The organism is Kosakonia oryziphila (assembly GCF_900094795.1).
Lineage (GTDB): Bacteria > Pseudomonadota > Gammaproteobacteria > Enterobacterales > Enterobacteriaceae > Kosakonia > Kosakonia oryziphila.
Genome location: NZ_FMBC01000001.1, coordinates 1 through 56,310, shown reverse-complemented (window position 1 = coordinate 56,310; position 56,310 = coordinate 1). Strand labels below are relative to the sequence as shown.

The 56,310-nt window shown below is 51.8% G+C and carries 55 protein-coding genes, 3 tRNA genes and 5 pseudogenes (1 of these 63 only partly in view); 36 read left to right on the top strand and 27 right to left on the bottom strand.

Annotated features, from left to right (window positions below):
• The 4 genes from prfC to GA0061070_RS00310 form a co-directional block, all read right to left on the bottom strand.
• A protein-coding gene (gene prfC, locus GA0061070_RS00325) for a peptide chain release factor 3 (protein ID WP_090132666.1) crosses the window boundary here: on the bottom strand, positions 1–743 show its beginning. The gene continues 847 nt to the left of window position 1, outside the view; only the first 743 of its 1,590 coding nucleotides appear in the window; it begins with the start codon at positions 741–743; its stop codon lies off the left edge, out of view.
• A gap of 287 nt (positions 744–1,030) precedes the next feature.
• A complete protein-coding gene (gene yjjG, locus GA0061070_RS00320; protein ID WP_090132663.1) occupies positions 1,031–1,708 on the bottom strand; it encodes a pyrimidine 5'-nucleotidase in 678 nt (225 codons plus the stop codon).
• A 12-nt stretch (positions 1,709–1,720) separates the two neighbouring features.
• On the bottom strand, positions 1,721–2,161 hold the full coding sequence (gene rimI, locus GA0061070_RS00315; protein WP_064568497.1) for a ribosomal protein S18-alanine N-acetyltransferase: 441 nt from the start codon (positions 2,159–2,161) through the stop codon (positions 1,721–1,723).
• Positions 2,130–2,543, bottom strand: a complete 414-nt coding sequence (locus tag GA0061070_RS00310; RefSeq protein WP_090132660.1) for a DNA polymerase III subunit psi — start codon at positions 2,541–2,543, stop codon at positions 2,130–2,132. Before GA0061070_RS00310 ends, rimI begins: the two co-directional genes overlap by 32 nt.
• A gap of 139 nt (positions 2,544–2,682) precedes the next feature.
• Between GA0061070_RS00310 and rsmC the strand changes: the two genes are divergently transcribed.
• The 4 genes from rsmC to GA0061070_RS00290 all read left to right on the top strand — a co-directional run bounded on the left by rsmC (position 2,683) and on the right by GA0061070_RS00290 (position 4,196).
• Complete coding sequence (gene rsmC / locus GA0061070_RS00305) at positions 2,683–3,711, top strand: 16S rRNA (guanine(1207)-N(2))-methyltransferase RsmC (RefSeq protein WP_090132657.1); 1,029 nt, start codon at positions 2,683–2,685, stop codon at positions 3,709–3,711.
• 170 nt (positions 3,712–3,881) lie between these two features.
• Positions 3,882–3,968, top strand: a tRNA-Leu gene (locus tag GA0061070_RS00300).
• A gap of 28 nt (positions 3,969–3,996) precedes the next feature.
• Positions 3,997–4,082, top strand: a tRNA-OTHER gene (locus GA0061070_RS00295).
• A gap of 28 nt (positions 4,083–4,110) precedes the next feature.
• Positions 4,111–4,196 (top strand) — tRNA-Leu (locus GA0061070_RS00290).
• Between the two features lie 20 nt (positions 4,197–4,216).
• On the opposite strand, the gene GA0061070_RS00285 is transcribed toward GA0061070_RS00290, so the two are convergent.
• Positions 4,217–4,495, bottom strand: coding sequence for a DUF1435 domain-containing protein (locus tag GA0061070_RS00285; RefSeq protein WP_090132979.1), 279 nt, complete (start codon positions 4,493–4,495; stop codon positions 4,217–4,219).
• A gap of 220 nt (positions 4,496–4,715) precedes the next feature.
• On the opposite strand from GA0061070_RS00285, the gene GA0061070_RS00280 reads away from it, so the two are divergent.
• Both GA0061070_RS00280 and fhuF read left to right on the top strand, forming a co-directional pair.
• Positions 4,716–5,780 (top strand): GGDEF domain-containing protein, encoded by a 1,065-nt coding sequence (locus GA0061070_RS00280; RefSeq protein WP_090132654.1) that lies wholly within the window; start codon positions 4,716–4,718, stop codon positions 5,778–5,780.
• Between the two features lie 102 nt (positions 5,781–5,882).
• A complete protein-coding gene (fhuF, locus tag GA0061070_RS00275) occupies positions 5,883–6,671 on the top strand; it encodes a siderophore-iron reductase FhuF (protein ID WP_090132651.1) in 789 nt (262 codons plus the stop codon).
• Positions 6,672–6,720: 49 nt separating this feature from the next.
• Here fhuF and GA0061070_RS00270 read toward each other — a convergent pair whose 3' ends face one another.
• Complete coding sequence (locus GA0061070_RS00270; protein ID WP_090132649.1) at positions 6,721–8,061, bottom strand: PTS sugar transporter subunit IIC; 1,341 nt, start codon at positions 8,059–8,061, stop codon at positions 6,721–6,723.
• A gap of 336 nt (positions 8,062–8,397) precedes the next feature.
• Between GA0061070_RS00270 and GA0061070_RS00265 the strand changes: the two genes are divergently transcribed.
• Positions 8,398–8,856: a YbaK/EbsC family protein gene (locus GA0061070_RS00265; protein WP_090132645.1), complete on the top strand. Its 459-nt coding sequence runs from the start codon at positions 8,398–8,400 to the stop codon at positions 8,854–8,856.
• A gap of 55 nt (positions 8,857–8,911) precedes the next feature.
• Here the strand turns inward: GA0061070_RS00265 and bglJ are convergent, their stop codons facing one another.
• Entirely contained in the window at positions 8,912–9,532 is a 621-nt protein-coding gene (gene bglJ, locus GA0061070_RS00260) for a DNA-binding transcriptional activator BglJ (protein ID WP_090132977.1), read from the bottom strand.
• 65 nt (positions 9,533–9,597) lie between these two features.
• The gene (locus GA0061070_RS00255; RefSeq protein ID WP_090132642.1) at positions 9,598–10,266 is read right to left on the bottom strand and encodes a helix-turn-helix domain-containing protein; all 669 of its coding nucleotides are present in this window, start codon (positions 10,264–10,266) and stop codon (positions 9,598–9,600) included.
• A gap of 527 nt (positions 10,267–10,793) precedes the next feature.
• Here GA0061070_RS00255 and GA0061070_RS00250 point away from each other — a divergent pair.
• The 8 genes from GA0061070_RS00250 (at position 10,794) to opgB (ending at position 17,629) form a co-directional block, all read left to right on the top strand.
• Positions 10,794–11,570, top strand: a complete 777-nt coding sequence (locus tag GA0061070_RS00250) for a threonine/serine exporter family protein (RefSeq protein WP_090132639.1) — start codon at positions 10,794–10,796, stop codon at positions 11,568–11,570.
• Positions 11,561–12,034, top strand: a complete 474-nt coding sequence (locus GA0061070_RS00245; protein ID WP_090132636.1) for a threonine/serine exporter — start codon at positions 11,561–11,563, stop codon at positions 12,032–12,034. The genes GA0061070_RS00250 and GA0061070_RS00245 overlap by 10 nt, the downstream gene beginning before the upstream one ends.
• Positions 12,035–12,105: 71 nt before the next feature.
• Positions 12,106–12,555: a MarR family winged helix-turn-helix transcriptional regulator gene (locus GA0061070_RS00240; protein WP_090132976.1), complete on the top strand. Its 450-nt coding sequence runs from the start codon at positions 12,106–12,108 to the stop codon at positions 12,553–12,555.
• 85 nt (positions 12,556–12,640) lie between these two features.
• Positions 12,641–13,069 carry an organic hydroperoxide resistance protein gene (locus tag GA0061070_RS00235; RefSeq protein WP_074774761.1) on the top strand — a complete coding sequence of 143 codons (429 nt, stop codon included), beginning with the start codon at positions 12,641–12,643 and terminating at the stop codon, positions 13,067–13,069.
• Positions 13,070–13,244: 175 nt separating this feature from the next.
• Entirely contained in the window at positions 13,245–13,784 is a 540-nt protein-coding gene (gene dnaT, locus GA0061070_RS00230) for a primosomal protein DnaT (RefSeq protein WP_090132633.1), read from the top strand.
• A 2-nt stretch (positions 13,785–13,786) separates the two neighbouring features.
• A complete protein-coding gene (dnaC, locus tag GA0061070_RS00225; RefSeq protein ID WP_090122381.1) occupies positions 13,787–14,524 on the top strand; it encodes a replicative helicase loader DnaC in 738 nt (245 codons plus the stop codon).
• 74 nt (positions 14,525–14,598) lie between these two features.
• Positions 14,599–15,099 (top strand): YjjA family protein, encoded by a 501-nt coding sequence (locus tag GA0061070_RS00220; protein ID WP_090132974.1) that lies wholly within the window; start codon positions 14,599–14,601, stop codon positions 15,097–15,099.
• 238 nt (positions 15,100–15,337) lie between these two features.
• Positions 15,338–17,629: a phosphatidylglycerol--membrane-oligosaccharide glycerophosphotransferase gene (opgB, locus tag GA0061070_RS00215; RefSeq protein ID WP_090132628.1), complete on the top strand. Its 2,292-nt coding sequence runs from the start codon at positions 15,338–15,340 to the stop codon at positions 17,627–17,629.
• A gap of 17 nt (positions 17,630–17,646) precedes the next feature.
• Here the strand turns inward: opgB and GA0061070_RS00210 are convergent, their stop codons facing one another.
• Together GA0061070_RS00210 and tsr are read right to left on the bottom strand one after the other, a co-directional pair.
• Positions 17,647–18,459, bottom strand: coding sequence for a GNAT family N-acetyltransferase (locus GA0061070_RS00210; RefSeq protein ID WP_090132625.1), 813 nt, complete (start codon positions 18,457–18,459; stop codon positions 17,647–17,649).
• A gap of 86 nt (positions 18,460–18,545) precedes the next feature.
• The gene (gene tsr, locus GA0061070_RS00205; protein WP_090132622.1) at positions 18,546–20,219 is read right to left on the bottom strand and encodes a methyl-accepting chemotaxis protein; all 1,674 of its coding nucleotides are present in this window, start codon (positions 20,217–20,219) and stop codon (positions 18,546–18,548) included.
• 324 nt (positions 20,220–20,543) lie between these two features.
• On the opposite strand from tsr, the gene GA0061070_RS00200 reads away from it, so the two are divergent.
• The 3 genes from GA0061070_RS00200 to yjiA all read left to right on the top strand — a co-directional run bounded on the left by GA0061070_RS00200 (position 20,544) and on the right by yjiA (position 24,053).
• Positions 20,544–22,697, top strand: coding sequence for a carbon starvation CstA family protein (locus GA0061070_RS00200; protein ID WP_090132619.1), 2,154 nt, complete (start codon positions 20,544–20,546; stop codon positions 22,695–22,697).
• 185 nt (positions 22,698–22,882) lie between these two features.
• Positions 22,883–23,086 (top strand): YbdD/YjiX family protein, encoded by a 204-nt coding sequence (locus GA0061070_RS00195; protein WP_007373011.1) that lies wholly within the window; start codon positions 22,883–22,885, stop codon positions 23,084–23,086.
• A gap of 10 nt (positions 23,087–23,096) precedes the next feature.
• On the top strand, positions 23,097–24,053 hold the full coding sequence (gene yjiA, locus GA0061070_RS00190; protein WP_090132616.1) for a GTPase: 957 nt from the start codon (positions 23,097–23,099) through the stop codon (positions 24,051–24,053).
• Between the two features lie 1,067 nt (positions 24,054–25,120).
• On the opposite strand, the gene GA0061070_RS00185 is transcribed toward yjiA, so the two are convergent.
• Positions 25,121–25,672 (bottom strand): winged helix-turn-helix domain-containing protein, encoded by a 552-nt coding sequence (locus tag GA0061070_RS00185; RefSeq protein WP_090132613.1) that lies wholly within the window; start codon positions 25,670–25,672, stop codon positions 25,121–25,123.
• Positions 25,673–26,032: 360 nt separating this feature from the next.
• Here GA0061070_RS00185 and GA0061070_RS00180 point away from each other — a divergent pair, with 360 nt between their 5' ends.
• From GA0061070_RS00180 to GA0061070_RS00170, 3 genes are all read left to right on the top strand, one after another.
• Positions 26,033–27,835, top strand: a complete 1,803-nt coding sequence (locus GA0061070_RS00180; RefSeq protein ID WP_090132610.1) for a glycoside hydrolase family 18 protein — start codon at positions 26,033–26,035, stop codon at positions 27,833–27,835.
• 155 nt (positions 27,836–27,990) lie between these two features.
• The gene (locus tag GA0061070_RS25910) at positions 27,991–28,281 is read left to right on the top strand and encodes a glycoside hydrolase family protein (protein WP_090132606.1); all 291 of its coding nucleotides are present in this window, start codon (positions 27,991–27,993) and stop codon (positions 28,279–28,281) included.
• Positions 28,282–28,295: 14 nt separating this feature from the next.
• Positions 28,296–28,595 carry a phage holin family protein gene (locus GA0061070_RS00170; RefSeq protein WP_090132604.1) on the top strand — a complete coding sequence of 100 codons (300 nt, stop codon included), beginning with the start codon at positions 28,296–28,298 and terminating at the stop codon, positions 28,593–28,595.
• Between the two features lie 410 nt (positions 28,596–29,005).
• Here GA0061070_RS00170 and GA0061070_RS25405 read toward each other — a convergent pair whose 3' ends face one another.
• Both GA0061070_RS25405 and GA0061070_RS00160 read right to left on the bottom strand, forming a co-directional pair.
• Positions 29,006–29,272, bottom strand: coding sequence for a hypothetical protein (locus tag GA0061070_RS25405; RefSeq protein WP_244153017.1), 267 nt, complete (start codon positions 29,270–29,272; stop codon positions 29,006–29,008).
• A 136-nt stretch (positions 29,273–29,408) separates the two neighbouring features.
• Positions 29,409–29,666, bottom strand: a complete 258-nt coding sequence (locus GA0061070_RS00160) for a polymorphic toxin type 44 domain-containing protein (RefSeq protein ID WP_090132600.1) — start codon at positions 29,664–29,666, stop codon at positions 29,409–29,411.
• A gap of 62 nt (positions 29,667–29,728) precedes the next feature.
• Between GA0061070_RS00160 and GA0061070_RS00155 the strand changes: the two genes are divergently transcribed.
• Positions 29,729–30,037, top strand: a complete 309-nt coding sequence (locus GA0061070_RS00155; RefSeq protein ID WP_208598141.1) for a VOC family protein — start codon at positions 29,729–29,731, stop codon at positions 30,035–30,037.
• A gap of 1 nt (position 30,038) precedes the next feature.
• On the opposite strand, the gene GA0061070_RS00150 is transcribed toward GA0061070_RS00155, so the two are convergent.
• Genes GA0061070_RS00150 through GA0061070_RS00140 form a run of 3 tightly spaced genes read right to left on the bottom strand, consistent with a single transcriptional unit; the run spans position 30,039 to position 32,310 of the window.
• Positions 30,039–31,142 carry a M20 peptidase aminoacylase family protein gene (locus GA0061070_RS00150; RefSeq protein ID WP_090132599.1) on the bottom strand — a complete coding sequence of 368 codons (1,104 nt, stop codon included), beginning with the start codon at positions 31,140–31,142 and terminating at the stop codon, positions 30,039–30,041.
• Between the two features lie 24 nt (positions 31,143–31,166).
• Positions 31,167–31,634, bottom strand: a complete 468-nt coding sequence (locus tag GA0061070_RS00145) for a YjiG family protein (protein WP_090132595.1) — start codon at positions 31,632–31,634, stop codon at positions 31,167–31,169.
• Entirely contained in the window at positions 31,627–32,310 is a 684-nt protein-coding gene (locus GA0061070_RS00140; RefSeq protein ID WP_090132592.1) for a nucleoside recognition domain-containing protein, read from the bottom strand. Before GA0061070_RS00140 ends, GA0061070_RS00145 begins: the two co-directional genes overlap by 8 nt.
• Positions 32,311–32,689: 379 nt before the next feature.
• Between GA0061070_RS00140 and GA0061070_RS00135 the strand changes: the two genes are divergently transcribed.
• The 5 genes and pseudogenes from GA0061070_RS00135 to GA0061070_RS00115 form a co-directional block, all read left to right on the top strand.
• The gene (locus GA0061070_RS00135) at positions 32,690–33,586 is read left to right on the top strand and encodes a LysR family transcriptional regulator (RefSeq protein WP_090132590.1); all 897 of its coding nucleotides are present in this window, start codon (positions 32,690–32,692) and stop codon (positions 33,584–33,586) included.
• 44 nt (positions 33,587–33,630) lie between these two features.
• Positions 33,631–34,401, top strand: coding sequence for an AraC family transcriptional regulator (locus GA0061070_RS00130; protein WP_090132586.1), 771 nt, complete (start codon positions 33,631–33,633; stop codon positions 34,399–34,401).
• Between the two features lie 48 nt (positions 34,402–34,449).
• Entirely contained in the window at positions 34,450–35,094 is a 645-nt protein-coding gene (locus GA0061070_RS00125; protein ID WP_090132582.1) for a LysE family translocator, read from the top strand.
• Between the two features lie 40 nt (positions 35,095–35,134).
• The gene (locus tag GA0061070_RS00120) at positions 35,135–36,415 is read left to right on the top strand and encodes a DUF445 domain-containing protein (protein ID WP_090132579.1); all 1,281 of its coding nucleotides are present in this window, start codon (positions 35,135–35,137) and stop codon (positions 36,413–36,415) included.
• A gap of 87 nt (positions 36,416–36,502) precedes the next feature.
• Positions 36,503–36,865, top strand: a pseudogene (locus GA0061070_RS00115) (2-hydroxyacyl-CoA dehydratase); the annotation flags it as partial.
• A gap of 138 nt (positions 36,866–37,003) precedes the next feature.
• Here GA0061070_RS00115 and GA0061070_RS00110 read toward each other — a convergent pair.
• The 4 genes from GA0061070_RS00110 to GA0061070_RS00090 form a co-directional block, all read right to left on the bottom strand.
• Entirely contained in the window at positions 37,004–37,420 is a 417-nt protein-coding gene (locus GA0061070_RS00110; protein ID WP_090132576.1) for a FosA family fosfomycin resistance glutathione transferase, read from the bottom strand.
• A 61-nt stretch (positions 37,421–37,481) separates the two neighbouring features.
• Positions 37,482–38,534 (bottom strand): DUF1176 domain-containing protein, encoded by a 1,053-nt coding sequence (locus GA0061070_RS00105; RefSeq protein ID WP_090132573.1) that lies wholly within the window; start codon positions 38,532–38,534, stop codon positions 37,482–37,484.
• Positions 38,535–38,919: 385 nt separating this feature from the next.
• The gene (locus GA0061070_RS00095; RefSeq protein WP_090132565.1) at positions 38,920–39,528 is read right to left on the bottom strand and encodes an ATP-dependent Clp protease proteolytic subunit; all 609 of its coding nucleotides are present in this window, start codon (positions 39,526–39,528) and stop codon (positions 38,920–38,922) included.
• Positions 39,529–39,617: 89 nt separating this feature from the next.
• Positions 39,618–39,782 carry a DUF1127 domain-containing protein gene (locus tag GA0061070_RS00090; protein WP_090132562.1) on the bottom strand — a complete coding sequence of 55 codons (165 nt, stop codon included), beginning with the start codon at positions 39,780–39,782 and terminating at the stop codon, positions 39,618–39,620.
• Positions 39,783–39,958: 176 nt separating this feature from the next.
• Here GA0061070_RS00090 and GA0061070_RS00085 point away from each other — a divergent pair, with 176 nt between their 5' ends.
• Positions 39,959–41,374, top strand: coding sequence for an aminotransferase-like domain-containing protein (locus tag GA0061070_RS00085; RefSeq protein WP_090132559.1), 1,416 nt, complete (start codon positions 39,959–39,961; stop codon positions 41,372–41,374).
• 380 nt (positions 41,375–41,754) lie between these two features.
• Here the strand turns inward: GA0061070_RS00085 and GA0061070_RS00080 are convergent, their stop codons facing one another.
• Entirely contained in the window at positions 41,755–42,216 is a 462-nt protein-coding gene (locus GA0061070_RS00080; protein WP_090132556.1) for a lysozyme inhibitor LprI family protein, read from the bottom strand.
• A 254-nt stretch (positions 42,217–42,470) separates the two neighbouring features.
• Between GA0061070_RS00080 and GA0061070_RS00070 the strand changes: the two are divergent.
• From GA0061070_RS00070 to murP, 3 genes and pseudogenes are all read left to right on the top strand, one after another.
• Positions 42,471–44,168: pseudogene (locus GA0061070_RS00070) on the top strand (Tn3 family transposase); the annotation flags it as partial.
• An 81-nt stretch (positions 44,169–44,249) separates the two neighbouring features.
• The gene (gene murQ, locus GA0061070_RS00065) at positions 44,250–45,161 is read left to right on the top strand and encodes an N-acetylmuramic acid 6-phosphate etherase (protein ID WP_090132550.1); all 912 of its coding nucleotides are present in this window, start codon (positions 44,250–44,252) and stop codon (positions 45,159–45,161) included.
• The gene (murP, locus tag GA0061070_RS00060) at positions 45,161–46,600 is read left to right on the top strand and encodes a PTS N-acetylmuramic acid transporter subunit IIBC (RefSeq protein ID WP_090132547.1); all 1,440 of its coding nucleotides are present in this window, start codon (positions 45,161–45,163) and stop codon (positions 46,598–46,600) included. The genes murQ and murP overlap by 1 nt, the downstream gene beginning before the upstream one ends.
• 88 nt (positions 46,601–46,688) lie before the next feature.
• Here the strand turns inward: murP and GA0061070_RS24500 are convergent.
• Positions 46,689–46,802 (bottom strand): annotated as a pseudogene (locus GA0061070_RS24500) (LysR family transcriptional regulator); the annotation flags it as partial.
• A 229-nt stretch (positions 46,803–47,031) separates the two neighbouring features.
• Here GA0061070_RS24500 and GA0061070_RS00055 point away from each other — a divergent pair.
• From GA0061070_RS00055 to GA0061070_RS00040, 3 genes and pseudogenes are all read left to right on the top strand, one after another.
• Positions 47,032–47,604, top strand: a complete 573-nt coding sequence (locus tag GA0061070_RS00055) for a TetR/AcrR family transcriptional regulator (RefSeq protein ID WP_090132543.1) — start codon at positions 47,032–47,034, stop codon at positions 47,602–47,604.
• 96 nt (positions 47,605–47,700) lie between these two features.
• Positions 47,701–47,856: pseudogene (locus GA0061070_RS00050) on the top strand (multidrug effflux MFS transporter); the annotation flags it as partial.
• 278 nt (positions 47,857–48,134) lie between these two features.
• Complete coding sequence (locus GA0061070_RS00040) at positions 48,135–48,572, top strand: type II toxin-antitoxin system HicB family antitoxin (protein ID WP_090132537.1); 438 nt, start codon at positions 48,135–48,137, stop codon at positions 48,570–48,572.
• On the opposite strand, the gene GA0061070_RS00035 is transcribed toward GA0061070_RS00040, so the two are convergent.
• The 5 genes from GA0061070_RS00035 to GA0061070_RS00015 are packed head-to-tail and all read right to left on the bottom strand — an operon-like array spanning position 48,569 to position 53,329.
• On the bottom strand, positions 48,569–49,462 hold the full coding sequence (locus tag GA0061070_RS00035) for a MurR/RpiR family transcriptional regulator (RefSeq protein ID WP_090132534.1): 894 nt from the start codon (positions 49,460–49,462) through the stop codon (positions 48,569–48,571). The genes GA0061070_RS00040 and GA0061070_RS00035 overlap by 4 nt on opposite strands.
• A 12-nt stretch (positions 49,463–49,474) precedes the next feature.
• Positions 49,475–50,422, bottom strand: coding sequence for an iron-siderophore ABC transporter substrate-binding protein (locus GA0061070_RS00030; RefSeq protein WP_090132531.1), 948 nt, complete (start codon positions 50,420–50,422; stop codon positions 49,475–49,477).
• Between the two features lie 14 nt (positions 50,423–50,436).
• A complete protein-coding gene (locus GA0061070_RS00025; RefSeq protein ID WP_090132527.1) occupies positions 50,437–51,489 on the bottom strand; it encodes a FecCD family ABC transporter permease in 1,053 nt (350 codons plus the stop codon).
• Positions 51,486–52,508 carry a FecCD family ABC transporter permease gene (locus GA0061070_RS00020; RefSeq protein WP_090132525.1) on the bottom strand — a complete coding sequence of 341 codons (1,023 nt, stop codon included), beginning with the start codon at positions 52,506–52,508 and terminating at the stop codon, positions 51,486–51,488. The genes GA0061070_RS00025 and GA0061070_RS00020 overlap by 4 nt, the downstream gene beginning before the upstream one ends.
• Positions 52,505–53,329, bottom strand: coding sequence for an ABC transporter ATP-binding protein (locus GA0061070_RS00015; RefSeq protein ID WP_090132521.1), 825 nt, complete (start codon positions 53,327–53,329; stop codon positions 52,505–52,507). The genes GA0061070_RS00020 and GA0061070_RS00015 overlap by 4 nt, the downstream gene beginning before the upstream one ends.
• A 434-nt stretch (positions 53,330–53,763) precedes the next feature.
• On the opposite strand from GA0061070_RS00015, the gene GA0061070_RS00010 reads away from it, so the two are divergent.
• Entirely contained in the window at positions 53,764–55,920 is a 2,157-nt protein-coding gene (locus GA0061070_RS00010) for a TonB-dependent siderophore receptor (RefSeq protein ID WP_090132518.1), read from the top strand.
• A gap of 117 nt (positions 55,921–56,037) precedes the next feature.
• Positions 56,038–56,310: pseudogene (locus GA0061070_RS00005) on the top strand (IS110 family transposase); the annotation flags it as partial.

Genomic DNA, 56,310 nt, shown 5'->3' with positions numbered 1-56,310 from the left:
CTCAGGAACAGCTCTTTATCGAACTCGTTGGAGGCACCCTGTACCAGCTCCAGCTCATCACGCAGTTGCTGCGCCAGATCTTCACCCACCGCTTTATCGAGATCCGGATTGTTCAGCCCTTTAACGATACGAACTTCCTGAATCGTGTGGCCCTGCCCGGTTTGATAAAGATAGGTTTCATCTTTATAAAGGTGGTAAACACCTTTAAATAACTTACCGCAGCCAATCGGCCAGGTGATTGGCGCACAGGCAATCTTCAGCTCGTTTTCCACTTCATCCAGCAATTCCATCGGATCGCGGATGTCACGGTCGAGTTTGTTCATAAAGGTCAGGATCGGCGTATCGCGCAGACGGGTAACTTCCATCAGTTTACGGGTTCGATCTTCAACACCTTTCGCTGCATCGATAACCATCAGGCAGCAGTCCACAGCCGTTAGCGTACGGTAGGTATCTTCGGAGAAGTCTTCATGCCCCGGGGTATCCAGCAGGTTCACCAGGCACTCGTGATACGGGAACTGCATCACGGAAGTAGTGATGGAGATCCCACGCTGTTTTTCCATCTCCATCCAGTCGGATTTCGCATGCTGGCTGGAGCCGCGACCTTTTACCGTACCGGCGGTCTGAATTGCCTGTCCGAACAGCAAGACCTTTTCGGTGATGGTGGTTTTACCCGCATCGGGGTGCGAGATGATGGCGAACGTACGGCGCTTCGCCACCTCTTGTAAATAAGGAGACAACGTCATAATAAAAATCTTCTGTGTAATTGCGCGGCCTCAGACCACGCGATGAAATACGAAAAATGCGGCTATTGTACTCAACAGTAAAGTGCAGACAATCAATGTTTATACCCGTCATACTTCAAGCTGCATGTGCGTTGGCTTTCCTCGCTCACCCCAGTCACTTACTTATGTAAGCTCCTGGGGATTACTGAGAGACATCCTGTCTCTCACCGGAGGCCAACCTTCGGTTGGGCAAATTCGTTCCCGACGAATTTGTCACTGCGTCGCCGTCTTCCTGCAACTCGAATTATTTAGGGTATACACAGGCGTTGCTCCAGTTCGTTCAGGGACGTTACGGTCCAGGTCGGGTTAATGCCTTCAGGTAGTGCGCGATTGTGCGCATTCAGCCAGCAGGTGGATAGCCCGGCGTTGATGCCGCCCAGAATGTCAGATTCTGCCGTATCGCCCACCATCATGACGCGCTCACGATCCGGGTTGTCGGCCAGTTGTAGCGCATGATCGAAAATACGGCGATCGGGTTTGGCGACACCGACTTCTTCGGAAATAACCAATAAATCAAAATAGTCGCGCAAACCGGTGCGTTCCAGACGAATTTGCTGCAACGCGGTAAAACCGTTGGTAATAATACCCAGCTTCGCCTTGCCTTTCAGGCTATCGAGCAGAGAAACGGCACCCGGCAGCGGAGCGCAAATCTCAGCCATCGCATTAAGAAACGCGTCGTTCAGCGAACCCGCCGGAACGTTCAGACGCTCAGACCAACCCTGAAAACGGCGGTGTTGCAGTTGCAGCGCGGTGATGGCGCCATTCTGGTAATCAACCCACAGCGGCTTATTAATAGACTGATATTCAAGAAAGTCCTGGTCGGTGAATGTCACGCTATAGTCAAGAAACATCCGTTGTAAGCCGCCAAACGCATCAAAGGTAAACAGCGTTTCGTCAGCATCAAAGAGTATCCAGTCCCATTTCATTACATCACCTTTTTAAATTGACAGAGCCATTACTATCGCGTCTTCGCGCCCGTTGGCGGTGGGATAGTAATTGCGGCGGATTGTCGCCTCGTTAAACCCTAAACTTTCATACAGTGCAATCGCGCCCACGTTGGAAGCGCGCACTTCCAGCCACAGGGTTAATACCTCGCGGGCTTCCAGTTCGCGGATCAGATGTTCCAGCAACTGGCGGCCAAACCCTTTGCGTTGCCATGCGGGATCAACCGCGATGTTAAACAAAGTGGCTTCATCCAGCACGACTTGCGTAATGGCGAAAGCCGCCATCTCATCGCCCACCATTAGCCGGTAGTTGAGGTAGCGCTCCCCTTGATTGCTGGCGAAGGTCTTTTCGCTCCAGGGGAAGGCATGCGCCCGGGTTTCAATCTGATATGCGCGGGCTAAATCAGCCGTGCTGAGGGAAGAAATCGTGTTCATGTTCGCAGATTTGTTGCCATAACGCGGCGCGTGCCGCAGGGTTAGTGCGTAATTCATCCACGCTGGGCGTCGCGACCTGTGCACCCGCCAGCGACTGCGGCTCATCGACACCCAGCCACCAACTGTTGCACTGGCTACCCGGCGGTAGCATCGCGACGCGATCCGGCGTCAACTGTAATACCTGATCCGCCGTAATGGTAAGCGCACGCAGTACGTCGCTCACCAGCGGTTCAGCAAGCATCGGCGGTTCAAAAGCGACCATCACCAGACGAATATGCGCAGGCAGCGAAATGGCGATTTCGCCCTGCAACACTGCCGGGCGTCGCAAGCTCCACTGAGTAATGCCCAGTTGCTGTAATTGCCAGTCGCGTCGGGAAGTCATAGCGAAACACTCCTGTGGTCAGGCGCGCAAATATAGCAAACTCGGCGAAAATGCGCCATTAACGACACTCGTCAACAAAGAGGCAGTTTGAAGGATAACGTGTATAATCGCCGCCTGAGTTAAACGAGGAACCCCATTAATGTCTGCTTTTACCCCGGCAAGTGAAGTCTTGCTGCGCCACAGTGACGATTTCGAAACCAACCGCATTCTGTTTGCCGGTGATTTGCAGGATGACCTGCCAGCTCGTCTGGAGACGGCTGAAAGCCGTGCCTGGACACAACAGTTTCACCAGTGGCAAACCTTAAGCCAGCAGATGGGCGAACGCGCCTGTTACAGCCTGGTCGCTGACAATAATACGATCGGCGAGGTCGATACGCTGATCTATTACTGGCCAAAAAATAAACCCGAAGCGCAGTTTCAACTAATGAACCTGCTGTCGCTGCTGCCAGTTGGCTGCGATATTTTCGTCGTCGGCGAAAACCGTAGCGGCGTGCGAAGCGCCGAGCAGATGCTGGCTGCATATTGCCCGCTCAACAAAATAGACAGCGCGCGTCGCTGCGGCCTGTATTACGGCCGTCTGGAGAAGAAACCTGAGTTTGATGCGAATGGTTTCTGGGGCGAGTATGCGCTGGGCGATCTAACGATTAAAACCCTGCCAGGGGTCTTTAGCCGCGACGGATTAGATGTGGGCAGCCAGTTGTTGCTCTCGACCCTGACACCGCACACGAAAGGTAAAGTGCTGGATGTTGGCTGCGGCGCCGGTGTGTTGGCCGCAGTGCTGGCGAGCCATTCGCCGAAAGTGCGTTTAACCCTGTGCGACGTTTCCGCTCCGGCGGTAGAAGCCAGCCGCGCGACACTTGCCGCCAACGGCTTTGAAGGGGAGGTTTTTGCCAGCAATGTCTTCTCTGAAGTCACTGGTCGCTTCGATATGATCATCTCCAATCCGCCGTTCCATGATGGCCTGCAAACCAGTTTTGAAGCTGCGCAGACGTTGATACGCGGTGCGGTGCGTCATCTGAACAGCGGCGGCGAGCTGCGCATTGTCGCTAACGCCTTCCTGCCGTACCCGGAAGTATTAGATCAGACCTTCGGTTTCCATGAAGTGATCGCGCAGACCGGACGTTTCAAAGTTTACCGCACTGTAATGACGCGCCAGGCGCTGAAATAATCGATCTTTTCCCGGCGAGCGCTGTTCGCCGGGGCTTCTCTTTTTACCCATTCACAGCGTCCATTTTTGCAGCAATCAGTGTTGTTCTCAGCAATTAACTATTGACGAAAAGTTGAAAACATCTAGAATGCGCCTCCGTGGTAACGATACTTCAAAAGTATTGATGGTATGCGAAGGTGGCGGAATTGGTAGACGCGCTAGCTTCAGGTGTTAGTGGCCTTACGGACGTGGGGGTTCAAGTCCCCCCCCTCGCACCATAAACCACGTAGATATCGCTCGCACTGTGCGAAGGTGGCGGAATTGGTAGACGCGCTAGCTTAGGTGTTAGTGGCCTTACGGACGTGGGGGTTCAAGTCCCCCCCCTCGCACCATAAACCACGTAGATATTAAGATGACTGTGCGAAGGTGGCGGAATTGGTAGACGCGCTAGCTTCAGGTGTTAGTGTCCTTCGGACGTGGGGGTTCAAGTCCCCCCCCTCGCACCAGATATCTTATATCTCCTCTGTTACACCATCGTTTTCAAGTTCAACAGCATCATTATCATTCCCCCGACCAGAGCAATGCCCGAAGGCAACAGAACAAAATGCCGTAACCGCTTATGATAAAGCATCGCCGGAGTCAGCAATAAACCCAGCAAAATCACCATCCGCCATGCGTCGTTCGAAAGATCAGCCAGTGCAAGACCAGCAACAATCATGCCCGCCAGGACGATCCCCCAACCACTTCCCAGCGTTCGCTGCAACATGTTTCCATCTCTGATATTGATAATGACAACCAATAGCATATGACATAAATTCTCATTTGTCAGCATGCTGCTGTTATCACAATATATAGAGATCGCTCCATCTTCTGATGACAGGCATTCATTAAGGTGATAAATTAAGCATTGCTTAAATAAAAATCCAAATCACTAATTTTTCGCGATGACTGTTTCTTCGCGTTATTTCTTTCCTTATCAACTCACAGTATATCCATAAGCTGCGGATAAATAACGATTTTTATGTATGACATTACAAACCTGGCAATCTCTGTGTAACAAGAGATATCGACTATCCCTGCGACTCTTCTTGCTACTCAATGCACTCTCAGCAATGTCCTCCATGGCTCTGCCGCTCTATAACCAGCGTGTCTTCACGCTGCCAGGGTGTCTTATTTTTGCGGTGAGCGCTGTGTTGCCTGGATGGCACAGATTCTATCCGAAAAAGAAAATCAATATCCCCTTGATTTCTCTTATGTTCGGTAGCCTTTGGGCATGGCATGTGATCATGAAGATTGGTTTATTCCAGCATAACTCCTCATCCTACTTGCTGATCGCCCTGCTGAATGTCCTCTTTATTGGTTCGATTGCTTTTTCTAATAACATTACCGCATTTCTGCTGCACTCACTGCCGGTCTTCGCCGCTTGCCTCTATTTCTCCGGATCGGAGAACGAGCTCCGTTTAATATTTAGTTTTGCTTTGCCAGTATTAGGTATCGCCATACAACATGCGATTCAGAAGCGTAATGATAGTTTCGCCCAGGCGTTAATGAACCGTTTAATGCAGGAACGTAAAACGCTGAACGATTTGAGCATGCTGGACCCTCTTACCGGCTTATATAACCGCCGCGGGATGCAATCCAAAATCGATAACCTGCTGGCGCTGGATGATAGTTCGCGGTTTGTGCTGCTGCTGGATATTGACCACTTCAAAGCTTATAACGATCACTATGGCCATACGATGGGCGATCAAGCGCTGATTCGTGTCTCAGCGGCGTTGCGTGATGCTGTGCGTTCCCGCGATATTGTCGCGCGCTTTGGTGGTGAAGAATTCATGATCCTGATGAATAATACCGATCTGGAACATGCGCGTCTGGCTGCCGAACGCATTCGTCAGAAAGTGTACGATCTGAAGATCCCACATATGTTTAATGAAAGCGTCGCCACTAATGTCACTGTCAGCATTGGTATTGCACCATTGCTGGATGACAATATCGATGCAGCTATTGAGCGGGCAGATAAAGCGTTATATGAAGCTAAGCATTTGGGTCGTAACAATATTCTGGTAAGCGACGAATTGCGCCTCGCCTGAGGGGTAGCAGTGCTAACTTTACGATAAAAGTCTTGCTATCGATTTTACCCGTGGATAGGATTGTTAATAATTATCATTTACACTCCAAATCCAGCCAGCATCATGACTTACCGTACCGCATCGATCACTGAACATGTTATCTGGCGAAACCATCTCGTTGATGAGCGCAATTCGCTGGCTAATGCCATGCGGGAAACTATCGCCAGCACGCGCGCCCATCTGCTCGATTTTATCCACTTTAATGAACCCGTGCCCAGACAAGCACAGACGCTGGCAGAATGGTCACGGCCAGCGGCGCTACAATCGCTGATTGCGACGTATTCCGATCATATTTACCGTCACCAAATGGCACAGCCGCGCGAAAATAAACCGCTGCTGTCACTATGGGCACAGTGGTATCTGGGATTAATGGTGCCACCCTTGCTACTGGCATTGTTAACGCAAAAAAGCGCGATTAGGCTCGCGCCTGAACATTTTCACGTTGAATTTCATGAGACAGGCCGCGCGGCCTGTTTCTGGATTGAGGTACAGCAGGACTATCAGTTGACCTCACAAAATGATGCGCAGCGGATTACCGCACTGGCTTTGCAGGCAATACTCCCGGTAGTTCAGGCACTGGAAGCGACGGGCGATATCAATGGCAAACTTATCTGGAGCAACATCGGCTATCTGATCAACTGGTGTCTGGGAGAGATGATCCCGCGGCTGGGTGAAGCACGCGTCACGGCGTTACGCCAGACCTGCTTCTTCGAAAAACAGCTTTCCGACGGCAGCGACAACCCGCTGTGGCGCACTGTCGTGCTGCGCGAGGGTGCGCTGGTACGTCGTACCTGCTGCCAGCGTTACCGGTTGCCGGATGTGCAACAGTGCGGCGACTGTACACTGAAATAATCCGGGAGGCGTTACGCCTCCCTTAATGATATTCCCGGTTCCGTCTGTTTTAAGCGATCTGTTTTTCATCCTCTGTACGCTGTGCTTCTTCCGCCTCCTGTTCCAGGAGCTGTTTCTCATACACTTTAAAGAAGGGGAAATAGATAACAGCAGAAATACAGGCGAGCAGTATGACAAGAATCGCGGCACGGAAATCCCAGCCGAGCGCCCACGCTCCGCCAATCGGCGCAGGCGCAGTCCACGGCACAACAGAAATCACTCTGCCGATCAGATCCAGCTTCATGGCTGCCCACGCAACAATGGCGTTCACCGTTGGCGCCAACAGGAAAGGAATAAAGAACACCGGATTCATGACAATCGGAGTGCCGAAAATCACTGGTTCATTGATATTGAAGATACTGGGTACTACGCTCAACCGACCAATCGAGCGCAAATGAACCGAGCGGCTGCGTAAATAGCAGAACACCAGCCCCATTGTCGCGCCGGAACCGCCTATTACGATAAAGAAAGTCCAGAACGCTTCCATAAAGATGTGCGGCAACGGCGCGCCCTGCGCCAGCGCGCTCTGGTTGATCCCCAGATTGGTTAACCAGAACATTTGCAACATGCCCGAAACAATCGCCGCGCCGTGAATACCGGCAAACCACAACAGATGAGCAATAATCACCGCCAGCAGGATCGCCGGCAGAGAATCCGCTGCCGCTACCAGTGGTTTGAACAGTGCCATAATCGCCTGTGGGATGAGCATAGTGAACTGCGACTGGATCAGCAGGCTTAACGGGTAGAGAGTCAGTACAACGACAAGCACCGGGATTAGCAGATCAAACGAGTTTTTGATCATCGGCGGCACCTGGTCCGGCAGACGGATACCAATATTGTGTGCCTTCAGGAAACGCATCATTTCGACACAGTAAATCGCCACTAGTATCGCGGTGAAAATACCGGTTCCGCCCAGGCTGTCTACCGGAAGCGTACCGTTAGTTTTTGGGGCCGCAACCAGTAAAAACGCCATCAGCGACAGCATTGCGCACATGAAAGGATCGAGCTGATGCGACTTCACGTAATGCTTACCAAGGTTATAAGCAATCGCCGCACAGATATAAATAGACATAATGCCCATCGTCATATCGAAAGGCGAAAGGATCCGCCCTTCATACTGTTTCGCCAGATCCAGCCAGGCGCGCGCAAAGCCCCAGGTGGTATCCGGTGAAAAAGGCGGATAGGCAAAGACCAATAAGAATGAGCCAACAATCATAAACGGCATCGCAGAAATAAAGCCGTCACGGATGGCCATAACATGACGTTGAGAAGAGATCCGCCCGGCGATCGGGCTGACATAGTTTTCTATAAACCGGAAAATCAGGTTAAACGCAGCATGGTTAGCAGACATATCAGCTCTCCTGTCAGACTATAAAAATAAGCGCACTAGCGAATGTTTTGCCGTGCAGCGATCCATTTTTAGGTTTGAAACCATGCGGTTTTTTAAACCAGCATTACGACAAAGCAGTGTAGGTTTCATAGACGGCTCTTTTTTAATTTTATGTACAGAAGGAAGGACAAAATGAGTATTAACCCGCGATGTGGACACTGCAACCGGTTACTGTAACCGGTTTCCTCGATTGTGAAGGTGATCGAGAAACTTTGTAGAGCGCTTTGTTACATCGGGATATTTACATGGCTAACAGGCTTATGACAGATTAATAGCGATCCCAGTCAGGAGAACATCATGAGTTTGCAGTCCGTGCGGCAATTCTTTGCCGACAACGCCCCCGATATCGATATTATTGAGCTGAACCAAAGTACCGCGACCGTTGCACTGGCCGCTGCCGCGCACCATGTTGAACCAGGACAAATCGCCAAGACGCTGTCATTAAAAGTGAAAAACGAAGTTATCCTCGTCGTTGCTAAAGGCGACGCGCGCCTGGATAACAAAAAACTGAAAAACACCTTTGGCGCGAAAGCACGCATGCTGAGCAGCGATGAGGTCGTTGTGGTTACCGGGCATCCGGTGGGCGGTGTCTGTCCGTTTGGCTTAGAAAACCCGTTGGCAATCTACTGTGATATCTCATTAAAACAGTATCCGGAAGTCCTGCCCGCTGCAGGAGCCACCCACAGCGCAGTCCGTATTTCCCCTGAGCGAATGGTTGAACTTACCCGCGCAAAATGGATTGACGTTTGCCTGTAACGTCGCAGCGCCAGGCACAGCAATACAGTACGCCTGGCGCTTAAACATCTCTGAACTACATCAACTCCGACGTTGAACAAGGCGCTGGTGGACTCCAGGTCAAAATGTCTGCGGCATCCAATAACCCGATGTCAGACGTAACGCCCAGCTTCGTCATCGCGTTGAATTTATGCGCGCGAATAGTTTTCACATTCCGATCCAACAACGAGGCGATCTCGACCAGCGAAAAACCGCGCCTCAGATAATTCAGAAGCTCCCATTCTGTAGGGCTGAGCATCCGGCACTGGCTCACGTACCAATTATTGATCATGTTTTCATTAATACGCTGTGTTTCACCCAGTAGCATCCCCAGTTGCTCCTGTAACACAGGCAGCGGAGACGATTTGCTCAAAATACCATGCAATCTCAAGGGAGAGAGATGCCCAACCAACTGGGCTTCTCGATCGTCTCCCGCCAGAACAATATGCTGAACATCGGGGCAAGAAAGCGAAAGCCAGTGTAAACACACCAGACACTCCCTCCGCTCTTTCCTGTGTCCCAAAAGTGAATAGATAACGGAAAAAAAGGACGTGTGCTTCAATGCCTGATGAAACACTGACTGTTCGTTAAAAAAATGAAACGAATACTGATTAATAGACGATTCACTAAATAAATGTCGTAATCCCTCCCGACTCATTGCGCACTTTTCAATAATGGCGACGTTTCCCTTTTTGTGGCTATTTCCCATTCATTTCGGTCTCCCTATATCGCGCCTGAATTCAGTTCTGCCATTCCCTGGTTGCTATTAATCCATATATATAAATCTGCGTCACTCTTTAATGATAATCGCCTCATTGCACTGTTTTTCTGCGCACTCACCGTTTTATTACTTTTTTTGAGCAACATTGCTGCTTGTTTTACGCCCCAACCTTCGCCAAGAAGACGTAACACTTTACGTTCAGATAGAGTCAGTATTTTACTTTGAGGAGCATCAGTAATACTCCTGCTCATTCCCTCAAACATAAGTGTCCGGCTAATTTCTCCCTCACTCCCATATCCGTGGCGAATAGCATTAATCACCCCTTCAACGGGTTCCTGGCTGGAAAGTAACGTGATACGCGGGCGTAATAAAAACTCCATTGCCACAGGCAGCACCGTATGTGGCGTAAAAAAGATCCAGCGAGAGCTATCGCTTTGAGAAAAAAGAGAATAATAATTCTGACAGCGCCTTCTCGCGTAGAAAATCTCGTCAGCGATGTCAACAATAACCAGGCGAGCGCGCTTTAATTGCAGGAGATCTATCTCTTCTACACAAGAATAATAATTGAGGATATATTCAGGAAAATGATGTTTAAGTATACTACCAATCCCGGCCATAAGAACCGGAGTCTGGCTAATAATAATCCCATGAGTATTGTCTGTTGATAACATAAAATCTCCATATCCATTTGCGAGTTCTATCAATCCGCATAATGACTTTTCCAATAGTAACCACAGATAATGGAATTACCCGCGTAAATGCCGCTAAAACAACTTACGAGATTTATGAGTTGAGGTCAAACATAAACAGCCAGAATTATAGTAGTACCAATTTATACATCGATATAACATATCATCAGGTAGATTATCTCGCACATTATTAAAAATAAATTTTAATTAATAATTAGCAAAATAATTAAGATAACAATAACAACCCAACAAATTATTAAGAAATACACCACATAAATCAGGCTATTATCCGAAAATAACAATTCCTTTTTTCTTTTCATATAATTTTTATAAAAAATTTTAAATGAACGCTTAACCGGATAATTAAGAAGACCTCAGAACACACTTCAGCGTGACTTACTGCACAAATCTTGATCTACCTGGGCGCTATTCTGCCTATCACTTGTGTTAAAACTATCTTTTATGCTCCATCCTTCGCGAGCGTTGTGTTAACAGATACCAGGGTAATCATGCAAACAGACCAGTCATCACAGCGCGCTATTACGCGGTTGTGTATTCAGTGTGGCCTTTTTTTATTGCAGCATGGTGCAGAGAGCGCATTGGTGGAAGAGCTATCAACACGCCTGGGCATCGCGCTGGGTATGGATAGCGTTGAAAGTCTCATCTCCTCTAACGCCATTGTTCTGACAACCATCAAAGACGGGCAGTGCCTGACTTCAACGCGTAAAAACAACGATCGCGGAATCAATATGCACGTGGTAACGGAAATACAGCATATCGTGATCATGACCGAACATAAGCTGCTGGATGCCAGGGACGTTGAAAAGCGGTTTGCCCAGGTTAAACCGCTACGCTACCCACGCTGGCTGGTCACGCTTATGGTTGGACTCTCCTGCGCCTGTTTCTGCAAACTCAATAAAGGCGGCTGGGATGGCGCATTCATTACGTTTTGTGCCAGCAGTGTAGCGATGTACGTTCGGTTGCTACTGGCGAATCGCCATATGCATCCACAGATTAATTTCTGCATTACCGCCTTTGTGGCAACGACCGTTTCTGGCTTGATGCTGACACTTCCTGCCTTTATTCATTCATCAACCGTCGCCATGGCCGCCAGCGTGCTGTTACTGGTACCCGGTTTTCCGCTGATAAACGCGGTTGCCGATATGTTCAAAGGCCACATCAACACCGGTCTTGCGCGCTGGGCCATCGCCAGCTTATTAACACTCGCCACCTGTATCGGCGTGGTGATGGCAATGACACTGTGGGGGCTGCGCGGATGGATGTGATCACCTTTATTCTGGCACTTTTACAAGATATGTTGCTGGCCGCAATCCCCGCCATCGGGTTTGCTATGGTGTTCAACGTTCCGCATCGCGCCCTGCCCTGGTGTGCGCTTCTTGGCGCACTCGGCCACGGCTCCCGCTTTGCGCTGATGTACTGGGGTTTTAATATCGAATGGTCAACTTTTGTCGCCGCCATGCTGGTGGGATCAATAGGCATTCGCTGGTCGCGATGGTATCTGGCGCATCCTAAAGTGTTTACTGTGGCAGCAGTAATTCCAATGTTTCCAGGCATCTCGGCCTACACCGCGATGGTTTCCGCTGTGAAAATTGGCCACTTTGGCTACAGCGAAGAGTTAATGATCCTGTTACTCACAAATTTCCTGAAAGCCTCATCGATCGTTGGCGCGCTTTCTATTGGCCTGTCGATTCCCGGGCTGTGGATATACCGCAAACGCCCGCGCGTTTGAGATTTGTTTTCTGGCGAGGCCAGCAAAAAAATGCCTTGCAATTAAATCGCGCACTATTTATATTAAAAAACATGAAAACGACACCAACCAAAAATGCACAGCTCGCCTTAGATAACCAGTTTTGTTTTGCGCTCTACTCAACAAACCTGGCGCTGCATAAGCTCTACCGGCAGCTTCTGGCTCCGCTGAATCTTACCTATCCACAGTATCTGGTCATGTTGGTACTGTGGGAACAGGATGATATCACCGTGTCAGAGGTTGGTGAGCGCCTGTTTCTGGATTCAGCAACGCTGACACCGCTGCTTAAACGGCTGGAAAGCGCAGGGCTGATCCACCGTCAGCGTTCACGCCAGGATGAGCGGCAAGTGGTGATTACGTTAAGCGAAAGCGGGCGCGCGTTGCAGCAGCAAGCAATGTCTATTCCGCAAGCAATAGGCTGTGCTATGGCCTGCGATAACGCGACGCTGCATGATATCAAGCAGCAACTGGAGCAGCTTCGCCAGAACTTTCACCGGGCATGAACTCCCTTTTGCAGGGAGTTTATTTCCAGTAAATAAATAGTACACTATTATATAGCAAACACTCAAGATAATTAAGGAACCTGCCATGTCATTAGAAAAAGTCGTTTACACCGCTAAAGCTAAAGCAACCGGAGGCCGTGACGGCCGCGCAACCTCTTCAGACGGCGTCCTGGATGTAAAACTGGGCGTGCCCAAAGAGATGGGCGGCGCAGGCGGTGAAGTGACCAACCCGGAACAACTATTCGCTGCGGGCTACTCCGCCTGCTTCCTGGGCGCCATGAAGTTCGTTGCTGGTCGCGACAAAATAGCCATACCGAAAGAGGCGTTTATCGAAGGTGAAGTCGGCATTGGTCCGCTGCCTACCGGTTTCGGTATCGAAGCGAAACTGAACATTCATCTGCCAGGTATGGACGCAGCCGAAGCGAAAAAACTGGTCGATGCCGCACATATCGTTTGCCCTTACTCCAATGCCACCCGTGGCAACATCGACGTTACGCTGAACATTATTGCCTGACGCACAGGCGGACACTTCAGGAAAATCAACAGCCGGGGAAATAGGGTCAGTCCAGAACCCGGCTTTTTTCATGCTGTACTGCCCTTTCTGCTCACTGTGTTACTATGTGTCATTATGCCTGTGCGAAAAAAACACAGAGCGCCTTATCCGTAGTAACCCTGTTTGAGAACGCGTTATGTCTTCCAGAATCCTGACATCGAATGTCATCGGCATTGATGAGTTTGTGCGCGATCACGCCAGCGTTCTGGCCCACACAGAAGGCGGTGCTGTCGCTGTTTTTGCCAATAACAGCCCCGTGTTTTATGCCATCACGCAGCAGCGCCTTGAGCAATTACTGGCGCTTGAAGCCCGCCTTGCGCGGCCAGCCAGCGACATTGCCCTCGATGCGCAATTTTATGAAGAACCTGCTGCTGCGCCGGTGAATGTGCCGATGGGCAAATTCGCCATGTATGCCGGTTGGCAGCCGGATGCAGACATCCAGCGTCTGGCTGCGTTGTGGGGTATTGCGTTAACGCAGCCCGTCACGCCGGAAGAGCTGGCCTCGTTTGTTGCCTACTGGCAGGCCGAAGGCAAAGTATTCCACCATGTGCAATGGCAACAAAAGCTAGCGCGTAGTGTACAAATCGGTCGTGCCAGCCAGAATGGCACGGCGAAACGCGATATCAATGTACTGTCAGAACCGGACAATCAAATCCCACCAGGCTTTAGAGGATAACGATGAAAAACGTCGGCGAATTGATGAAGCGACTGCAAAAGATGATGCCCGCCAACACCGAGCCCGCCTTTAAAACGGGCGAGGAGCTAATGGCCTGGCAGAAAGAACAGGGCGCAATCCGTTCGGCGGCGCTGGAGCGAGAAAACCGCGCAATGAAAATGCAGCGCACGTTTAATCGCTCCGGCATTCGTCCGCTGCACCAGAACTGCTCTTTTGAAAATTACCGGGTCGAAACGGAGGGGCAAATGCGCGCCCTCAGCCAGGCACGTCAATATGTCGAAGAGTTTGAGGGCAATATCGCCAGTTTTATCTTTTCCGGCAAACCTGGCACTGGCAAGAATCATCTCGCTGCTGCCATTTGCAATGAACTGTTGCTTCGCGGGAAATCGGTGCTAATCATTACCGTTGCTGACATTATGTCTGCAATGAAGGAGACGTTCGGCAACCGCGAAAGCAGTGAAGAACAGTTGCTGAACGATTTAAGCAGCGTCGATCTACTGGTGATTGACGAAATCGGCATGCAAACAGAATCTCGCTACGAAAAAGTCATTATCAATCAGATAGTCGACAGACGTTCTTCGTCTAAACGCCCGACCGGCATGCTCACTAACAGCAATCTGGAAGAGATGAATAAGCTGCTGGGCGAGCGCGTAATGGACAGGATGCGCCTCGGTAACAGTCTGTGGGTGATCTTCAACTGGGAGAGCTACCGTAGCCGCGTCACCGGTAAAGAATATTGAGAGTTTTCACCTCTGTGGCGGATCGGCTCAGGAGTATAATCAGCGCTTTAATGAAACATCGGGATATGCACGATATGAAATTCACCAAACGCCTGCTCTGCACTGCTGCCATCAGCAGCGCTCTGCTAACCAGCTTTGCCAACGCCGCTTCCTGGCAGGATACGCTCTCCAGCGCCGCCAACCAGCTCAGCCAGCACAACCAGAGCAGCACCGCCTCGCAACAAGGTGGGTTATCTCTCTCCTCCCTGACCGGCCTGCTTAACGGCGGTAATCAGGCGCTCAGTTCAAATACCATGAACAATGCGGCAGGCGTAATGACCTGGTGCGCCAAAAACAAACTCTCTTCGCTCACCAATACCGAGAATGTGAAAAACCAGGTGCTGGATAAACTGGGGCTCGGCGCCAGCCAGCAGAAGCAGGATACCAACTATCTGGATGGTCTTCAGGGTATGCTGAACACCAAAAACGGCGAACAGTTGAACCTGAGCAATATCGGCAGCACGCCGCTGGCAGAAAAAGTGAAATCAAAAGCCTGCGATATCGTTCTGAAACAGGGCGTCAACTTCCTCTCTTGATCTTCCGCCGCGTTGAGCGCTTTTTCGGCCTGAGCGCGGCATTTCCCCCTCTATTTCTCTGTCGTCCCGCCCGTTAACAGACATGATCAACAACGAGATTGTCTTTTTCTAAACCATTTCTTAATTTTCAGAATAACGTGACGTTATAATTGCAGAAGTATGACATCACCATTAAATTAGCTTTCCTGTTACAAAATTATTAATCAGCAATATGTCTGGTCTTGATAAGGAATGACGGTTGTCCGGGTTGCTCTCTATTGCTCTGTTTCTCGCCTCGATCATGATTTACACCTGTAAAGCGGGGCGAAATAGCTGGTGGTTTACTGCAACGTTGTTGGTATTGGGCCTGTTTATTGTTTTGAATATCACGCTGTACGCCAGTCATTACTTTACCGGCGACGGCATTAACGACGCAGTGTTATACACCCTCACCAACAGTCTGACCGGTGCGGGCATCAGCAAATACATGTTACCCGGGGCGGGTCTGGTTCTTGCGCTGGTGGCTTTGTTCTGCGCGCTGGGTTGGGTACTGCGCCGCCGTCGCCATCTGCCTCATCATTTTGGCTATAGCCTGCTGGCACTGGCGCTGGCGCTGGGTTCGGTCGATGCCAGCCCGGCATTCCGCCAAATCACCGAACTGGTGAAATCCCAGACGCGTGAGGGCGATCCCGACTTCTCCACCTTTTATAAAGTCCCGGCGAAGAAAATCCCGGAACCGAAACTCAATCTGGTCTACATCTACGGCGAAAGTCTGGAGCGCACCTACTTCAATGAAGAGGCATTTCCTGGGCTGACGCCGGAACTGGGCGCGCTGAAGGCGCAAAGCCTCGATTTTAGCCATACGGAGCAACTCCCCGGTACGGATTACACCATCGCTGGCATGGTCGCCTCGCAGTGCGGTATTCCACTGTTCGCGCCTTTTGAAGGCAACGCTTCCGCTTCAGTGTCCAGTTTCTTCCCGCAGAATCTTTGCCTCGGCGACATTCTGAAAAATTCCGGCTATGAGAACCATTTTATCCAGGGAGCAAACCTGCGCTTTGCCGGAAAAGATGTGTTCCTTAAATCGCACGGTTTTGATTATCTCGTTGGCGCGGAAGAGCTTAAAAGCCAGGTAGCCGATCCCCACTATCGTAATGACTGGGGCTTCTACGACGATACGGTGCTGGATGCTGTCTGGAAACGCTACGAAGAGTTATCGCGCGCTGGCAAACGCTTCTCACTGTTTGCGCTGACCGTCGATACGCACCATCCGGATGGTTTTATCTCGCGCACCTGCGCACGAAAAAGTTACAGCTATGATGGCAAGCCGAACCAGTCATTCAGTGCCGTCACCTGTAGCCAGCAGCATATCGCAGCGTTGATCAATAAGATCAAAGCGTCGCCATGGTTTAAAGACACGGTGATCGTGGTTTCCTCCGATCATCTGGCGATGAACAACACGGCGTGGAAATACCTCAACAAGGAAGATCGCAGCGATCTGTTCTTTGTGATACGCGGCGATGAACCCCAGGAGGATATTTCCGGGATCAAACGTAGTACGCTGGATAACGGCGCAACCGTGCTTGATATCCTCGGCGGCGACAACTTTCTCGGCCTTGGGCGCAGCAGTATTTCCGGCCAGTCGCTCTCCGGGGTATTCCTGAATATGAAAGAGAAAGTGCTGGCGTGGAAACCGGACGTCATTCGCCTGTGGAACTTCCCGAAAACGATGAAAGCGTTCACGGTGGATAGCCAGAAACAGATGGTCGCCTTCTCCGGTAGCCAGTTCCGTTTACCGCTGCTGGTGCGCGTTTCCAATAATCGGGTTGAACCGCTGCCAGAAAGCGAATACTCCGCGCCGCTGCGCTTCCAGCTTGCCGATTTTGCACCGCGCGATAACTTCGTATGGATCGATCAGTGCTACAAAATGGCACGCCTGTGGTCTCCAGACCTCGCACTCTCTACCGACTGGTGTGTCTCGCAGGGGCAACTCGGTGGCGAACAGCAGGTTCAGCATATTGATAAAGTATTATGGAAAGGCAAAACCGCATTTAAAGAGAGCGTGATCAGCGCTGATCGCTACCAGAATAATGTCGATATGCTGAAGATCCTTGATAACAACATTCGCTACAAAGCCGACAGCTTTGTCTTTAACGTTCCCGGCGCGCCGGAAGAGGTGAAAGCCTTTACTGGCATTTCCCGCCCGGAGAGCTGGGGGCGCTGGTCCAACGCGCGATTGGGCAAAGAAGTGTCGATCGAATACAACCAGCCGCTGCCGGAACATTTCGAACTGGTCATTACCGCCAAAGCGTATGGCCCAAACGCCAACCGCCCTATTCCAGTGCGTATCGGCGATGAAGAGCAAACCCTGATGCTGGATAACACGCTCAGCACCACGACATTGCACTTCAATAATCCGTCCCGCAGCAGCACGCTGGTGATTGTCCCGCCGGACCCGCAACCCACCAACGAAGGAAATATCCTCGGCCACTCGCCGCGTCAGCTTGGAATAGGGCTGGCCGAAATTAAAGTGCTGAGTGACAACGGTTAAAAATCGAAGGCTGGCCGTTACAGGTCAGCCTTCATCTCATACTGGCTGAGCGTAAGCCTGCTGTAACCCGCACGTTCGAACAACGGCGCAAACGCGCCAGGCACCACTACCGAGGTACTCAAAGCGGGAAAATGCTGATTCAACACTCGCAGCAGTTCACCGGCAAATCCTCTGTGTCGGTACTCCGGCTCCACATAAATAAACCGTAGCTGCGGTATCTCCATGTGTGTAGCAATCACCGCCAGCGCATGATTACGGTACTCAAACGCCCGCGCCGGTAATGATGCGAAGGAGAGCGGATCGGTCAGCCAGGAGAGCGTAGCATTACTCTCGCAGACCGCTTTGCGCACCACGATCAGCGGATCAATTTCCTGCAACGCGCAATCTTCACCGTCCACCTCCTTCGCGCCCTGAAAACCATAAAGTGGCTGGACTGTGGTAAAACCGAGTGAGTGATACAGAGCAACCGCCGGATGATTATCCTGAATGACTTCCAGCCGCAGTAACCGCACGCCTTTATCGCGCAACGCCGTTATTAAGGGAGGGAGAAGACGTTTACCCAATCCCTGCGCTCGATACTGTGGGCGAATGGCGAACGCTGCCAGCCTCGCCGATGCGCCGCGCCGGGTGATCAGGGCCACCGCCGCAGGCTCCTCGCCATCCAGCCAGACACAGGAGTCCACAAAGCTAAGCCCTTCGGCGATAAAACGCTGAGCAAATACCGCTGGCGGCAACGAAAACGGCATGCTGTAACCTTCAAAACATTGCCCAACCAGGGCGGCAAGTTGCGTGCAACTGTAGTGAATGGCAGGGATAGCGACGAAGTTCATAAGGCTTCTCCACAAAATGATGCAGTGAGCATAGCACGGGGAAGCGGAGGGAAAATGCGCCCTGCATGACAGGGCGCAAATAACCGTCAGAAAGTTTCCCAGTTGTCACTGGCATCGGTCGCCGCCGCGCTACGCGGTTGCGTGCTTACCGGAGCGGCCCTGGTAAAACTGGCTGGCGTCGCGCTGTTCAGTTTGCGCTGCTGCTGGCTAATGCGAAATACGGAAACCGCCTGCGTCAGATGGCTGGCCTGCTCTTCCAGCGCCGCCGCCGCAGCAGCGGATTCTTCCACCAGCGAGGCGTTCTGCTGTGTTACCCGATCCATCTCGGAAACCGCCAGCCCCACCTGGTCAATACCGCGACTTTGCTCATCAGAGGCAGAAGCGATTTCCCCCATAATGTCGGTCACGCGGGTCACTGCATTCACGATTTCACCCATGGTTTCCCCGGCGCTCTCCACCAGTGTGGAACCCAGTTCAACGCGACCGACGGAGTCTTCAATCAGGCTTTTGATTTCACGAGCGGCCTGGGCACTGCGCTGCGCCAGGTTGCGAACTTCGCCCGCCACCACTGCAAAGCCACGCCCCTGCTCACCTGCGCGCGCGGCTTCGACGGCGGCATTCAGCGCCAGGATATTAGTCTGGAAGGCAATACCGTCGATTACGCTAATGATGTCAGCAATTTTCTGCGAACTGGCGGCAATATCACGCATCGTCTGCACAACATTATCCACCACTTTGCCGCCTTTCTGCGCGGTTTCGGAAGCGCTCAGCGCCAGGTGGCTCGCCTGACGGGCGTTATCGGCGTTCTGTTTCACCGTTGCCGTCAGCTCTTCCATGCTGGCTGCCGTCTCTTCCAGCGAAGAGGCTTGCTGCTCGGTACGGGAGGAAAGGTCGTTATTCCCCGCCGAAATTTCACTGGCTCCGCTATAAATCGCATTGGCGCCATTACGCACATCGCTGACGGTACGCACCAGTTCACTCTGCATATGACGCAGGCTGTCAGCCAGAACCCCCATCTCATTGGAACCGTGGACATCAATGCGCTGCACCAGATCGCCGCCAGCAATATGACGAATGTTGTCGATCAGGTGGTTTAACGGCCCGATCAGCGCTTGTTTGATCCCGGCCCAGACGCCGATGATCACCAGCAGTACCACGATCAGCACCGTAATAATGATCCAAATGGCTGAGCCGTAAGAGCTTTCGCTATCGCTGACCGCCGTTTCATACAGATGATCGTTCTGCTGCAAATAATTGAGGTACTGCTTCTCAAAACCGTCCTGATAGCTCTGAGTCGGTTGATCGAAGAAGGCGTTAATTTTGCCTGCGCCCAGCAACTGGATCAGATCCGCCAGCGCATTGTGGTAGATATCATAGTTACGTTTAATCTCTGCCGCAGCCTCCCCGCTCTGGCGCGGATCGCGCGGCAGTGCCTGGTAAGCATTCCAGCCTGCTTCAGCCTGTTTCAGCGAGGCGCTGGCAATCTGCATCAGGTCGGACAGCGTCGCGCCGCTGCCAATATTGTTCTGATCCATCATGTAGCGGATCCCGGCGCGGTTAAGGGTATTACGGGTTTGCAGCAGCGCAACCCAACTAGCATTCAGCGTGGATTGTTGCTGGCGAATGGTTTGCAGGACGGTGAAGTTTTCTTTGTCGTGTTTCAGCGCGTTAAAGAACAAGCCGCCGGAAGTGAGTTGTAAAAGGCCAAATAATCCCAGTACCAGCAATAAACTGGTGACAAGTTTGATGCGAGTTAACATGTTTTCTCTTTCCCTATGGATAGACGTTAGGTTTTCGGCCTGCATAAGGAAAACTTTATGGCGCATCGTGCTATTTTCGTTCGCTTTTTACCGAATAAAAGACACCCTCCCTTTCTTCCTGCGTGATCAAACTCACATATTTTCCGACACTTACGCGCCACTGAAACCGCTCACCGCCCTCTTCTACCGCTCAGCAATCGTTTCTGACCACTGAGTCAAATCATCGCCGCTTTGCGCGTGTAATTTGTCATGATCGCTACCAGTATTTAGCCAAAACAATACTTCCAGTCCAGTTCACTCATTCTGCAAAAAGCCAGGTCTGATATGGATACTAAAAAACTCTTCAAGCACATACCCTGGGTGATTCTCGGGATTATCGGTGCCTTCTGTCTCTCTGTTATCGCCTTACGCCGGGGCGAGCACGTTAGTGCTCTGTGGATCGTTGTTGCATCCGTCTCCGTCTATCTGGTGGCTTACCGCTACTACAGCCTTTATATCGCCCAAAAGGTGATGAAACTCGATCCGACCCGTTCAACCCCGGCGGTGATCAATAACGACGGCCTTAACTATGTGCCAACCAACCGCTACGTGCTGTTTGGTCACCATTTTGCCGCTATCGCTGGCGCAGGCCCGCTGGTCGGCCCGGTGCTGGCCGCGCAGATGGGTTACCTGCCCGGCACATTGTGGTTGCTGGCAGGCGTAGTGCTGGCCGGTGCAGTACAGGATTTCATGGTGCTGTTTATCTCCTCCCGTCGTAACGGCGCCTCTCTCGGTGAGATGGTGAAAGAGGAGATGGGCCGTGTGCCGGGCACCATCGCGCTGTTCGGCTGTTTCCTGATTATGATCATCATCCTCGCGGTGCTGGCGCTGATCGTGGTAAAAGCACTGGCGGAAAGCCCATGGGGTGTGTTCACCGTTTGCTCCACCGTGCCGATTGCCCTGTTTATGGGGATCTACATGCGCTTCCTGCGTCCTGGCCGCGTGGGTGAAGTGTCAGTAATCGGTATTGTGCTGCTGGTTGCCGCCATCTGGTTTGGTGGCGTGATTGCCCGCGACCCGTACTGGGGACCAGCGTTGACCTTTAAAGACACCACCATCACCTTCGCACTGGTGGGTTACGCCTTTGTTTCCGCACTGTTGCCAGTCTGGCTGATCCTCGCACCGCGTGACTACCTGGCAACCTTCCTGAAAATCGGCGTGATCGTCGGTCTGGCGTTAGGCATCGTGATCCTCAACCCGGAACTGAAAATGCCTGCGGTTACGCAATACATTGACGGTACCGGCCCGCTGTGGAAAGGTGCACTGTTCCCGTTCCTGTTTATCACTATCGCCTGTGGTGCCGTATCTGGCTTCCATGCGCTGATCGCTTCGGGTACAACACCAAAACTGTTAGCCAACGAAACCGACGCGCGCTTTATCGGTTATGGCGCAATGCTGATGGAATCCTTCGTTGCGGTAATGGCGCTGGTCGCAGCATCGATTATCGAACCGGGTCTCTACTTTGCGATGAACACCCCGCCAGCCGGTTTGAGCATCACCATGCCGAACCTGCATGAACTGGGCGGTGAAAACGCGCCGATGATCCTTGCGCAGTTAAAAGATGTGACTGCGCACGCGGCGGCCACCGTCAGCTCCTGGGGCTTTGTTATCTCTCCCGAGCAAGTACTGCAAACGGCAAAAGATATCGGCGAACCGTCGGTACTGAACCGCGCAGGTGGCGCACCCACGCTGGCAGTCGGTATCGCTCATGTGTTCCATAAAATCATGCCGATGGCGGACATGGGCTTCTGGTACCACTTCGGTATTCTGTTTGAAGCGCTGTTTATCCTTACCGCACTGGATGCAGGTACGCGTGCAGGTCGCTTTATGTTGCAGGATCTGCTGGGCAACTTCGTGCCGTTCCTGAAGAAAACCGATTCGCTGGTAGCCGGTGTTATCGGTACAGCGGGCTGTGTAGGTCTGTGGGGTTACCTGCTGTATCAGGGCGTGGTCGATCCGCTGGGCGGCGTGAAGAGCCTGTGGCCGCTGTTCGGTATCTCTAACCAGATGCTGGCCGCAGTGGCGCTGATGCTGGGTACAGTGGTGCTGGTGAAAATGCAGCGTACCAAATACATCTGGGTGACCGTGGTTCCGGCTATGTGGCTGCTGCTGTGCACCACCTGGGCGCTGGGTCTGAAACTGTTCAGCACCAACCCGCAACTGGAAGGCTTCCTGTATATGGCTAACCAGTACAAAGAGAAGATTGCCGCGGGCGGCAGTGACCTGACTGCACAACAAATTGCCAATATGAACCATATCGTGGTGAACAACTACACCAACGCTGGTTTGAGTATTCTGTTCCTGGTCGTGGTTTACAGCATCATCTTCTACGGCATCAAAACCTGGCTGAACGTACGTAACAATAAAGTGCGTACAGACAAAGAGACACCGTATATTCCGGTGCCGGAAGGCGGCGTGAAAACCTCTTCACACCATTAAACCTGATGCCGGATGACGCTACGCTTATCCGGCTGTGACATGGATTCCGTAGACGGTTTGGGCCCGGACAGCACGCAGCAACCGGAGCGTACACACAGTACGTGAGGATGCGAGCACTGTCCGGGTTCAAAATGGCAAGTAAAAGCGCCTGCATCTCCGGGCACCATATATATCCGGGAAGAATAATGTTTGGTAATTTAGGCGAAGCTAAAAAGTACCTCGGCCAGGCGGCAAAGATGCTGATTGGTATTCCGGATTATGACAACTATGTTGACCATATGAAGACCAACCATCCCGACAAACCGTACATGACTTACGAAGAGTTCTTCCGCGAACGCCAACAGGCGCGTTACGGCGGTGACGGCAAGGGCGGTGTCCGCTGTTGCTAAAGGAGATGTTATGACCCCAATTGCAGTCACACTGTTGACCGGTTTCCTCGGCGCAGGCAAAACCACCCTCTTACGCCATATCCTCAATGAACAGCACGGCTACAAAATCGCCGTCATCGAAAACGAATTCGGTGAAGTTTCCGTTGACGATCAATTAATTGGTGATCGCGCCACGCAGATCAAAACCCTGACTAACGGCTGTATCTGCTGTAGCCGCTCCAACGAACTGGAAGATGCGCTGCTGGATCTGCTCGACAGCCTCGATCGCGGTGATATCACCTTCGACCGGCTGGTGATCGAATGCACCGGCATGGCGGATCCCGGCCCAATCATTCAGACCTTTTTCTCCCATGAGATCCTCTGCCAACGCTATCTACTCGACGGGGTGATCGCGCTGGTCGATGCAGTCCACGCCGATGAGCAGATGAACCAGTTTACGCTGGCGCAATCACAAATAGGCTATGCCGACCGCATTCTGCTGAGCAAAACCGACGTTGTTGGAGAGAGCGAAAAGCTGTGCGAACGCCTGCGCCGCATTAATGCCCGCGCGCCGATTTACACCGTTACTCATGGTGATATTGAGCTGGCGAACCTGTTTAATACCAACGGATTTATGCTGGAAGAGAACGTGGTTACCACTAAACCGCGCTTCCATTTTATATCCGACAAGCAGAACGACATTAGCTCGATTGTGGTGGAACTTGATTACCCGGTGGACATCAGCGAGGTGTCGCGCGTGATGGAGAGTCTGCTGCTGAGTTTTGCCGAAAAACTGTTGCGTTATAAAGGGATGCTGTGGATCGACGGCGAGCCAAACCGCCTGCTGTTCCAGGGCGTACAGCGCCTCTACAGTGCCGACTGGGATCGTCCGTGGGGCGATGAAACCCCACACAGCACGCTGGTGTTTATTGGCGTGCAACTGCCGGAAGAGGAGATCCGCGAAGCCTTTGCGGGACTAAAGAAATAGCCTGATAAGCGACTACGGTTTTGTAGGCCGGGTAAGGCGTAGTCGCCACCCGGCAATCAAGATTCAACGACCACAACCCAACTCATGGTTAACAAACGCTTTCTCCCGAAATTAAAGCATTCACAACCTCCTCGCTCACCCCAGTCACGGACTTATGTAAACTCCTGGGGATTACTGAGAGACATCCTGTCTCTCACCGGAGGCCAACCTTCGGTTGGGCAAATTCGTTCCCGACGAATTTGTCACTGCGTCGCCGCCTTCCTGCAACGCGAATTATTTAGGGTATATGCCCTGCATCCTCCGCCTTGATAACGCGCTTTGTACCCAGCGTCGCCACCTCGACCAATTACGGGGCACAGCCTAAAGTCAGAATACGGCATACCAACGAAAGGCAATACTGCCACGATACCTGTCCGCTAAAGCTATATTTAGATCCGCAACATTCTTATGTTTTTAAGTAAAATAACCTGTACATTCATATTTAAATACCTTTTTAATAAGTCATAAAAATATTTTTTATAAAAAACATCTCACTCAATATCCACATATTATTTTTTAGCAATTAGGATGAATGGCGCATGGTTTATTTAAAAATAACCAACATTATTTATTGATTTATTAATTTCTATTTATTATGTGAGTATTTTGTATTACAAATACATATAATTAATTAGCCATCTTCGTCTGGAAATGCTTCATCTCATTACCCAAACGAGAGAAGAAAATTCCCACGCTACAATGAAGATCATTTCACCTAAAGGCCTATGTTGGTAAATTATTTATTTTAAACTCAGATTGTCGCCAGCATAAATGTATTCTTATTCATATTAATTATAGCGCATTATCATCACCAGAGATGCTGCCAGATTTTTCGACACAGTGCACATACAGTTATACTTACAAAACAATTCAAAACCGCTGTCCTGGCAAGGGACAGCGGTTGACATTTTGATACTATCTGCCCATTTTTACAGCAATTTTTTTAAGTAATAATGATACTTTCCAGCATTTTCATTATCTCAATCATGTATTTATGAAATCATTGATAGTTTAAATATTTCAATGCATTATTTCCTTTTTTTTAGAATCGAATCAATGATTGCCATACCTTGTTTCATAACTGGCGTGAACATATCTGCGCTTTCTTTAATATGATACCTGTTTTCATAGAACACAATACCGAACACCACAATGAAAGGAATAAATAAAATAGTCATTACTAATATTTTTGAGCAGGCTCTTTTTTGAAGATTAAAGCCGAAATTGAGATTGCTACCATTATATTCACTAAAGTTGATTGCCGTTTCACAATTTTTTTGTGGCGGGATGTAAATATAACCTATCCTTGGAATGGTTTTTATGCGTTCCAGAACACCAATTGCGGTCAGATTACGTCTTAGCTTATAGATAAGTTGTGTTAAATTTGCATCGACAATAGTTGATGAGCGTTCACCCCAAACGCTAATTATAAGTTGTTCTTTGCTCAACTCATTACCTTGATTTTTAAGTAAATAAACTAGAAGTTTCTTTTCCTTTTCACTTATTTTTATTGTTATATCCCCTCTTACAAGGCTATTCATTGATTCTTCGAAGTATGTATTTTCACCAATTACAATCATCGATAGCTACTCCATTAAGTCTCATGGCCATACCACCAACAGTATTACCAAGTGGTCCGTTTTCAGTTTTATTAGAGGTTATTTTCCATGCTAAAAAAATTTAGGTTAGTGATTTATAGATTATTTATAATTAATTATTTTAGTTTAATATTTTCGATTATTCAAATCGGCATTAATAGTTATTTACCATAATTATTAACTGGATATATTGAGTGTAAGCACAGATGATTTGACTGCAAGAAGAAGCGAGCCAGTAAAATAACAAGTTTTTACTGGCTTGAGTATCAATTGTGACATCCTGTAAATCTGGTTTTTGGGATGTTCAAGTTAAGCCAATAAAATCCAAAGAAAGGAACCAAAATGTCTAACAGTAAATTAATACAAAAAGATACTTATACTGAGCAGTCCTATGAAATGGATAATTTCTCACCTAAAACGAATGACTCAAAATACAGTTACACCTCCGGAAGGGTAATGAAAAGAGTCTATAATAAATATAATAAATCTAATAAACCAAAAGTTTTTGGTTATTATACAGACTGGTCACAATACGATAAACGTGCAGCTGAAGATAAAACCGGTAAGATCCCAGCAGCTCAACGAGGCCGTGGTATTGATCTAACGCTTCTGGATCCAACAGCATATGACAAAATTATTATCGGCTTTATGGGTATTGTGGGTGATCAAGGGGAAAATAAATCAAAGATCGAGCAGGCGGCAGCATGGACCGGCAAAAAAACCAATGAAATGACGATCCTTGATCCATGGGGTGATTGTCAGGCCGCGTTCAATAACGGTTTCCAGGGTTGGCAACCAATGGGGTTCGGTCCGGGCGCGACTTATAACGACGGCACTAACATGGATACGTTCTATCAGGAGCAGGTTCAAGGTGTATTTGGCGGACTGCGCGATCTCCAGAAAAAAGCACTACAGCAAGGGCACGAGCTAGCCCTATCGTTTAGTATCGGTGGCTGGACCATGAGTCACGCATTCCACGAACTGGCAAAAAAGAAAGACGGTATCCAGACCTTTGCAAACAGCATTGTGGATTTTATTAAACGTTTTCCGATGTTCTCCGAACTCGATATTGACTGGGAATATCCTAATGGTTCGGGTAACGGTAACCCGCACGGCCCAGAGGACGGTGAGAACTACGTAACACTAATTAGTATTCTTCGCAGCACACTTGATAAACATAGTATGAATCAGGTGAAGATCAGTATTGCTTGTTCAGCAAATCCTGATCTGCTGAAGTATTCCAACGTAAAAGGACTTCTCGCTGCTGGTTTGCACGGAATTAATGTGATGACCTATGACTTCTTTGGCACCCCATGGGCCAAAAGTTTGGCCAACCATACCAACCTGTATAAAACCGAACATTCTGAGTTCAGCCTGCAAGAAGCGGTGGAATATCTGCTGGAAGAAGGTGTGGATCCTGAAAATATTAATGTTGGCTATGCCGGGTATTCACGTAGTGCTAAAGGCGCAGAGATTTCATCATTCTCCCCGCTGCACGGAACCTACGATGGCAACGGTACAACAGTGGGTACCTTCGAGTCCGGTTGTGTGGAATGGTATGATGTGATCAATAACTATCTTGATCTGGAAAATCAGAGCGGCCGTAATGGCTATCGTGTTTATACCGATCAGAAGGCCTGTGCTGATTATCTTTACAATCCGGAGCTCAAGGTCTTCCACTCTATCGATACTCCCCGCACGGTCCGCGAAAAAGCGCGTTATGTTATCGAAAATGGGTTGGGAGGCCTGTTTACCTGGACTATTGAGCAGGATAATGGGGTGCTTGTAAATGCGGCACGCGAAGGGATGGGTTGTCCGATCGTTAAGCAGGTTATCGATATGGCCCCATTCTACTTCGAAGGTGAGAACGTAGCATCGAACCCCGATTCTGAAACGGACTATCCTGATATTGATGAAGATGAAGAGACAACAACAGAAGATGAGGCAGAAACGGAAGACGATTCCGACGTAGGGACTCATTATGAAGCCTGGGATGCCACCATTAACTATGTGGGTGGCTCTAAGGTTAGTCATAAGGGAAGCAACTATTTGGCGAAATGGTGGGTAGGTGCAGGTACGGAACCAGGCCTGCCATCAACCACCGGTGCCGCATCCGGAGATGCCAAACCATGGACAAAGATCTAATATGATCTGGTAAGTACTTCCAGGGCCAGCTTTCGCGGGCCCTGGAGCCCACCTACCAAATTAAGATAATGACTTTAATTGTACGGGGTAAATTATGACAATCTCTGACAATTATATTGAATTCATTAAAGAAGAAGGCCTGAGTTTAACGGCATATTGCTATATTCGAAGGACTAATCAACCATGAAGTTAAGGCTCCGCTAAATCAAAACCAATGTGATGCCTTACTGTCTTGTATTTTTAATGTTGGCCCTGGGAAGGAAGGGGTTAAAAGTAGAGTAATCATCTTAAAGGATAATCACCCATCAATATTGCTCCGTTCTCTGAATAATGAATTGTATCGTGATGCTGTTAATGCTTTTACTTCATGGATATATATTGGAGGTATGATAATGAAAGATTTGCTAAAAAGACGTAAGCGAGAACGTAAACTTTTCCTTCGCTAAAACTGGAGAGAATCATGTTATATAACCTTAATGAAGAAAACATAACGCTATCCTTAATTGGCATTTCAATTATTGGAGGCACAGTTAACTACTTTATTGACTGTACCTCTAATAAGCTTGACGGTCGAGGTTTCACGTTTTTTCTTGGTCAGGTTTTGGTTGCCGGTTTCACCGGATTCCTGGGCGGCCTGATTTGTATTGAATACAAATTATCTCCTATTATGACACTATTTATATCTGGTGTCGCTGGTACTATAGGTGGAACGTTGCTAAAAGAAATTCAGATGCGCTTTTTTTCCATTATAAAAAAATAATAAATATCAATATATTTTTTCAGATATTATAAAGATGTTAATTATGATCTATTATATATATCTACCACCAGGGGGCGCACTGAAATATTTAGAGCCTGGCCCATTAGGCTATTTTATTTGCCATTTTGGTCCTGGGCAGTGCTCACACAAAATGCCATAACATTTTGAACGCCGCTTGCGGCGGCCCTTTAGGGCGAGCGAAGCGAGTCATCCTCACGTACTGAGTGTACGCTCCGGTTGTTGTGCGCTATCCGTGTCCAAACTGGCTGCAACAATATACACCTACAGGGATAGGCTCTTAGCTCCCCTATTTATATCGGATACTTACAGTTATATTGATATCTCGCCAGAATCACGATAGTGCATGAAGCACTGCAATTCAGGACACAGGCTTGTGTCCTGAAAGGGGATTAACGTACGCCGTTCGCGTTAAGATTGATGACCGGCATCACGGCAACACCCTGCGAGTAAAATAGCGTTGAATTAGTAAACGAATAAATTCTCCCGGTAAGCGTAATATTCACGGTATTACCGTAAGCGCTAACCGTAGCAGCACCGTTATCAGACACCAGAAAAGGTTCACTTTCATTCAGTTGCTTCAGCGTCTGGCGATCGTCACCGAGGTAATAACGATAAATTTCAGATACCGTAGCCCCACCACCCTCATATCTAGTCACATACAGAGTAATATTTTCAGAAAGCTATCTTTTACCTGCCAGGACGTCATCTGAAGAACTATTCATAATATATTGATATGCCAGATAACCTCCCACAAGCAAAAGCAAACTCGCAGTTGTCATTCTATGTAGCCATTTAATAACCATGCTGGCGCGCATAATAAATTCCTTGTTTTATCCAAAACTGATCGCGAGGATCATCTCCGTACGGGAATTTACCATACCATGCTCCCCAATTCGGCCTTGATGTTTTTGCTCGGGATTGTGCAAAACCAGCCCCCATGAAAAGTATCGCTTCCGGTATTCCTGCCGCAAACCCTGTAGCACCATAGTTAAAATTTTCAAAGTTCGCCAGATTTCTGTCCTTTTGCTTATAATCCCGCGGTGACTGCACTCAATTTATTTTATTAAATCACACTGCGCTATGCTTATATGATGAACATCACAAGAGGCAGTATGCAGCAGGCCATTCGCGGGATCGATCATATTGGTATTACCGCTCCGGATATCAAAGAAGCCACGCAATTTCTCCCCCAGGCGCTGAGCGCCGAACTGATTTATCGGTCCGTTTCGCTGGAATATAACGATCGTGATAACGACGCGCAACAGAGGACGTTATGCCTGGTGCCGGGCACGGTGGTGAAAGCGGTGAGGATGTGGAAACTCGCGCATAGTCCCGGCATTGAGCTGTTTGAAATGCCGGGGCCATCACAGCAGGAAGCGCAGCGGGTGGCGAAGTGTTTACTGCGCCGCCGGGAGCCGTAACTCAGCCCAGCACATCCTGCACACAGGCTTTAAACACTTTCACACCGAGCGCTAATGCTTCGCGGTCAAAGTGCATTTCCGGGTGATGCAGCCCCGGCGTCAGGTTAGCGCCCAGTCCCCAGAAACCACCTTTCACTTGCGGACGCAGACGCAAGTAGTGGAAGAAATCTTCACTACCTGGCGTTGATTTCGGCTCCGTCAATCCGGCGTCGCCAAACACGCTGCGAATAGCGCGGGAAACCACCTCCGTGGCCTCATCATTAATAATGGCGGCAGGCATCTCTTTCAGAATGCGGATCTCCGCCCGTGCGCCATACGCCGCAGCGCTGCTTTCGATAGCGCGCAGCACCTGCTGTTTTAGTGTATCCATGGATTCGTTCTGCGCCGCACGCAGATCCCAGCACACCTGTGCTTTATCGGGAATGGAGTTCGTCACCCCGGCATCGCAGAGAAAACGCGTGGCTTTCGCGCTCCAGGTCAGTGACGGCGCAAGGTGAATACCATTTACCGCCTGCACCGCGTGTGCCGCAGCATCCAGCGCGTTCACCCCTAAATGCGGGCGCGCAGCGTGGGCGGCTTTACCGTGGAACATCACTTCAACGGTGGCAGATGCTGAATAGTACATCGCCGGAACAGCCTGCCCCATCGGGCACTCTTCCAGCGGACGCAGGTGGAAGCCAAGCAGCATGTCGACATCGTCCAGCACGCCACCCTCGGTAAGGGCAATCGCTCCGGTGCCCAGTTCTTCGGCCGGCTGGAAGATAAACTTAAGCTTACCCTTTTTCACCACACCTTCAGCCATCACTTCCTGAGCGGTAGTCAGCACCACGGAAGAGTGGCCATCGTGGCCGCACGTATGGCGCGCGACATGCTCACCATTGAGGATATGTCCCAGCGCGTCCATATCGGCGCGCAAAGCCAGCACCGGGCCGGGTTTGCCGCTGTCCAGCACGGCCACGATACCGGTGGTGTTATTCACCTGGCGCGTGACCTGGTAGCCCGCTGCCTCCAGTGCGCCTGCGATATAGGCGGAGGTTTTGTACTCTTCGAAGCCCAGTTCCGGGATCTGATGCAGGTAATTAAAGTGTTCTAATGTGCGTGACACGTCTTACTCCTTGGTATTCTTTACTCAGGCAATAACGCGCATAACCAACATAGAAATAATCGCGTTAAGAATGCTGACGACCATCAATAACGGCCAGTACTTCTTCGGGACATCGGCCACACCCAACAGGCGGCCCATATACTGTAGCTGCGAACCCATTAAAAAGATGGCCGGGGCGAGAATGGTGATCTGCCCGACATCAAGCTGCCCTTTACTCAGCAGGCTAATAGCGACGCCGGTTCCTGCGGAAGAAGAGAGCCAGGCGGTGAGCAGCACGGTAACGGCTTCGCCCGGCAGGCCGAAAACGCCCATCAGCGGTGCGAAGAGATGACCAATAATCTGCATCACGCCCAGTAAGTTGAGCATTTCGGCAATCACGTAGGCCATTACGACATTCGGCATCAGGTTATTAATGGCAATATTAAAACCTTTACGTGCGCCGATAACGAAAATATCAAACGGGTTACCGGAGACTTTGGCAGTATTACTCATGGTCGAAATCTCTCTTATAGACAGTATTTAATGTCAGGCGAACCACAGCGGCGCCAATGAATTTCAGGACAAACATTAAGACCAGCGGAATAATGATCGGAATAGTTAATGAGGCAAACATCGCCGAACCAATCGAGAAGTAATTATTAATTAATCCGGCACCGGAATATTGCCACGCGCCCATAATCACAACATCCTTACGAGCAATTTTTCCACTGTCGTATAGCTCTTTGGTAAGCGCAGCACCGGCATCGGTACTTTGCAGGTCGGTGATCAACGCCAGCCCGGTGTAACCCGGAATGCCAAGCAGCGGTTTCAGCAGCGGCGTCAGTAACTTATGTGCCGCGCGGATAGCGCCATAGTGGGTGAAAATCTCCAGCAGACCCAGCGCCAGCATGACCGTTGGCACCAGCGACAGCGCGAACAGGAAACCCGCTTTGGCGCTGATGCCGCCACTGCCGATAAAGGTGCTGGTTTCCGGCGACTTCATGGTGCCAAAACTACCGCCCAGCGTGGTGAAGTCGAAAGCGCCCAGCCACGCCATCCCATCCACTTTAAAAAAGAAACCAGAAAAGACCAGCAGCACGATGATCAAGGAGATCCAGGCACCCGGCCCTACTTTCCACTCGTTTGCCTCTTCTTTTGCCGGTTGTTCCAGCATTTTAGATTCGCTCATAACATCTCTCTTTAAATATAAATTAGATGACCATAGTGCATGAATAAGCAGGATCCGTGCCTGAATAACTAAAAGCTAAAATAAATAGCTGGCATTGCATTTTTTAACACAATAAAAAACCTTCCCAAAAAATACAGAGAATAAAAAGCAAAGTTCGCGAAAAATTATTTAATTAAGCCCTGACACTGCCCCAATAAAATAATCTCTCACCATTTTCGGGCACCGTTTTGGTGCGATTCTATCGATATTGTTTTTCATTTCCTCCCGACAGAATAAATTAAGCTTTAATTTGATTATCTCTATTAAACCGGCATGATAAATGCCTGCAAATGGATGTTATTGTTGCTTTCTGGTCAACAGTTGAGAGAGAAAACGGCGTATGTTTCAGGACAAACCGGTCGGCTATCTGTATGAAGTGGGCATCCAGGGCGGCATTCGCCGCGCGGCGGATATCCTCGGTATCAATCCGTCGGTGATCAGCCGTCAGATAGCCCAACTGGAACGCTCACTCCAGCTACCATTGCTGGAGCGGCGCGGACGAAACGTGGTACTGACGGAAGCTGGCCGCATGCTGGCTGAGGACTATTTCGCCAGCCGCCAGCGGCGGGAGAAACTAGAAAGCCAGCTAAAAGATCTGCGCCATATGCGCGGCGGCACGATCTCGGTTCGCATTGGCGGCGGGCTGATCACTGCCTTTATCGAAGGCGTGATGCGTGAATTTGCCCAATCTTATCCGCAGGTGTTTGTCGATATCGTGGTAGGCAGTATGCAGGAGATGCTCAATGACATTGTCAGCGGCGAAGCCGATATGGCGCTGGCATTCGGCCCAATCGGCACGCCAGAACTCAAACGCCACAGCTTCCAGTGGGGGCCGATTTGCGCGGTTGTGTCACCGCAGCATCCGATCGCCGGGCGCAGCAGTATCACCGTTGAAGAACTGGCAAATTACCCGCTGATCGCGCTGACAGAAAACTTTGGCCTGCAACGCCATATGAATGCGATGTTTAAAAGCCAGGGGTTGCAGTTTCACCCGGCGTACCGCTGCAACCAGTTTTCCACCGCCATGAGCATGAGCCAGGCCGGGCTTGGTATTTCATTTATGACCGCTTATGCCGCCGCCGATCCTATTCGCCAGGGATCGCTGGTTGCCGTGCCGCTCAATCATCCTATTGCCAGCAGCGCGCAGTGCCATCTGCTGCGTAACTCCGACCGCCGCTTTACCCCGGCGGCCCACCATATGTGGCAGTTATTGCGCAATGCGTTTAGCGACAAATAGCCGTCTGTGATATACCTGAAATCAGATCACTCACCGGGGCAGCTATGTCGATCATTCGCGATATTCAACAAACATTCCGCCGTCTGCCCGGCGTTGAGTTGCGCAGCACCTGGCGCAGCCAGCAGGCTTATAAACGCCACAGCCATCCGCAACTGTCTATTGGCGCGATACTCGACGGACAAACCCGCTGCGTCTGCCATCAACAGGAATATCTGCTACAAGTGGGCGATCTGATTGTCATTCCGGCCTTAACGTCGCACAGTTGCAATCCACTTGCCGGGCAACCACGTAGCTACCATATGCTTTATCTGACCCAGGAAATCTGCCCGCAACCTGAACCAACATTGCAGATGATCCGAAACCCACAACTTTTCCACCAGTATCAGCAAATTGTGGAGCTTATAGAGCACGGGAAAACACGGGAGTTACCGGCGGCCATCGCTCATTTGCTGAACGCACTGCCCGGCAACGGCAACCATCCTTCCGCGCTGCGTCCGCTTAGCCAGCAATTGCAGGCGGCGTTAACCAATAATCTGCAATCGCCGCCGACACTGGATGCGCTGGCGTACGGTTTTTCGCTGCGCAAAGAGACGCTGATCCGTGCCTTTAAGCAGGACACCGGCCTGACACCCGGCAGCTTTCTTAATATCGCCCGCGTGGAGTTTGCCAAAAGCCGCCTGCGTGCCGGGGAAGCGCTGGCCGATGTCAGCTACCAGAGCGGTTTTGCCGATCAGAGCCACTTTCACCACACCTTTGTGAACTACACCGCCGCCACACCGCGCCAGTACGCTCGATCAATATCCGACAATAAATAGCGCCCCCTCTGCGCTACGGTGACCTCTGTTTTTCCTGTTGAGGTCGCTATGGAATCGCTGTTTCCCTCTGCTTTTCCCGCGCTAGCGCTGGCACATTTTGTTGCGCTGCTCAGCCCTGGTCCGGATTTCTTCTTGCTGATCGGCTTTGCCATTCGTTACCGCCTGCGCGGCAGCGCCGGGTTGTGTGTTGGTATCGCCACCGGCAATGCACTCTATATTGTGCTGGTGATTATAGGATCCAGCGCCCTGCGCCAGTTTGCTCCGCTGTTCACCACCATCGAACTGCTCGGTGCGTGCTATTTGCTATGGATTGGCGCCCATTTGCTGCGTAGCCGCCCGCAAACGCTGGACATCACACACGCGCAGCAGCAGTGCCCATCATGGCGGAAACAGTGCCTGCTTGGCCTTGGCTCCGCTTTGTTGAACCCGAAAAATGCGCTGTTTTATCTTGCGCTGATGACCGCGCTGCTGGGGCCGGAGGTGACGCTGCTTCAGCAATCAGTAAGTGGCATCTGGATGGTGCTGGTGGTGCTGTTATGGGATCTGGCGCTGGTCACGTTGATTGGCCAGCCCATCGTGCAGCAACGTCTGAGCCGCAGCATCTACTGGGTAGAACGCAGTGCTGGCGTAGTGCTGATGGTATTTGGGGTGTGGATCCTTGCTGGATTACTGCGGGATCTGCTTGCGATTTAACCTTTTGCATGAATCTGTCGTTGGGTTATATGCTTAAGCCATGGAAAAATTAGCCGAACTAAAGCGCGCCAAGCGTCTGGCGCTCTCGCTGTTGCTGGTTGCAGCCGCAACGTTTATCACTACGCTGTTCCTGCCGCCAGGTTTCTGGGTGAGCGGGATCAAAGCCATTGCTGAAGCGGCAATGGTTGGCGCGCTGGCGGACTGGTTTGCTGTGGTGGCGCTGTTTCATCGCGTGCCGTTGCCGTTTATTTCCCGCCATACGGCGATTATCCCGCGCAATAAAGATCGGATCGGCGACAATCTTGGCCAGTTCGTGCAGGAGAAGTTTCTCGATACGCAATCGCTGGTGGCGCTGATCCAGCGTCATCAACCGGCGCAGATGATCGGCGTCTGGTTTAGCCAGCCGGAAAACGCGCAGCGCGTCGGCCAGCATCTGTTGCAAGTGATGAGCGGTTTTCTGGAAATGGCCGATGACTCCCGCATTCAGCGCCTGCTGCGCCGCGCGGTGCATAAAGCTATCGATAAAGTCGATCTGACTGAAACCAGCGCCATCATGCTGGAGAGCCTGACGCGCAACAATCGACACCAGAAGCTGCTCGATACCTTAATCGCCCAGTTTATCGCTCTGCTACAGCGGGAGAGCACCCGTACCTTTATTGCCCGCCAGGTTGTGCACTGGCTGGAGACCGATCACCCGATGAAAGCAAAGCTGCTGCCAACGGAATGGCTCAGCGAACAGAGTGCAGATCTGGTCTCCGAGGCGGTAAATTCACTGCTGGATGATATTAACGAAGATCGCGCGCATCAGATCCGCCAGGCCTTTGATCGCGCAACCATCAAGCTTATCGCCAATCTGAAAACCGATCCGGAAATCGCCGAGCGCGCAGACAACATCAAAGAGTATCTGAAAAATGACGAAGCCTTTAACCGCTATGTCGGCGAGATGTGGGCAGATCTGCGCGGCTGGATGAAAACGGATATGCAGTCCGCTGACTCGCGCATGAAAAAACGTATCAGCGATGCCGGGCAGTGGTTCGGTGAAACCCTGCTGTCGGACGCTGCACTGCGCGCCTCGCTGAATGAACATCTGGAGCAGGCGGCGTATCGCGTCGCGCCTGATTTTGCCGCTTTTTTAACACGCCATATCAGCGACACGGTAAAAAGCTGGGACGCGCGGGATATGTCGCGCCAGGTGGAGCTGAATATTGGTAAGGATCTGCAATTTATCCGTATCAACGGCACGCTGGTTGGCGGCTGCATTGGCTTGATCCTTTATCTGTTGTCGCAGTTGCCTATGCTGCTGCACTTTTCTTCTTTTTGAGCCGCCGCGATCAACAAAACCACACATTTACCACGGTTATAATGCGACATCTTTTTATCATCTCCCGTGTCACGGGGAAGGAAAATTATGTCGCTTATCACCGCACTCCCGGATGTTTTCGAGCAATTCTCCGCCGCCCGCCAGAAAGGCTTTCTCACCGTGATGGATCTGAAAGAACAGGGGATTCCGCTGGTCGGCACCTACTGTACATTTATGCCGTAAGAGATCGCCATGACCGCCGGAGCGGTAGTGGTTTCGCTCTGTTCCACCAACAATGAAGCCATTGAAGAAGCGGAAAAAGATCTGCCGCGCAACCTCTGCCCGTTAATCAAGAGCAGCTACGGCTTCGGTAAAACCGACAAATGTCCCTACTTCTACTTTTCCGATCTGGTCGTGGGCGAAACCACCTGCGACGGCTACAGGCGGTTTATCGCTGTGAGGGCGAGATTTTCACGCAGGTGGTGTAATTCGCCGGAGGGCGGCGTCGCCTTACGGCACCTCAATCACAAACCGTGTTGCTTCGAAGCGGTTCAATATAAAGTACAACAGCCAGACCATGGATTGTGAAAAGCGCACACCGGAACGGCTTCAATCAAAAAATACCATTCCCTTGTACGGTTTCTCGCGGCAGGCCATCAGCCGCTGGGCGAGGTTGCCAACGTGCGCTTCGAGTTTGTGTCCGTCCGGATCGAGAAAATACCAGGAGTCGCCTTCGCTTTTGTTGGTTTTCCAGCTTACAACGCCAGCCTGTTCGAGGCGCGCAACAAACCCGGCGAAATCGCTTTCGCTAATGCTAAAGGCATAATGGGTGTAATCACTGCGCTGCGGCGCAACAAATTCACGCTGCGCATCCACCGACAAACACAGCCACAGTTCACCGCAGGTAAGGTAAGCGCCGTTGTCCCAGCGCGCGTGCAGTTTCAACCCGAGCAGTTGATGGTAAAAATCGACGCTACGGGCAAGATCGCTGACCGCAAGTGTCAGGTGATTGAAATGGCTCAACATGGTTTAACTCCTTTCTGCTGTGGCGCCGGTAAACACTGCGCTGAGCGGACAAACGCAGTGTTCAGTACTTCACCTCTTTCACCTCGGTGACGAACTCCGGCAGATCCCAGGTGCCGCCCGCGCGAATATAGCGGCACATGCCGGTGGTGGATTCACTACTTTTACGGAAGGTTTCGCCATCCCACACCCACTCCGCAGAGGCCCAGCAATCGCCGATACCACGACCGCGCTGCCCCAACGAAATGATGCCGTCGGCATAGTCGGACGCCGCATTGGTGATAAATTGCGGGTTGCCTTTCAAGGCCTTATCCAGCACCCAGTAGCCGTAACCTTCGTTGTACGCGCCACGCCAGCAAAGGGCAGAGATCAGGACATGCTTACGGTCAAGCGGCGTCAGTGTAACGTCATTATCGCCATCAATGACCGGCTCTTGCGGCGATGCAAGACCTTCACACTCGTTATTATTTGGGAGCGCCGCCAGCAGGCGCGGCTTCAGCGCATTGACTTCGGCTGCGGTCAGCGCACGGTCTTCGCCGCTTTCTACTTTTGCCGCCTGAATTACCGGCGCTGCTACCGCGGGTGTCACCGTGTTTTCGGCTTTATCGCCCTTTTTACTGAGCGCGCCCGGCGTGCCGACACGTCCCTGCACATCATCAAATTTCAGCAATACGGCATACGCACCGTCGCTGGAGAGCACAAAAGGTTTTGCCGCACCTTTGAACTCCACTTTGCCGCTGCCTTTCACTGCGTCAATCATGCTGTGCGCCTGTGCATCCGACAGGCGCCAGGTATCATTATCTTCGGTAGCAATTTCGCCCTGCGATTTGTCGTCGATCCACAGCGAGAGCGCCGCCTGCGGCGCGGTTTCATCCGCATCCATCTCGGCCAGCACAACATCCACGCTAATCGGCTCGTCCGGCCCGGCTTTACGGGTGATCAGTACCGATCCGCTGGCTTCCTCTTCCGCGCTGTAACCTGCTGCACGGCAGGTAAGCGTGTTGTCGCAGACCACTTCCCAGTCTTTATGATCAAATGAGATGCCCGACTGCTCCGCCAGCGCCGACGCACTCAGCGTCGCTGCCATCATCAGAGCCGCCCTGATACCACTGTTCATGTCATCACTCCATAATGAGAAATGTTGACAGTGTGCAGAAATTATCGAGTGGGGAGAAGTGTATTTTGGCGGGATACAGCGAAATGAGGCGAGAAACATTTCCCGCCCCAATATCCCCGTCATACTTCAAGCTGCATGTGTGTTGGCTTTCTTATTCGGCTCATCCCTGAGCCTTACCCCTTCGGGGCCGCTGCTTACAGCGTTCAAATCTGCTCCCGGCAGATTTGTTGCTCACCCCAGTCACTTACTTATGTAAGCTCCTGGGGATTACTGAGAGACATCCTGTCTCTCACCGGAGGCCAACCTTCGGTTGGGCAAATTCGTTCCCGACGAATTTGTCACTGCGTCGCCGCCTTCCTGCAACTCGAATTATTTAGGGTATAGATCAAGCGAGGTTAAGGTCGCTGTAGGATTTCACTACGCGGGAAACGATGCCGTAATCGATCGCTTCTTTGGTGTTCATCCAGTAGTTACGATCGGTATCCTGCTTCACTTTTTCGACCGGCTGCCCAGTGGCATCGGCGATCAATTGGTTAACACGATCCAGCGTGCGGATGATCTCTTTGGCTTCAATCTCAATATCGCTCGCCTGACCACGCACGCCGCCCAGCGGCTGATGGATCATAAAACGGGTATTCGGCAGCGCGTAGCGGTGCTCTTTTTTCGCCGCAAGGAAGATGGTGATCCCGGCGCTGGCCACCCATCCGGTGCCGATAATATGCACTTCCGGGGTGATGAACTTAATCATATCGTGAATGGTATCGGCCGCTTCAACATGACCGCCCTGGCTGTTGAGATAGATCTTGATCGGCGCGTCACTGATGCCCTGCAACAGCAAAAGCTGGGTGACCACTTTCTCGGTCAGCGCCTGGTTGATCTCGCCGGAGATAATGATGGAGCGGGCATCCAGCAGCTTTTGCTGCATCAGTTGTGAAACGTTGCCGCCCTTCTCTTCTTTTTTATCGTCTTCATCGTTGCTGTTAATAAAGTGCATCTGCTTTCTCCCTTCAGGTTATGGAGCTAAGCATAGCCCAACGCAGAAGGGGCGGAAATAACAAGATGTTATCCCCGCATTTTCTATCATTAACCCAGCTCTTCACGGCGCAGCCCGAGATCTTTAAGCTGCTTGTCGCTTAACGCGCGCAAAATCTTGCGCGTTTGCCAGCGTAAGCGCAGGGCCTGAAACTTACGCCAGAGAAAAATAAGCCCGCTAAAAGGGCCTCTGTGTTGATTTTCAAAAAATTCCATTGGTGCTCTCCTCGCCTGAACAGAGCCCCATTTTCTCTGTAATCCTGCGCCGCAATACAGATTCAGAAAATACTTTTCTTTAACATACAGATCGCTTAAAACAGCATCTGAACGGCATTATTTCCGCAAATCTGTACTGGTTTTTAAATCTGTATGGCATATAAAAAGGATACAGCATGACCCGCTACCAACATCTGGCTACCCTGCTGGCCGGGCGTATTGAACAAGGTTTATATCGCCACGGCGAAAAGTTGCCTTCGGTGCGCAACCTCAGCCAGGAGCATGGCGTCAGTATCAGTACCGTACAGCAGGCTTATCAGGTGTTGGAAAATCTGCAATTGATCACCCCGCAGCCGCGCTCCGGCTATTTTGTTGCGCCAAGCAAAGCGAAGCCGCCCGTCCCGGCAATGTCACGCCCGGTTCAGCGCCCGGTGGATGTCACACAGTGGGACGAAGTGCTGACGCTGCTGGAAGGGCGCGAAGACAAAACACTCGCTACCTTCGGCGGCGGTGCGCCGGATATCACTCAACCGACGCTTAAACCGCTGTGGCGGGACATGCAGCGCGTGGTGCAACATCAATTTCAGGACGTACTACGTTACGATACGTTGCCTGGGCGTCGCGAATTACGCGAACAGATCGCCCGCTTGATGCTGGATGGCGGGGCTGCCATCACCGCTGATGAAATTGTGATCACCAGCGGCTGCCACCCCGCGCTGTCGCTGGCGCTGCTGGCTGTCTGCCAGCCGGGCGATATTATTGCTGTTGAATCACCTACCTATTACGGCACCATGCAGTTGCTGCGTGGACTGGATATTAAAGCTATTGAAATTCCGACCGACCCTGAAACCGGCATCAGCATCGAAGCACTGGAGTTAGCGCTGGAACAGTGGCCAATTAAAGGGGTGATCCTGGTACCGAACTGCAATAACCCGCTCGGTTTTATCATGCCGGAAGCGCGCAAAAAAGCGGTGCTGGCGCTGGCGCAACGCCACGACATTGTGATTTTTGAAGATGATATTTACGGCGAGCTGGCGGCAGTTTACCCACGGCCTTGCACCATCAAATCTCTGGATATCGATGGCCGCGTGCTGCTGTGCAGCTCCTTCACCAAAACCGTAGCACCGGGTTTGCGGGTGGGCTGGATTGCGCCAGGACGTTATCTCGACCGTGTGTTGCACAAAAAATATGCCGCTATTGGCACCAACACGCCCGGCCCGCAACTGGCGATGGCGGCGTTTATCCGCGATGGCCACTATCACCGCCATGTGCGCCGCATGCGTCAGATTTACCAGCAGCATCTGGAAACGTATACCTGCTGGGTGCGCCAGTATTTTCCCTGCGGGATCTGTGTGACGCGCCCACAGGGCGGCTATCTGCTGTGGGTCGAACTGCCGGAAACAGTGGATATGGTTTGCGTTTCCCGCATGCTTTGTCGTCTGAAAATCCAGATTGCGCCCGGCTCTCTGTTCTCCGCTTCCGGTAAATATCGAAACTGCCTGCGGTTGAACTGCGCCTTGCCGCTCAGCGATGCAAACCGTGAAGTGATCAAACAGTTAGGCGAAGCGATTTACGCCGCGCTGGAGGAGTGAGGAATTTTTGCCAAAAAATGCCCTAAGCAGCACGGAGCGAGCGCCGACAGGGGTGTAAAGGTAGGTGATAAAAAGTAATCGGTTACTGCGCCAAAAAGCGTTTCATCACGCGACATCAGGTTTTCTGAAATAGTAAAACGCGTTGTATATGAATGGATAATCACGATCATCGGCTAAGCCGTGCGCATCGCACAACATGAGAGACATCACACTCTTGTCACTTATACGGATCAAGAATAAATTATTCCTTAACAGCGCGCCGTCACCGCAGCGTAAAGGGTCTGAAGCCCAACCGTACGAAAACGTACATTAAGTACATTTTTTGAACATTTTGTCGTTATTTATGGGCAAATGATTAGTGTCGAAAGTATCGACGGGATTTAACCATCTGAAAGATCAGGGTGTACCATTCTGATTTCTTCTATGCGCCTTATCCCCATGTTTATCTGGCAACTTAACGCTATTGCACCATAACCATCAATTCCCTCAGCCCCGGTGCTGGCTGCCTTACAGTAGTCCTGACGATATTTCAACCATAGCTCCTGGCTTCGGATAAAAGCTTCTTTCATCTCTTCCCTCTGTTTTTTTTCTCCCATCCACCACTGGCTGTAATCATAATTTGAAATCTCTTTTAACTTATCCTGATAGGCAGTATTTAATTTTTTTTCTGTTAGTTTACTTACAGCAGCCAAACACTCACTGTCATTATCACCATTTTTTTCTGCACAGGCGGAAACTTCTTTGTTTTTGACAATGCTGCCTGGATTTGATTCAGCATAAGAATTAACAGTGAACGCTGAAAATATCGCCCAAAGTATATAAACAGCAAAAAACCTGATCATTTATTCAGACTCCTTATCCTTATTTCATTTCTTCGTCTGTCACTACTTAAAATCGGATCGTTTTTAAGGTATGTTATTATTTCATTTTTGCATCCACCTCGCGCCATTATTTTCACCATGTCTGGTGCAGTCCTGTTGCCCTGGTATATGGTATCTACAAAAACATCACGTATTCCTTTATCAATTTTGTACCAGGTGAGAGCATCAGCCACATGGCGTGAATTCCTTGAATATACACCTTGCGCATAATTGAGCATGATGAAATGGTGGAACAGTACGGGAGAGTCCGCCGTTTTCTTCCCTGTTTGCTGGAAAATATAGAATTCAGCGCTGCTCCGGCAGGTGAAAGCGCGCTGGAGGCTATACGCTATCTTGCGGCGATCCGATCAATACGGAGGCAGCATATTGATGACGCGCCAATGGCGATAATTACCGCCCCCTGGAAACGGCTCTGCTATGGCAAAGACGGTCATTTATCCCGACAGGGCTATACCCTCTGTGTTATGAATAAGTTACAGGACAGTCTGCGGCGACGGGATATTTACGTCGCACGGAGCGAACGCTGGGGAGATCCACGGGCTAAACTTCTCCAGAGGCAGGACTGGCACACCAACAGAGTGCAGGTGTATCGCTCTCTCTGGCATCTCTTAACGCCGGGGATGCTGTCAATGCGTTGGCCCGGCAGCTCGACACGGTGTACCAACAGGTTGCCCAACATTTTGCTGATAATCAGGCCGTTTCGCTGGATTTCAGCGGAAAACGCACGAAACTGACCATTGCTCATCTGAGTGGGCTGGATGAGCCGCCAACGCTGAAGTTACTCTCAAAACGTATATCTGACCTACTGCCAGTTGTCGATCTGACAGAACTCCTTCTTGAAATTGACGCGCATACAGGATTTGCAGATGAGTTTACTCATGCAAGTGAGGCTGGTGCCCGAATGGAGGGCCTGACCGTCAGTATCGGTGCTGTGTTCCGAGGCCTGTAATATTGGGCTGGAACCCTTTATCCGCCCAAATATCCCGGCGCTGACCCGTCATCGGCTGAACTGGACCAGACAGAATTATCTCCGGGCTGAAACGCTGATCAGTGCCAATGCACGGCTGGTTGATTATCAGTCTACTCTGCCTCTGGCTCAGAAATGGGGCGGTGGTGAAGTGGCCTCTGCGGATGGCATGCGGTTTATTGCACCTGTCCGGACAGTGCACGCAGGACCAAACCGAAAATATTTTGGTTCCAGCCGCGGGATCACCTGGTACAATTTTATTTCAGATCAGTATTCCGGATTTCATGGCGTTGTCGTTCCAGGCACGCTAAGAAATTTTATCTTTGTTCTGGAAGGGCTACTGGAGCAGCAAACCGGGCTAAACCCAACTGAGATAATGACCGATACGGCAGGCTCCAGCGATCTGATTTTTGGCCTTTTCTGGTTACTGGGCTATCAGTTTTCTCCGCGTCTGGCTGATGCAGGTGCTTCAGTGTTCTGGCGCGTGGATAAAGATGCGGATTATGGCGTACTGAATGATCTTGCCCGTAACACAGCCAATACGCGTAAGATAGAGCAGCACTGGGATGACATGATGCGTATGGCCGGTTCCCTGACGTTGGGAAAAATCCGTGCTTCAGTGGCGCTCCGTTCATTGTTAAGTAGCGAACGACCTTCCGGCCTGACGCAGGCGATTATCGAAGCGGGGAAAATAAATAAGACGTTGTATCCGCTTAATTATATTGATGATGAAGATTATCGCCGCCGCATCCTGACCCAACTCGACAGAGGAGAAAGCCGACATGCTGTAGCCAGAGCGATTTGCCACGGACAAAAAGGTGAAATCAGGAAATGCTATCAGGATGGGCAGGAGGATCAGCTGGGTGCGCCGGGACTGGTGACCAATGCTGTCGTTCTCTGGAATACCATCTACATGCACGCTGCACTGGATCATTTCAAAAAACATACTTAGCGTACATTTTCGTACGGTTGGGCTTCAGCCCCCCGTAACGGCCAACCCTTTCCGTAACCGTGGAGCGAGACGTTGATGAAAATTGATCTATCCAGACTGACCACCGAGGGCCGCAATACTGCCAGTGAAAACATCGACATGCTCGATACTGAAGCGATGCTGCGCGTGATCAACAGTGAAGATCAGAAAGTGGCGTTGGCGGTGGAAAAAGTGATCCCGGCTATCGCGCAGGCGGTGGATGTGATTGTCGCCGCCTTTAAACAGGGGGGCCGTTTGATCTATTGCGGCGCGGGTACCTCCGGGCGTCTTGGCATCCTCGATGCAAGCGAATGTCCCCCGACGTACGGAACGCCACGCGAACAGGTTGTCGGCCTGATTGCCGGTGGTCATCGCGCCATTTTGCAGGCGGTAGAAAACGCCGAAGACAGCCTGACACTGGGCATTGACGACCTGAAAGCGCTCAATTTCACCGCGCGCGATGTGCTGGTCGGCATCGCCGCCAGCGGGCGCACGCCGTATGTGATTGCCGCCATGAAATACGCACAAAGCCTGAAAGCGACTACCGTGGCGCTCACCTGTAACGAAAACAGCGAAATGGCACGCATCGCCAATATCGCGATTGTGCCAGTGGTTGGCCCGGAAGTAGTGACCGGCTCCTCGCGCATGAAAGCGGGCACCGCGCAAAAACTGGTGCTCAATATGCTGACCACCGGCGCGATGATCCGCAGCGGCAAAGTCTATGGCAATTTGATGGTGGATGTGGAAGCCACCAACCTGAAGCTGGTACAGCGTCAGATAAACATTGTGATGGAAGCCACCGGCTGCACCAGCGACATCGCCGAACAGGCGCTGAAGGCCTGTGGCGGGCGCTGCAAAACCGCTATCGTGATGGTGCTGGGCCAGCTCAGTGCGGAACAGGCGACACACCTGCTGGCCGATAACGGCGGCTTTATTCGCCAGGCGCTGGTCGATGCGGGGATCAAGTAATGGTCAAAATCAGCGAACACCTGATCGCGACCATTATCGAAAAGGTCGGCGGTAAGGAGAATATCAATACCTGCGGCAACTGCATGACGCGCCTGCGCCTGACGCTCCGCGACGATTCACGGGTGGAAGCGGAGAGCCTGAAAGCACTGCCCGGTGTACTGGGTGTGGTTAACAGTGACGACCAGTTGCAGATCATCGTTGGTCCCGGCAAAGCGCAAACCGCAGCGGAAATGCTGAATGCAATGATCGGCGGCCATGCCACACCTGTAGAAGCAGCATCACTGAAGAGCATCGCCAGTGACACCAAACAGCAAATGAAAGCGAAGCAGACCAGCGGCGTGCATCAGTTTCTGGCGAAGTTCGCCACCATTTTTACGCCGCTGATTCCGGGTTTTATCGCCGCCGGGATGCTACTGGGCTTTGCCACCTTAATCGAGCAAAGCCTGCTGCTCAACGTGGCAGAGAAGAACACAACAGTGGTGCACCTCGTCGGTTATATGAAGGTGTTTGGTAAAGGCCTGTTCACCTTCCTACCGATCCTGATTGGCTACAACGCGCAAAAAGCTTTTGGCGGCAGCGGCGTTAACGGCGCCATTATTGCCGCGCTGTTCGTGTTGGGTTATGACCCAAAAGCCACGGTCGGTTATTTCTCCGGTATCGATAACTTCTTCGGTATGGGTATTGATCCACGCGGCAACATTATCGGTGTGCTGATCGCCACGATCCTCGGCGCGTGGATCGAACGCCAGATCCGCAAAGTGGTGCCGGATAATCTCGACATGATCCTCACTTCGCTGCTGACGCTGCTTATCACCGGCGCGCTGGCGTTTGTGGTGATTATGCCGATTGGCGGCGAACTGTTTAAAGGCATGTCGTGGCTGTTCCTGCACCTCAACGGCAACCCGTTTGGCTGCGCGGTACTGGCGGGTCTGTTCCTTATCGCCGTGGTGTTTGGCGTTCATCAAGGGTTTATTCCGGTTTACTTCGCACTGATGGATGCACAGGGTTTTAACTCGCTGTTCCCCATTCTGGCGATGGCAGGCGGCGGCCAGGTGGGCGCGGCGCTGGCGCTCTATTTCCGCTCTGCGCCGCATTCGGTGCTGCGCAACCAGGTGCGCGGGGCGATCATTCCCGGTCTGCTGGGCGTGGGCGAACCGTTGATTTACGCAGTGACCTTGCCGCGTGTGAAGCCTTTCGTCACCGCCTGTATCGGCGGCGCGTGTGGGGGATTTTTTATTGGCACCATCGCGTGGTTGGGTTTGCCGGTCGGCCTGAATACGGTGTTTGGCCCATCCGGGCTGGTGGCGCTACCGTTGATGACCTCCGGCCAGGGCATTTACGCCGGGATGGCGGTCTACGCGGCAGGCGTCGTCATCGCTTATCTGTGCGGTTTTATTGCCACCTGGTTCTTTGGCCATAAAAACGTGGATCTCAGCTAATCAACGGATTACATCTTATCATCCGTGCTGGCATGACAAAATGATATTAAGAATTACTCTCATATAAATGTGACAAGATATTACTGTTTCAGCGTGTCCCCAACGAGGCGATAATCTGCTGGCGTAGCCATTGGTGGCCGGGATCACGGTGCAGCAGCTCATGCCAGAGCATCAGCATATCGAAGCCCGGAAGAGCCAGCGGCGCAAGCGGGCTATCGATCCATCAACAACGTAAATAACACCCCCTCACCGGTGCGTGCCATGCGCGCCGGTGAGGGTTATCTCACTTTTTTCACCTTCTCCCCGCCCTCTGTTTTTTTTGTAACTTTCTATAAGTTCCAGGGAAAAACGTTACCCCGAATGCCCGGATTCGTTTATCTTAATCGCCAATGAGAACGATCACTCTCAATAAAACAACACGAGGGACAGAGATGACGATCAAGCTATCGCAGGAACAGCGCCACCAGCAACGCCAGGACGAGATTATTGCCGCCGCGCGCCGACGCTTTCGCATTAGCGGATTCCACGCGGCCAGCATGTCGCAGATCGCCCTCGAAGCTCAGCTCAGCGTTGGGCAGATTTACCGTTACTTCGTCAATAAAGACGCCATTATCGAAGAGATGATCCGCCGGATTATCGACTACCGCATCGCCGAAATGCAGGATAAGACCGAAACCGAACACCTGCCGGAAATACTGGCCTGGCGGCAGACACTAAGCCCTGACGATGATGCGTTGATGCTGGAAATGGCGGCCGAAGCAACGCGCAATCCGCGTGTACAGGAGATGCTGGTCGAGGCCGACGCCAGGATGTTTGAAAACGCCTGCGCACATATGCAGAGCCGCTATCCGCAATTAAGCGATGAACGCATTCGCTGTAGCGTAGAGCTACTGGCAACGCTGATGGAAGGCACCACTTTCCGTCGCCTGACGCCGCAAAAAAGCGACCCGGCGCAAATGCAGGGGCTGTATCAGGAAATCACCACCATGCTGTTTAAAAATTAAATCCCCGGATATTCGGTTCTGATGTGATTTCACCGCAGCCGACGCCGTATTTTTACCGGAGTTGCTATGCCACGAATCTCTCTTGCCTGGGCAATCGTGCTGGGCATGCTGATGTTCGTCTTTGGCGGCATCGCCACGCCGTTGTCCGGTATCGGTGGCGAAGCGATGTGGAAGATGAGTTTCGCCATTGTGCTGGCTTACAGCGCCGCGCTGATGATTCATGTTTGCGGGCGCAGAAAAACACAACATTAAAGTTATATTAATAAACAATTAAGTTATAGTTTTCGCACTCTGAAAAGGAAAATATAAGGCAGGATGCCGAATGAAATACAGCGAGTTCAGAAAGTGGTTGTTATCTCAGGGAGCGGAGCTAACCAAAGCTCCAGGTGGAGGAAGCCATTTTAAAGTCAGGCTTAATGGTAGGGCATAGTTTTTCCCTTTTCATGGTTCGAAAGAGATTCCTGAGCCGTTGAGGAAAAAGATTATGAAGGACTTAGGCCTGTAAGAACTTAGCGATAAAGAGGTGTTAAATGTTTAATTATCCCGTCCACATTGAACGAGACGATGCTACAGATCAGTTCGTGGTCTCATGCCGCGATCTACCGCTCATGAACTCCGTTGGCGATACGCTTGATGAGGCTTTACTGCAGTCGATTGATGGGATTGTTGTTGCGATTGCTATCGAAATTGACGAGCGGCGTCCAATCCCGGCGGCAAGCGCGCCGCTAAAAGGCGAATACATCGTATCGCTGCCCGTGCTCGTAGCCATGAAAGCCGCACTGCATAACGCCATGATCGAAACCGGGACGCGAAAAGCTGAGCTGGCAAGAAAGCTGGGACAGAAAGGGCCGCAAATTGACCGCTTGCTCGATGTAGAACACTCATCGAAGGTGGAAACGGTTGAACTGGCGCTACATCAGTTAAATCGACAGATTGATCTGACCGTTACGCCACAGCGCATAGCCTAACCCTTCTTCCCGCCAGGCTTTAACCCACGGTGAAACTCATTAATGCGTTTCACCGTTTTAATAGCCTGCTGCGAAGTGGCGGAAGCGACAGACAAAACAATCATCTCCAGACACAGTAGCACCGTGCCATGCAGCGGGATCTTGCCCTTCTCGCCGCCGCGCGGTACATGGATTACCACATCCGCTTGCTGGCTAAAACGCGAATCCGTTGCATTGGTCAGCAGGATCACCGGGATCCCCAGGCGCCGCGTCTCTTTCAGCGTAGTCATCCCCTCGCGGTGCGCCGATTTTTGCGCCATCATGATCAGCACATCGCCACGCTGCAAATTGATCAACTGCTCAGCGAGCGAAATGCCGGTGCGGTTGAGCGGTGCCGCAGGCAAGCCAATACGGCTGAACAACCGCGCGGTATACTCGGCCAGGATCCCCGACGCGCCGATGCCGAAAATCGTCACCTGCCGCGCCTCCACCAGCAGGGCTACCGCCTGTGCTATCGCATAGCGGTTGTCCGGTGTGGAAAGCACTTCACAAGTGTGCTGATGCCCTTCCAGCACAAAATCGATCCCGGAATTCACATCGCAGGCGAGCGCATTTACCGTGGAGCTCATCTTTTCAGCCGAAGAAATGGCCGGGCCAAACCAGTGTTCCAGCGTCTGTTTTAAATCCCGTAACCCGGCAAAGCCCAGTGCCTGAATGGCGCGCACCACTGTGGCATCTGAAGTTTGCGTCGCTGCCGCAATCTCAATCGCGGTATGCTCCAGCACCACATCGCGATTTTCATTGATATAGCGGGCAACGGCCTGCAAACGCGGTGACAGCGTGTGCGCCCGCGCGCGAAAGCGTTCACCGTACACATCCACGCGATTTTTCGCTTTTTTTGTGTTCAGCATCGTTGCGGCTCCTTACTTCGCGGCAGGCAGCGGCCGCCCGGCGATGTGTGATTGCACCTGCGCCACCATCAGGCTCAGAGAAGCAAAGGAGTTGGAGATCGCTTCCTCACGGGAGATCAGCACGTAATGCCCGGTACGGCAGGCATTAAGAAAATCACACCAGCCCGGCATCACCGCATCCATCGCCGCTATCTCATCCTGCGGTTTACCGCCGGTATCGCCGCGCCAGGTGGCGAAGACAAAATCAGCGTCCAGCTCCGGCAAACGTTCGGCGCTGACATCAATGCGCCCACCTTCAGGAATGTTGTCGATCAGTTTCGGAAAACGAAAACCGGCATCGCGCAGCACGCGCCCCAACGAATGATAACTGTGTAATGCATTGATTTTTCCGTTGTTCGCCTGGATCACCGACACGGTGATTTTGCTGGTGTCGATAGTACTTTTTAGCGCCGCAATCTGCTCGCGGTAACGGCGTTCAAGGATTTGCAAGCGCGCCTGCGTACCAGTGAGCTGCGCCAGCTTGCGGTAGATCTCCGGCGCACCGCCTTGCAAGTGATCGATACTGACCGTTGGCGCGATCTTCTCTAACTGCTCCACTGGCGTATTGCGGCTCGGCTCGGTAATGATCAGATCCGGTTTCGCGGAAGCGATCGCTTCAATATCAATATCCGCCGTACCAATAAACGCAATGTCCGAGTTATCAAAATCGACGCCGGTCAGCATGCCGCTGGAGCGCAGCGTATGGCTGCCGTCGGCGCGGGTACGCCCGTGGCTAGCAACTGGCGGCACACCTAATTCGATCAAAGGAATGGTGATATCCAGATCGTGCAGCGACACGATGCGCTTTGGATGCAGTGGTACCGTGACCACGCGCCCCAAATCATCGCTAAAGGTTTGTGTCGGCCTGGCTGCGCCAGCGCTCAGACCAACCAGCAATAACAGTGAAAAAATCAGGCGCATACGGCTCCTTAAGCTTATAAACGATCGCGTCGCCGCCATAGCAGCAGCAGGAAAAACGGCCCACCGATCAGCGAGATGACGATCCCGGCGGGAATTTGTAGCGGCGCAAACGCCAGACGGCCTGTCGAATCCGCCACCAGCACCAGCAGACCGCCGAGCAGCGCACTGCCCCACAACAGCGCCCGCTGGCCGCCACGCAGCAGAAAACGTGCCATATGCGGGGCGATCAGCCCGACAAAACCAATACTGCCGACGCAGGAAACGCTGGCGGCCGTCAGCAATACCGGCGCAACTATCTGCAGCCATGCAAGGTGCGACAGGCGAACGCCGAGCCCGGTCGCCGCCTGATTGCCGAGCAGCGCCACATCAGCGGCGCGCGCCGTTAGCAGCAAAATCAGTGTCGCGGGCAGCGCCCAGCACAGCGCGACGCTCAGCAGTGGCCAGGTGGCGGCATGCAGGCTACCTGCCAGCCACATCATCGCCGTCTGCACGTCACGCACATCCGCCGTGGTCATAAATACGCCGATACCGGCAGCAAAGGTCCAGGAGACGCCAATGCCAAGCAGCACAAAGCGCGGACGAGAGACATCTCGCGCCAGCCCCATCACCAGCCCGGCGGCCAGTAAACCGCCCGCTATGCCTGCCAGCGGACGCCAGACCAGCCCGAGCGCCGGGAAGCAGAGCACCAGCGTCAGCACCACTACGCTCACCCCCTCTTTCACGCCAATTAACCCCGGATCGGCCAGCCCGTTGCGAGTGATGGACTGCATCGCCGCACCCGCCATGCCCAGCATCGCGCCGCACAGCAGCGCCATCAACACGCGGGGCAGGCGAATATCCCACACCACGTAGTGCTGCTCAGCGCTCAGCGCATCAGGCAGCAACAGCGCCCGGCCAATGGCGGAAGCAGGAACCGGTAACGAACCTTGCGTCACACCGGAAAGCAGCAGCATTAACGACAAAAAACCCAGGCCTGCCAGCCACCACAGCGCGTGCGGACGCAGCAAGCGGGAGAAGCCGCCAAGCCGCAAGCCACGCAACCCGGCGTGTTCAGATAAGTGACTCATTTGAAAAACCTCGCTGCCAGCAGAATAAATAGCGGCGCGCCCACCAGCGCAGTCACCACGCCAGTAGCAAGCTCCTGCGGCGACAACAACGTGCGGGCAGCGATATCCGCCAGCAGCAGCAGTAATGCGCCACCCAACGCCGACAGCGGGACGACCGCGCGCAAATCATCCCCGGCAAGGCGTCGCACCATATGCGGAACGACGAGGCCAATAAACCCTATCGGCCCGGCGACCGAAACGGCCGCACCGCACAGCAAAGCAATGGCGGCCAACGACAGCATGCGAGTGCGCAGCAGAGAAACGCCCAGGCCGCGCGCCATATTGTCACCAAGCGCCAGCATATTCAGCGTGGGGGCGAGCCACAACGCCAGGGCAAATCCAATGCCAGCAACCAGTGATGCCGCCCGCAGCACCGGCCAGCTCAACCCGGCGAGATCGCCCGCCAGCCAGCTACGGATGCTCAGCAGCGTCTGTTCATCGAGGATCAGGATCGCAGCGGTGATGGAGGAGGCAAACGTAGAAATCGCCACGCCGCACAGCGTCACTTTTAATGGCGTAAAACCAGATCGCCCGGCGACAGAGAGCACCATCACCAGTGAAAAAAGCAGCGCCGCGCCACCTGAGGCGATAAATGCGCGGCTGAAGCTGGCGTCGCCTACGCTTATCCCCAGCGCCGTTGTGGCAACAACCGCCAGCGCCGCTCCCGAATTCAGCCCGAGGATATGCGGCTCGCCGAGCGGATTGCGGATCACTGACTGCAACAACGATCCGGCCACACCTAACGCAGCACCAGTAAACAGCGCAGCCACCAGCCGCAGTAAACGCAGGCTGATAATGACGCGATGATCGAAATTGTTGGGATCAAAATCCACCAGCGCCTGCACCACCGTGGGCGGCGCGATGTAGCGTGCGCCAAGGCCAAGATGTGCCACAGCCGCTGCCAGTAACAGCAGCAACAAGCCAGATGCCGTCGCGCTGATACGCCCGCCGCATCGGGTAGAAAGCGCAAGCGAACTCATACGCCGGAACCTGCCGGTTTACGGAAAGGCATAAAAAATGGTTTTCCGGTCAATGAATTAACCGACATTTGCACATCCACATCGAAGACGTTTTTGATCAGCGCAGGTGTGCAACTGTCGCCTTCGTGGATCACGCCCTGCAAACGGCCCTGTTTGAGGAACACCAGCGTGTCGCCGTAATTCACAGCAAAATTGAGGTCATGCAACACGACCACCACCGTGCGGCCGTGATCGCGGGTTAAGCTATGCAGGAGTTCGAGGATCTCGACCTGATAGCGCAGATCGAGAAAAGTCGTCGGTTCATCCAGCAGGATCACCGGAGTTTGTTGTGCCAGTGCCATCGCGATCCAGCAGCGCTGGCGCTGGCCGCCGGAGAGGCTATCAACCGTTTGCTGGGCAAATTCCGCCGTACCGGTCAGATGCAACGCTTCCAGCACCGCCAGTTCGTCCTCTTCCGACCACTGACGCATAAAGCTTTGCCAGGGAAAACGCCCGCGCGATACCAGTTCAAAAACGGTCAGACCTTCCGGCACCAGCGGCGACTGCGGAAGGATACCTAACTGGCGGGAGACGGCTTTGGTTGGCTGTTGATGAATGGCTTTGCCATCAAGCAGCACGCTGCCGCCAAGCGGTTTGAGCATGCGAGCGATGGCGCCGAGCAAGGTGGATTTGCCGGAGCCGTTGGCCCCGACCAGCACAGTCATCTTTCCGTGCGGGATAGTAAGTGTGATGTCATCAACGATGATCTGCTTTTGATAGCCCGCCGACAGGCCGTCGAGCACAATCCCCTGCTGAGCTTGCTGTTCCACTCGCTGTGGCATGTTAACTCCTGCGCCGCAACCGCGTGGAAAACTCGTGCGCGCCAATCTTTTAAATAAAAATAACTCTCATTCTCTTTCCGATTTTGCCGTCTGGCAATGTAGTAGTCAAGTAGCATCATGGCAGAATTCAGCCACCTCAAAACAAGCGTGACTACAGGCGACGACATTGAATGCGATAATTATTAATCTAAACTTTTTCAAACAGTTAAAAAGACCAATCCGCATAATCTCGTTGCGCTTCTCTTCCCCTTTTCCGTTGTAACAAAATTCTTTCATTTTGCATTTACTACTACAGACGCCCATGCTTGAATGATTCTCAATTACATATCCGACGCCAAATTCGGCGACTTAACGGATAGATCTTGCGCAATCGGGCAATGCATTAGAAACGTTCACGTCTGTGTTATGCACAGTTTTTTGGGAAAACAGATTAAATGGCTCAGTTCACTCACGGTATCTATGGGCTGAAAGGGCGCGCCTTGTTCTCTGCGCTCTTTCTGGGATCATGCTTCACGCCGGTTACGCACGCGGCGGAAACGACAAATAAAACCAATAGCGACACCATCACCGTCAACGCGGATGCCTCATCGGCCGATCAACCCGCCACTTCCGGCTATCAACCCATCAATTCCTCTACGGCGACGCTGACCTCAATGCCGCTACTGGATATTCCGCAAGTGGTGAATACTGTTAGCGATAAAGTACTGGAAGATCAGCACGCTACCAGCCTTGATGAAGCGCTGTATAACGTCAGCAACGTGGTACAAACCAACACGCTGGGCGGTACGCAGGATTCATTTGTGCGCCGTGGTTTTGGTACCAACCGCGACGGTTCGATCATGACCAACGGCCTGCGTACTGTAGTGCCGCGCAGCTTTAATGCCGATGCCTCACGCGTGGAAGTACTGAAAGGCCCGGCCTCAACGCTGTATGGCATTCTCGATCCCGGCGGGCTTATCAATGTTGTCACTAAGCGTCCACAGAGCCAATTCGGCGGTTCAATTTCAGCCACCTCTTCCAGCTTTGGTGGCGGTACCGGCCAGTTTGATGTCACCGGCCCGATCGAGGGCACGCGACTGGCGTATCGCCTGATCGGCGAATATCAGAACGAGGATTACTGGCGCGACTTCGGCAAAAATAAGAGTACCTATATAGCGCCGTCGTTAACGTGGTTCGGAGATAACGCCACCGTCAATGTGCTCTATTCGCATCGTGATTATCAGACGCCATTTGATCGAGGCACGATCTTCGATCTCACCACCAAACAGGCGGTAAATGTCGATCGTAAAACCCGCTTCGATGAGCCGTTTAATATCACTGAGGGCGAATCCGATATTGCGCAGTTGAACGCGGAATATCGTTTTAACAGTGCCTGGACCGGCAAACTGGAATACGGCTACAGCCAGGACAAGTACAACGATAATCAGTCGCGCGTGATGGCCTACGATGCCGCCACCGGTAATCTCACACGCCGCGTGGACGCCACGCAGGGCTCCACGCAGCGAATGCACACGACACGTGCCGATTTGCAGGGAAATGTCGATATCGGCGGCTTCTACAACGAGATCCTCACCGGTATTTCGTATGAATATTACGATCTGCTGCGTACCGATATGATCCGCTGTAAGAATGTGAAAGACTTCAATATCTACAACCCAGTCTACGGCCGCGCCAGCAAATGTACGACCGTCTCCGCATCGGACAGCGATCAGACCATTAAGCAAGAGAGCTATTCGGCTTACGCGCAGGACGCGTTATACCTCACCGACAAATGGATCGCCGTTGCCGGGATGCGTTATCAGTACTACACCCAGTACGCCGGTAAAGGCCGTCCGTTTAACGTTAATACCGACAGCAGCGATGAGAAATGGACGCCGAAATTCGGCCTGGTCTACAAGCTGACGCCTTCCGTGTCGCTGTTCGGTAACGTGGCGAAAGCGTTTATGCCGCAGTCCTCTATCGCCAGCTATATTGGCGATCTGCCGCCGGAAACCTCAACATCTTACGAAGTCGGCGCCAAGTTTGACTTGTTCGACGGGGTTACCGCCAATATCAGCCTGTTTGATATCCATAAACGCAACGTCCTGTACAGCGAAATTGTAGGTGATGAAACGGTTGCCAAAACCGCCGGGCGCGTCCGTTCGCAGGGCGTAGAGATGGATCTTGCCGGATCACTGACGTCAAACATGAATGTCATCGCCAGCTACAGCTACACCGCGGCGAAAGTGCTGGAAGATCCGGATTACGCCGGTAAACCGCTGCCGAACGTGCCGCGTCATACCGGTTCAGTATTCCTGACTTACGACATCAATAATGTGTTTGCAGGTAACACGCTGACCCTTGGCGGCGGCGGTCACGGCGTGAGCCGCCGTTCAGCTACCAACGGCGCGGATTACTATCTGCCAGGCTATTTTGTTGCCGATGCCTTTGTCGCCTACAAAATGAAGCTGCAATATCCGCTAACGCTACAGATGAACCTGAAAAATATCTTCGACAAGACCTATTACACCTCGTCGATCACCACCAATAACCTGGGCAACCAGATTGGCGATCCGCGCGAAGTGCAATTCACCGTCAAAATGGAGTTCTAAATCCTTAACATCACTCGGTGAGAAGCTTGCCCCGCACAATGCGGGGCTAATGAGATGGTCACCCCCACCCTGTGAGCGGTACGCTGGCAGGGTGTTTTTCTTTCAGGAGAGGCCATCATGGAAAACGTTGCGCTTATTGGTATCGATCTCGGTAAACACTCTTTTCATATTCACTGCCAGGATAAGTCTGGCAAGGCGCTTTTGCGTAAGAAATTTACTCGCACGAAGTTAATGCAGTTTCTGGCAACATGTCCATCCGCAGTTGTTGTTATGGAAGCCTGTGCCGGTGCGCATTTTATGGCACGGCGTATCAGCGATATTGGTCATGAAGCGAAACTTATCTCTCCGCAATTCGTGCGTCCGTTTGTCAAAAGTAATAAAAATGATTTT

What these genes read in the sequence shown, in the direction of transcription:
- GA0061070_RS00130 (WP_090132586.1), top strand. Translation starts at nt 33,631, where the DNA reads ATGTCGATCATTCGCGATATTCAACAAACATTCCGCCGTCTGCCCGGC.
- GA0061070_RS00250 (WP_090132639.1), top strand. Translation starts at nt 10,794, where the DNA reads ATGCAAACAGACCAGTCATCACAGCGCGCTATTACGCGGTTGTGTATT.
- GA0061070_RS00120 (WP_090132579.1), top strand. Translation starts at nt 35,135, where the DNA reads ATGGAAAAATTAGCCGAACTAAAGCGCGCCAAGCGTCTGGCGCTCTCG.
- dnaT (WP_090132633.1), top strand. Translation starts at nt 13,245, where the DNA reads ATGTCTTCCAGAATCCTGACATCGAATGTCATCGGCATTGATGAGTTT.
- murP (WP_090132547.1), top strand. Translation starts at nt 45,161, where the DNA reads ATGGTCAAAATCAGCGAACACCTGATCGCGACCATTATCGAAAAGGTC.
- GA0061070_RS00090 (WP_090132562.1), bottom strand. Translation starts at nt 39,782, where the DNA reads ATGGAATTTTTTGAAAATCAACACAGAGGCCCTTTTAGCGGGCTTATT.
- GA0061070_RS00025 (WP_090132527.1), bottom strand. Translation starts at nt 51,489, where the DNA reads ATGAGTCACTTATCTGAACACGCCGGGTTGCGTGGCTTGCGGCTTGGC.
- GA0061070_RS00170 (WP_090132604.1), top strand. Translation starts at nt 28,296, where the DNA reads ATGTTATATAACCTTAATGAAGAAAACATAACGCTATCCTTAATTGGC.
- GA0061070_RS00020 (WP_090132525.1), bottom strand. Translation starts at nt 52,508, where the DNA reads ATGAGTTCGCTTGCGCTTTCTACCCGATGCGGCGGGCGTATCAGCGCG.
- GA0061070_RS00015 (WP_090132521.1), bottom strand. Translation starts at nt 53,329, where the DNA reads ATGCCACAGCGAGTGGAACAGCAAGCTCAGCAGGGGATTGTGCTCGAC.
- GA0061070_RS00035 (WP_090132534.1), bottom strand. Translation starts at nt 49,462, where the DNA reads ATGCTGAACACAAAAAAAGCGAAAAATCGCGTGGATGTGTACGGTGAA.
- murQ (WP_090132550.1), top strand. Translation starts at nt 44,250, where the DNA reads ATGAAAATTGATCTATCCAGACTGACCACCGAGGGCCGCAATACTGCC.
- yjiA (WP_090132616.1), top strand. Translation starts at nt 23,097, where the DNA reads ATGACCCCAATTGCAGTCACACTGTTGACCGGTTTCCTCGGCGCAGGC.
- GA0061070_RS00110 (WP_090132576.1), bottom strand. Translation starts at nt 37,420, where the DNA reads ATGTTGAGCCATTTCAATCACCTGACACTTGCGGTCAGCGATCTTGCC.
- GA0061070_RS00145 (WP_090132595.1), bottom strand. Translation starts at nt 31,634, where the DNA reads ATGAGTAATACTGCCAAAGTCTCCGGTAACCCGTTTGATATTTTCGTT.
- GA0061070_RS00095 (WP_090132565.1), bottom strand. Translation starts at nt 39,528, where the DNA reads ATGCACTTTATTAACAGCAACGATGAAGACGATAAAAAAGAAGAGAAG.
- GA0061070_RS00270 (WP_090132649.1), bottom strand. Translation starts at nt 8,061, where the DNA reads ATGTCTGCTAACCATGCTGCGTTTAACCTGATTTTCCGGTTTATAGAA.
- fhuF (WP_090132651.1), top strand. Translation starts at nt 5,883, where the DNA reads ATGACTTACCGTACCGCATCGATCACTGAACATGTTATCTGGCGAAAC.
- GA0061070_RS00125 (WP_090132582.1), top strand. Translation starts at nt 34,450, where the DNA reads ATGGAATCGCTGTTTCCCTCTGCTTTTCCCGCGCTAGCGCTGGCACAT.
- rsmC (WP_090132657.1), top strand. Translation starts at nt 2,683, where the DNA reads ATGTCTGCTTTTACCCCGGCAAGTGAAGTCTTGCTGCGCCACAGTGAC.
- GA0061070_RS00245 (WP_090132636.1), top strand. Translation starts at nt 11,561, where the DNA reads ATGGATGTGATCACCTTTATTCTGGCACTTTTACAAGATATGTTGCTG.
- GA0061070_RS00280 (WP_090132654.1), top strand. Translation starts at nt 4,716, where the DNA reads ATGACATTACAAACCTGGCAATCTCTGTGTAACAAGAGATATCGACTA.
- GA0061070_RS00210 (WP_090132625.1), bottom strand. Translation starts at nt 18,459, where the DNA reads ATGAACTTCGTCGCTATCCCTGCCATTCACTACAGTTGCACGCAACTT.
- GA0061070_RS00255 (WP_090132642.1), bottom strand. Translation starts at nt 10,266, where the DNA reads ATGTTATCAACAGACAATACTCATGGGATTATTATTAGCCAGACTCCG.
- GA0061070_RS00055 (WP_090132543.1), top strand. Translation starts at nt 47,032, where the DNA reads ATGACGATCAAGCTATCGCAGGAACAGCGCCACCAGCAACGCCAGGAC.
- GA0061070_RS00220 (WP_090132974.1), top strand. Translation starts at nt 14,599, where the DNA reads ATGAAATTCACCAAACGCCTGCTCTGCACTGCTGCCATCAGCAGCGCT.
- GA0061070_RS00195 (WP_007373011.1), top strand. Translation starts at nt 22,883, where the DNA reads ATGTTTGGTAATTTAGGCGAAGCTAAAAAGTACCTCGGCCAGGCGGCA.
- GA0061070_RS00085 (WP_090132559.1), top strand. Translation starts at nt 39,959, where the DNA reads ATGACCCGCTACCAACATCTGGCTACCCTGCTGGCCGGGCGTATTGAA.
- GA0061070_RS00310 (WP_090132660.1), bottom strand. Translation starts at nt 2,543, where the DNA reads ATGACTTCCCGACGCGACTGGCAATTACAGCAACTGGGCATTACTCAG.
- GA0061070_RS00135 (WP_090132590.1), top strand. Translation starts at nt 32,690, where the DNA reads ATGTTTCAGGACAAACCGGTCGGCTATCTGTATGAAGTGGGCATCCAG.
- GA0061070_RS00235 (WP_074774761.1), top strand. Translation starts at nt 12,641, where the DNA reads ATGTCATTAGAAAAAGTCGTTTACACCGCTAAAGCTAAAGCAACCGGA.
- GA0061070_RS00080 (WP_090132556.1), bottom strand. Translation starts at nt 42,216, where the DNA reads ATGATCAGGTTTTTTGCTGTTTATATACTTTGGGCGATATTTTCAGCG.
- GA0061070_RS00030 (WP_090132531.1), bottom strand. Translation starts at nt 50,422, where the DNA reads ATGCGCCTGATTTTTTCACTGTTATTGCTGGTTGGTCTGAGCGCTGGC.
- GA0061070_RS00155 (WP_208598141.1), top strand. Translation starts at nt 29,729, where the DNA reads ATGCAGCAGGCCATTCGCGGGATCGATCATATTGGTATTACCGCTCCG.
- GA0061070_RS00240 (WP_090132976.1), top strand. Translation starts at nt 12,106, where the DNA reads ATGAAAACGACACCAACCAAAAATGCACAGCTCGCCTTAGATAACCAG.
- GA0061070_RS00105 (WP_090132573.1), bottom strand. Translation starts at nt 38,534, where the DNA reads ATGAACAGTGGTATCAGGGCGGCTCTGATGATGGCAGCGACGCTGAGT.
- bglJ (WP_090132977.1), bottom strand. Translation starts at nt 9,532, where the DNA reads ATGAGTCGGGAGGGATTACGACATTTATTTAGTGAATCGTCTATTAAT.
- rimI (WP_064568497.1), bottom strand. Translation starts at nt 2,161, where the DNA reads ATGAACACGATTTCTTCCCTCAGCACGGCTGATTTAGCCCGCGCATAT.
- GA0061070_RS00200 (WP_090132619.1), top strand. Translation starts at nt 20,544, where the DNA reads ATGGATACTAAAAAACTCTTCAAGCACATACCCTGGGTGATTCTCGGG.
- tsr (WP_090132622.1), bottom strand. Translation starts at nt 20,219, where the DNA reads ATGTTAACTCGCATCAAACTTGTCACCAGTTTATTGCTGGTACTGGGA.
- yjjG (WP_090132663.1), bottom strand. Translation starts at nt 1,708, where the DNA reads ATGAAATGGGACTGGATACTCTTTGATGCTGACGAAACGCTGTTTACC.
- GA0061070_RS00140 (WP_090132592.1), bottom strand. Translation starts at nt 32,310, where the DNA reads ATGAGCGAATCTAAAATGCTGGAACAACCGGCAAAAGAAGAGGCAAAC.
- GA0061070_RS00180 (WP_090132610.1), top strand. Translation starts at nt 26,033, where the DNA reads ATGTCTAACAGTAAATTAATACAAAAAGATACTTATACTGAGCAGTCC.
- GA0061070_RS00040 (WP_090132537.1), top strand. Translation starts at nt 48,135, where the DNA reads ATGTTTAATTATCCCGTCCACATTGAACGAGACGATGCTACAGATCAG.
- GA0061070_RS00010 (WP_090132518.1), top strand. Translation starts at nt 53,764, where the DNA reads ATGGCTCAGTTCACTCACGGTATCTATGGGCTGAAAGGGCGCGCCTTG.
- dnaC (WP_090122381.1), top strand. Translation starts at nt 13,787, where the DNA reads ATGAAAAACGTCGGCGAATTGATGAAGCGACTGCAAAAGATGATGCCC.
- GA0061070_RS00185 (WP_090132613.1), bottom strand. Translation starts at nt 25,672, where the DNA reads ATGATTGTAATTGGTGAAAATACATACTTCGAAGAATCAATGAATAGC.
- GA0061070_RS00285 (WP_090132979.1), bottom strand. Translation starts at nt 4,495, where the DNA reads ATGCTATTGGTTGTCATTATCAATATCAGAGATGGAAACATGTTGCAG.
- GA0061070_RS00265 (WP_090132645.1), top strand. Translation starts at nt 8,398, where the DNA reads ATGAGTTTGCAGTCCGTGCGGCAATTCTTTGCCGACAACGCCCCCGAT.